Genomic DNA, 57,671 nt, shown 5'->3' with positions numbered 1-57,671 from the left:
TACGTGTTTCCAGCAATTCCGAGAACAAATAATCGCCGTCGGGATAGCCATTGGCTTCGCCATAAATACCGTCGAATTGAGTGATGCGCTGCAAGGTGTATCAGGATTATGCGGTGCCGCTGATGTTATAAAACTATCGCAATCGATCTATCAAATCAACTCAAAAGCAAGCATTTACTGATAAGTATGTTCTATTTGTTACTGTTGTTTATCGAATTGTTTCCGATACGACCGTTCACAAACGCACAACTTTGTCTTTCTAAAAAATCGGTCATACGCCGATGAATGCATATGTGTATCGGCCGAATCCTGAACTCTTTTTTTATGAGGCAAGTCACTCGTTTTTCCTTGGCGGTATCCATCATTTTCCTGACCAGCCTGGTCGTAACAGATGCCGCCCTAGCTCAGGTCAACGACCCGCTCCGGTTCACCCCGGCTCAAAAATCGGTCGAGAAGACCCTTACTTTCCCGAATGGAAAAACCGTGAACTATCGGGCCTACGAGCAGCTTTTTTATGTCGCTAACGTAGTTGACCCAGCATATCAGTACCTCAACGTCTACGTACCTGAGTCGGCCAACTCCCAATCGCCTATTCTCCTGCGAAATTACGTGGGCGGCTATTTTGCCTCGAAAGCACAGGCTCCTTCGGCCATCGACGCATCGGGGCGGGCGTTGCTGGAGGGCTACGTCGTGGTGATTCCCGGTGCGCGGGGCTGGAACGCGAAAGTGACGGGTTCCACTGGAAACACGACCTTCACGGGGAAAGCCCCGGCGGGAATCGTTGACTTGAAAGCTGCGGTTCGCTATCTGCGCTATAACGACAAGGTCATGCCCGGCGATGCCGAACGCATCATCACCGACGGCACAAGCGCGGGCGGGGCTATGTCGTCGCTATTGGGTGCTACCGGCAACCATCCCGCCTACGAACCGTATTTGCAGGCATTGGGTGCCGCCAAAACCCGCGACGACGTATTTGCTACGGTTGCCTACTGCCCCATCATTGATCTCGAACACGCCGATATGGCCTATGAATGGCTCTACAGCGGTATCAACAGCGGGTCGCGATCGCCAACCGCTTCAGCGCAATTGGTGGTGTCGACAGAGTTGGCGGCGCAGTTTCCTGCCTATCAAAACAGCCTCGGCCTGAAAAAGCCCGACGGCACGTACCTGACCGCCGATACCTACCGTAATTACCTGAAAAGTTGGTTGATGAAATCGGCACAGCGGGCGCGGGATGCGGGTGCCGATATACCGGCATCTACAGGCGTAACATTTAACACTGGCTTTCGCGGATCACCGGGCGAGTTTGTCACTGACCTCGACCTCGACAAATACCTGAGTTATCTGGTAACGAAAACGCCCCTGAAGGCCCCACCTGCTTTCGACAAAATGGGCGTGCTGAGCCCCGACGCTACGCCCGAGAACCAGGTCTTTGGCGATGCCACCGGCAAGCCCGCCAACTATACGGTCTATAGTCTGCAGAAGGCGACCCAAAACCCGTCGGCTTCGTTAGACAAAGCCCTGACCGACCGGGTGTACCTCCTGAACCCCATGAACTTCATCGGCGATAAAAAGGCGACCACTGCCAAACACTGGTTTATCCGGCACGGTGCTGCCGACCGCGATACTGGGTTTCAAATTCCGATCAATCTGGCTACCAAACTGGCCAACCAGGGCTACAACGTCGATTTTGCCCTTCCCTGGAACCGCCCCCATAGCGGCGACTACGACCTGAACGATCTATTCGGCTGGATGAATGTGGTGGTAAAATCAGCCCGGAAATGAACGTACCCACCAACGAACCCGTCTGGGACATAGCGCATTTGGCGCATGTGGAGATGCTTACGCCAAAACCTGAGGAAAGCCTTCACTTCTTCACTCAGATTATGGGTATGTCGATAACGGCCACGCAGGGCGATTCGGTCTACCTGCGGGCGTATGACGATTATGAACACCACACCCTGAAACTCACGGCCTACCGTCAGGCCGGCATGCGCCACTTTGCCTGGCGCACCCGCAGTCCACAGGCGTTGGCCCGGCGTGTGGCAGCGCTGGAAGCCTCCGGACTGGGTATTGGCTGGAACGACGGCGACCTGGGCCACGGCCCCGCCTACGAGTTTCGTTCGCCCGATGGTCACCTCACCGAAATTTACTTTGATAGCGAAAAGTATCGCTGTTCCCCCCACGACCAATCGGCTCTAAAAAACACGGCGAGCCGCTTTCCGGCGCGGGGCATTAACGTACGGCGTATCGATCACCTTAACCTGTTTGCCCAGGATGTGCGGGCATTCCGCGATTTCCAACTGGGTACGTTAGGCGGTATTCTGACCGAGACAATCGTGGATAACCTCACCGATCTGAATCCAAAGGCGGTTTGGTTCATGGTCAATTCCAAGTCGTACGACCTCGCCGTTACGGAAGATCACCTCGGTTTGAACGGACGGTTCCACCACGTCACCTACGCCGTTAACAGTCGCGAAGAGGTCTTGATTGCGGCTGACATATGCCTTGAGAACGGTATCCAGATTGAGACGGGGCCGCACAAACACACCATCCAGCAAACGTTTTTTTTGTACGTCCATGAACCTGGCGGCAACCGTATCGAGATTGCCAACACCACCGCCCGCCTCATTACCGACCCTGACTACCAAACCGTTGTCTGGACGCAGGAAGAGCGCAAAAAAGGGCAGGCCTGGGGTCTGCAAACCGTACCCACGTTTCACACGCATGGCACGCCGATGCCGGGGGGTGATGTGGTGAAGGGTGAATTGGTGAAGGGTGAGGGGTGAAGGGCGTAAGTTTGTTTGCGAAAAACGAAGCAATTATGGAAGAGGACCTTTGGGGGTGGGTTGGTGACTTGGCGGACTCGGTGGCTGGCGAAGCGGCAACGGAATATAGCGTTCAGCCAGGTAGACCGTTCATCGACGATCTGGAACGGCGATTGAAGCAGTTCATGGTCCGGTGCGTGAAGGTGTGCCGTTCGTTACCAAAATCGTATGATGCCCAACATTTTAGCCATCAATTGATTCGCTCATCGTCGTCCGCAGCGGCTAACTTCAGGGCGGTCCGCAGGGGACGTAGTACCAAAGAATACTATGCTAAACTGAGCCTTTCAATTGAAGAACTGGACGAGTCTGTTTTCTGGCTTGAAACGCTCATTCTGACTGAACTTCTACCTGAAAACCGCTTATCTGACTTGATCGATGAAGGGTATCAACTTCTAAAAATTCTAGCCAAATCAAGAAAAACAGCCAAAGAACGAATGGCGAAGGGTGAAGTGGTGAAGTGGTGAAGGGTGAGGGGTGATGTGGTGAGGGGTGAAGGGTGAAGGGTGAAGGGTGAAGGGCGAAGGGTGAAGGGTGAAAAAGCTTCGCCTAATCACCCCTTCACCCCTCACCACTTCACCCCTCACCATTCACCCCTCACCCCTCACCCCTCACCCCTCACCCCTCACCACTTCACCCCTCACCACATCACCCTTCACCCTTCACCCCTCACCCCTCACCCTTCACCCTCACCCCATGAAAAAACTCCTTGTCATTGGTGCCCATAGCGGCGATTTTGTTTGGCGGGCGGCGGGCACTATCGCCAAAGCCCTGGAAGAAGGAGCCGAAACGCTCGTGGTCGCGCTATCGTATGGCGAACGGGGCGAGTCGGGCGAGCTCTGGAAAGAAGACCCCAACCGCACCGTCGAGAGCGTGAAGGCAATTCGTCACACGCAGGCGCAACAGGCCGCCGACATCCTGGGTACGCCTATTCAGTTTCTGGATTGGGGCGACTACCCCATGCTGCTCACCGATGCACGCATTGAGCAGCTCACCAACCTGATCGGTGATTTTGAGCCCACGGTTATCCTGACGCACTCGGAGAAAGACCCCTTCAACCCCGACCATCCGCTGGCGTTTCAGGCGGTGCAGCGGGCACGGTTGCTGAGTTCGGGCGCGGGCGTACCCAGTGCGTTCAAAAACATTGACCCGCCGGTGTGGTACTCCTTCGAGCCGCATCAACCCGAATTATGCGGCTTTGTGCCCGACACGTTTATCGATATCACCTCGGTGATGGCGAAGAAACAGGCCGCGATGGCCTGCATGGGTGCCCAAACGTACCTGCGCGATTATTACGCCGAACTCGCCGCCCGCCGCGCCAACCATGCCCGCCGTATTTCGGGTCAAAAGCAGGTTCAGTTTGCCGAAAGCTTCCAGAGTCAGGTGCCACGCGTAACAAACAGTATTTTTTAACCGGTATGACTACACATGCGCTGTCCCGCTTCTCGGCCGCTACCATCCACGAAGCGCTTGGCAAAATCGGCAACCTGCCCTCGGCCATTAAACCAATAAGCCCCGGCATGACCATCTGTGGCCCGGCCTACACCGTACAGACCATTCCGGGCGACAATAAAATTCTGCACCGGGCCTACGCCAACGCCCAACCCGGCGACGTACTGGTCGTTTCCTGCTCAGGTTACTACGAAGCCGGTTATTGGGGCGACCTGATGAGCCTTGGTGCCAAAACCAGAGGCCTTGCCGGGCTGGTGATCGATGCCTGCGTCCGCGATGCCAACGACATTGAAGCGATGGACTTTCCGGTGTTCAGTCGGGGGTTGTGCATTCGGGGTACGTCGAGCCTGGAAGGCGGCACACTAAACGAACCTATCATCATCGGTGAGGTCATTATCACCCCCGGCGATTACATCGTGGGCGACCGCGACGGGGTGGTGGTCGTTCCCCAAGACCGTATCGACGAGGTCATTGAAAAGGCCATTGCTCGCGAAGCCCGCGAAGAGTGGGTACGTGACCAGTTACGGCAAGGTAAAACGTCTATTCAAATTTATGGGTGGTAAGCTCAGCGCATACATTCTGGTTTTTCTGACATAGCATAACATCAGTATGACAATCGCCATTCTTGGCCTGGGTGAAGCGGGGAGCCACTTCGCTAATGATTTAAGCAAGTTGGGTTTAACGGTAATAGGCTACGACCCGGCTCCGAAACGGGTACTGCACCCGGCTATAACGCTGGCGAAGAGCAACGCCGAAGCGGCTCGCGGTGCCGACATTATTCTGAGTGTGAATCTCTCGGCAGTGGCAGACTCGGTGGCAACGGAGGTGTTTCCGGTGTTGCAGCCGGGCCAACTGTATGCCGAAATGAACACGGCGTCTCCCGACACCAAACGGGCTGTTGCGGCCATCATTGCGCAATCGCCGGGCGCGTTGCCGGTCGATGTGGCCATTATGGCACCGGTGCCCCCCAAGGGTATCCTGACCCCGTTCCTGATTTCAGGGCCGGGGGCGGATCTATTCGCCGAAAAGCTCGCTCCGTTTGGGTTGGATATCAGCGTATTGAGCAATGAAATGGGAGAAGCCGCCACACGAAAACTGCTTCGGTCAATTGTGTACAAAGGCGTGGCGGCGGTAATTGGCGAGGCGGTGGCAGCAGGTCGTTCATTTGGGTTGGAAACTTACATTCGTGAGCAGATCCGGTCGGTGATTGGGGGTAACGATGCGCTCATCGACCGGTTTCTGGAAGGGAGCAAAACTCACGCCCTCCGCCGCAGCCATGAATTGGAAGCCGTTGTGCAGATGCTCACCGCCCTTGACATTGAGCCGGTGATGAGCCGCGCCACGCTGGAAAGCCTGGAAAACCTGATTGATGTACCAGGAAACTAGCTAACAGACATCTATGCCGCAACGCGCTATTCCATTCATGCAATTTCGGGGGGGCTCCTCGAAGGGTGTTTTTTTCAACGCCCGAGACCTGCCATCCAGCGTACCTGAACGCGATCAGGTTATACTGGCCGCCATGGAGGGCGTTGGCCCCGGCGACCCTCGCCAGATCGACGGGTTGGGCGGGGGAACACCTCTGACCAGCAAAGTGGCCGTAATCAGCCCGTCTGCCTCGCCCGACGCCGACCTGGATTATCTGTTTTTGCAAGTGGTGGTGGGAGCAGGACGGGTATCGGCGGGGCAAAACTGCGGCAATATTCTGGCGGGCGTACTGCCGTTTGCCATCGAATCAGGGCTATTTCCGGCAGGCGATCCGACTACTACCGCCCGGATCAACATGGTGAATACAGGCGGTATTTGTGAGGTGACGCTACAAACGCCGGACGGTGTGGTCAACTACGTAGATGGAACGGCCAAAGTCGATGGCGTGTACGGCACCGCAGCACCGATCGTCTGCAATTACCTCGGCACGGCAGGCTCTACCTGTGGGGCGTTACTACCCACCGGTAATGTACTCGATATAATTGACGGATTGGCCGTTACCTGCATCGACAACGGGATGCCTGAAGTAGTGCTCCGCGCGGCTGATTTCGGGCTGACGGGCTATGAAAGCCCCGCCGAACTGGAAGCTAACGAGCCGCTTAAGCACCGCCTCGAACGTATCCGGCTACTGGCAGGTCCGCTGATGAATCTTGGCGACGTATCCCGGAAAACTATTCCAAAGCTATGCCTCATTGCACCGCCGCAGCAGGGGGGCGTGGTCAGCACACGCACATTTATTCCGCATGTGGTGCATGAAGCGATCGGTGTGTTAGGGGCTGTATCCACCGCTACAGCCTGCGCCCTACCCGGCTCTGTGGCCGAGGGCATTGCCCAACTTCCCGCCAACCTCAGTCAGGGCTATTCCGTTGAGCATCCGTCGGGTGAGTTTACGGTCCGGTTAGAGTTGACCACGCATAACGGTGCCGTTCAGATTGGCAAATCAGGCGTAATTCGAACGGCGCGGTTGCTAAGCCGGGGTGACATGTTGGTGCCCTTTTAGTTACATCTTCCGTCAGAAAACACCAGCTATAATGGCCAAAGACGAGAATCAATAATCAATGCATCTTCGGCAACAACCCTAATCTGGGTAAAATCAGGGTGACCAGCATGGAGGAGGTAATTTACACCTGATGGCATGACGGATGACGGAACCCCAAATGCCAACACATCTGGAGAGGTCAACCAATTACCCAGCACCGTTTGGCTACGAGCATAGTTTTTTTCACACCAAACAGACGGAAGCTCATTGGCCGTCACAATGCGCTGCGACTGATCAGGAATCTCAAGCGTAAATAACCGATAGGCGGGCAGTTCGGCATACGGAACACGAGGGGCGTGTACCAGAATCTCGATCAAGGCCAGCGCCGGATGTTCAGCCGTATACAGAAGGCCAACACCGGGCGGATTCCAGCGGCCACCGTACAGGCGTGTCCCTTCAACAGATAGGGGTTGATTGGCGTATTTCTGGCGAATAACGCGATAAACAACTGCCATATCTACCCAAAAATACCATGATCAAGTCGCCCTAATACCCGATCAACCAAGGTGAAGCCAGTGACTGTATCGAGAGTCTGTAGCGGCGTTTGATCATCTAACTCAGCGATCGGTGTACGTAGCCAGTTGAGCACCGTCGTAGCACGGCCTTCGAAGGTGTCTAAGCCGTGACAAAGTAGGTTTTCGAGCAAAAGCAATCGCTCCGATGCCTCCTGACTCATTGGCTGCTGGGGCTGTAGCCGGTGCAGATAGCTCGTTGACAGACCAAGTGCAATAGCTAGTTCTTTATCAGCCAGTTTAACTAAGCCCGCTACCCGATCAGCCTCAGCACGCAAAACACCCTGCCGACTACTCCTGATGATTTCCTGCTCAGTAAATGGCCGAATAGGCGGCTGGGGGTGGTATGAATTTACAGCTTGCATATACTGAACTTTTACACCAAACCAAGTGAATTAGTTCATCTTTTGCAGGAAGGCGGCAATCTCCATTAACCATGCAATGCCAATGTGAATGAACAGACCACCCCAGATGCTTCGGGTAGAAAGTGCTAGAACGCCCAGAATGTAGCCGCCAAACAGCGATGAAACCGTTTCGCCCAGCGGCCGGCCAAAGTGAATCGTGGCGTACCAGACAATCATGGGCAATACCGGGCCGGGCCGCGACAGGCCGAGCGTCGCTACGCCGGATTGCGTTAGGCTAGACCGTGATGGATTAGAGTCAGGTACGTTCTGTTGTAGAATCCGGCTGAGGCCGATGACCAGGAAGCCACGAAAAAGCAGTTCGGTCGGCACGAAGTCCCAGCCGTAGGCCAGTTCGTAGCCTAATGCCGTAACCCACTCAGGTACGTTCAACAGGGTATGGGCACCGGTATTCCGATACGCTGGATAGGCTTGCAGAAAGTCGGGCTGGAACGAGGCATAGGTAACAACCGGCACCATCAGCGCCAATAACGTAGCGTAGACCAGTAGGCCTTTCCGCTTGGGCTTCATCCCGTAAAACCCATTGGCGGGTTTGTCGATTAGCAGATAATACATAGCAAGAGGCAGCACAATCGTCACCACAGAATGCACGTTGCTTAGCACTTTGAACACGTACACATACAGGCCAAAGTCGGGAAAACGTACCCGCGCCCAGTCGGAATAGGCGATGAACCCCGCGTAGTAGGAATAAGCGATCAGCGCTACGAGCGTATGCAGCCAGAACCAGCGGTTTCGCCAGATGTCGCGGCGGTTATGAAACCAGCTCCATAAGCCAAAAGCCCCGTAATAGGCCGTAGCGTACATTCCGAAATACCATACTTGCCGCCAGGGACTATGAGGTTGCCGATCAATGATGGCATTTTCAACGCTGAACGTGTAGTTGATGGTAATCAACAGGCTCACCCATAAAGCCGTTGCGAGGTACAACCCGAGCTTGAAGTCAGCCCGCAGGTAGGTACGTATGTCCCGGAGAAGTTCGGTCATCAGGTGGGCTCTTCCAGATTTGCAATCTGGAAGTTATTAACCGCACGTTTGTAACGTGCAGAATGCGACAGTAGTCTTTTTTTCATGCGCGTTACAAACGCGCAGTTAATAACTTCCAGATTGCAAATCTGGAAGAGCGGCTCCCGTCGCCTTTTCAATCAACCCCTCGATATGCGCCCGAAAATCGGCTTCGGCTTGTTCTTGCTGTTCGGGCGTCCAGCTACGTTCGATGGCTAGCAGACGGGCGGTGACGGGCAGGGCTTCCAACGTGGCTTTCCAGTCGATGAGGCCGAGGCGGATACGGCGCATCAGGACGTCGGGCAGGGTTTGGGCCATTTCGGTGCGGGCCGCGTAAATCACTTCGGCCTGAATAAACGGGTGACCTACGGCCAATCGCGTGATCCAGTCGGATTCTTCACGCAGGAGACGCAGCACATTCAGCGCGTCGGTGCCGTAGGTGTTGGCCAGATGATCGAGCACATCGGCGGGGTATTCGGGGTAGCTATCCGTCAGGTGTTGCCGGTATTTCCGGTTATAGCCGTCGGCTCCTTGTAAGAGCAGCGTTTCCGTTTGGCAGGGAGGCAACGTACCCAGCATTTGGCAACAGGCATCGATCGTTTCCTGCGCCATAAGCCGGTAGGTCGTCCATTTACCACCCATGATACTCACCAAACCCGACTGCTCGTCAATCTCCACCTCATGATCACGCACCAACGATTGACTGGCCGCATTAGGATCGGCCTGCAACAGTGGACGAAGACCGGCGAAACCTCCCGTTAGTGCGCCGATAGGAATCGGGTTCTTTACGTACTGATTTACATGGTCGAGCAGGTACGTTGCCTCGTCGGGCAGTAGCGCAGGTACGTCGTTGGGGTCGGCTTCAGTGTCGGTGGTGCCGATAATCCATTGACCGCGCCACGGAATAGCGAAAAGCACACGACCGTCTTTGGTTTTGGGCACCAGCAACGCCGCAGGGTCAGTTTGTCCGGTAGCGACGGGTAACGCCGATCCGCGCAGCACCACGTGAGCCCCTTTACTGGCCCGCATGCGCTCGCCCTGCTTTGGGTTGGCTCCCTGCCGTATACCATCGGCTCGCGTCCCTGTAGCGTTGATAAACACCTTCGCTTTCACCGAAAAGCGCATGCCCGTCAACTTGTCTACAACCTCAACGGCGGTTACTTTTCCGGTTGCATCGGTGGTCATTTTCTCAACCAGCACATGATTGGCTGCGGCTGCCCCTTTTGCCACTGCCGTTTGTACCAAACTTAGGTTCAGTCGAATATCATCGAATTGCCCGTCATAATACATCACCGCGCTATGCAGCTTTTCGGGATCGAAAGCGGGAAAGTGGCGCAACGTACTGGCTTTGCTAAGCCAACGGCTGGGCGCCATGCGTCGGCTACCGGCCAGCAAATCATAAATTTTCAGACCAATGGCGTAGTAAGCCCCTTCGATCAGGTTGTTTACGGGCGTGAGTAGCGCCAGCGGATGGCACAGGTGCGGTGCAATATGCAGTAGCGTCCGGCGTTCATGCAACGCTTTCCTGACCAACGATAACTGTTTAGGATCGAACGTCTTGACAGCCTGCTCTAAGTAACGTACCCCGCCGTGCACCAGCTTGGTCGACGTACCTGACGTACCGGCACCAAAATCGTCGGCTTCGAGCAGGGCTACGCGTAGGCCCCGGCTAGCGGCATCAGCGGCACAACCTGCCCCCGATGCGCCTGCGCCAATAATACACAGATCGAACGCGTCGGTTTGCAGTCGGGCAAGGTTGGCAGCACGGTTCATTTTTTGTCGTATTTCTTCGGTGCATACAGAAAGCCAAACGCTTCGGCTCCCTCGCGGGTGTGCACTTTGTGGTGTACATAATGCGCCCGCATGATCCGTACCAGATATGGATTGGTCGTTTTGAAGCTGATCTTTATCCGACGGTGCACAATGATGTCGTGGAAAACAAAATAGCCGATTCCGTAGAGCGTAACACCTATTCCGATAGGGGCCAAAAACCACAGCGACGGTATCTCGAAGCCGGCAACAACCAGGCCAACGGCTACGCCACTGAACAATACACTAAACAGGTCGTTCACCTCAAAGAAGCCTTTGTGCGCATTATGGTGCGAGTGGTGCCAGTTCCACATAACACCATGCATGATGTACTTATGTGTGAACCAGGCTACCCCTTCCATCGTGATCAGGGTAGCAAGAGCGATGGCAACGTTTGTTAGCATTTTTGCGTTTAGAAAGTAATCGCGTTTGGTTGAATAACGACCTTCGCCCTTGAAAAGTTGGCGAATAATCTATCCGCTAAGTTAAGCTTTGGTGAAACCTCTGCGGCAGGCCGTTTGCAAATTCGCCGGTAGGTAGTACATTTAGGTGTGATCGTAACGCATCATGGTGGGCAGATCAAGTACAGACTATAAAATGCTCAAAGAACTGGTTCGCCGGGGAGAAGGGCATTCGCTTGAGTTTAAACTCAAGACCAATCATCCCGAAAAGATTGTGCGGGAGATCGTAGCGTTCGCCAATACCGACGGCGGCACGCTTCTGATCGGTGTCGGCGATGATGGCACCATTCCGGGCCTTAAATACGCCGACGAAGATGAGTACCTGCTCGTTCGGGCCATCGAAAAATTCTGCTTTCCGGCTATTCAGTATACCCTCGAACGTGTTCCACTCCACGATGAACGCGAGGTGCTGTTGCTCCGTATTCCGCGCAGCCCAAACCGCCCGCACTACGTTCTGCCCGACCCTACTGACCCCGAAAACAAAAAAGTCTATGTACGTGTGGCCGACAAATCGGTTCAGGCGAGCAAAGAGGTGCGGGAAATCATGAAGGGCGAACGCGCCGACCGGAATGTGCGCTTCACCTATGGCGACAAAGAGCGCGTGCTGATGAACCACCTCGGCCAGAACACATCGATCACGGTCGATGCCTTTGCCATGCTGGCCAATATTCCCCGGAAAATTGCCTCACGCACGCTGGTCCTCCTCGTGCTGGCCAACGTGCTAGACATTCACCCCAGCGACGTCATGGATAAATACACGACGAAGCTGGTGTTGTAGTAAGGTACAGCCCACCCCGCCTCTGCGGGGTTACCGACTGATCTCATCAGGCTAATCAACGTTGCGTATTACGTCAGTTTAAACACCCAAACGGGCTGGTTTGCCAATTGTTGACGTACTTTTTCAGGTACGTTCACCACAATGCCGTTGCTTGCCTTCTTCCACTTTAGGGGTTGCTTGCTACCCAAAATGGTCAGGATTTTTGTCGGCGTAACGGGCAGTGTCAGGCTGACAGGAAGTACCGTTTCAGCTTCCGTAGGCAGATATGACGCGTAGGTGGCCTGCCCGTTGCTGGTAAACGCCCACTGTTCCTGCCGATACGGCGCCAGGGGTTTGGTGCCATAAATCGACTCGCTATTGATCTGCATCCAATTGCCAATCTGGGCCAGACGCTGATACGCCTCCTCGTGCCATTCCCCATCGGGACCGGGCGCGATGTTCAACAGCATATTGCCATTCTTTGCCACCACATCGACCAGAATCTGCACCAGTTTCCGGGCCGATTTGAAATTTTCTTTGGGAATATACGACCAGCTATCGCCCATGGTCAGGCAGGTTTCCCAGGGAATGGGCATGTAGTGGTCGGGGATCTGCTGTTCGGGTGTCACGTAGTTTTCAAACTCACCCGACACGGTGCGATCGACTACCAGCAAACCGGGCTGTTTCTGGCGGGCCGCCGCTGCAATCCGGGCCATGTCGATATCCTGGTCGAAGGGAATAGTGCGCTGCCAGCTCACGGTTGAGTCGATGGTGCTGAAAGGACGTACCCAGCCACCGTCGAGCCACAGAATATCGACCTTTCCGTAGTCGGTCATCAATTCCTGAATCTGATTGTAGGTGAAGGTTTTGAATTTCACCCATTCATCGGGGTACTTCTTCGGATCGTAGTTAACGTTGCGGTCTTTGGGTGGGAAATAAGGTTTCCAGTAGCTGTCGGTATGCCAGTCGGGCTTCGAGAAATACGTGCCTACCATAAAGTCTTTTGCCCGGAACGACTGCAAAATCTCCTTCGTCACGTTGCTGCGGGGGTTGGATGAGAATGGCGTTTTAGTGCTCGTGATTTTGTAGTCGGTCTGCTTCGTGTCGAACATACAAAACCCGTCGTGGTGCTTGGTCGTGAAAATCATGTATTTCATTCCCGCCTGTTGCGCCGCTACCGCCCATCGGTCAGGATTGAATTTTACCGGATTAAACGTTGTCTGAAGAGCTTCGTACCCTTTTTTGTATTCATACCAGTTGCTGGCGGTAGGGCCTTTGCGTTCGCACCAGCCTTCATCTTCGGGACAGAGCGACCACGACTCCACAATGCCGCGCTCGCTGTAGGTGCCCCAGTGCATCAGCAAGCCAAATTTTATATCCTGCCAGTTACCGAGCTTTTGCCGGACGGCCTCGTCTTTAGGCCAGATGTATTTGCTGTGATTCTGTTCGGAATGCTGCTGACCGAAAACGGTTGTCGTTAGCAGCAGACCACTGAACAATGCCAGGTACGTTAGTTTCATAAACAGGTCAATGTAGTTTTCGACGATTTTTCGTTGGCGGACCGGTAAAGCCCTTGCCCTGCCCCTTCTGCCGAACAGCCAAGGCCAGAACACATCGCCTAAGGTAATATTTTCACGAATCGGTCGGGTTTCTTTTTCTACCAAGACGCAACCAAAATACGGTAGCAAGGCTTATTTTTGGCTGATACCAGCCCCGTATTTAGCTATGCTCATGTCACTTACTCTTCGCTTCATCAATCGTCTTTATGTGGTCACGGGCCTGCTTGTTGTCGGCCTGGCCAACACGCTTCCCGCGCAGGTAGCCCGGCCCGTGGTGATTGGGTATGTATCAGGCGGAGGCTGGACAAAAGAACAGATTGAAGCTAACAAGCTGACACACATAAACTACGCTTTTGCCGTGCCCGCCGCCAACGGAAAATTGGCCCCGCTCACTACACGCGACTCCGTGAATCTGGCAGCGCTGACGTCGTTGCGGGCGATTAATAAAGACCTGAAAATTCTGATTTCGATTGGGGGCTGGGGCGGTTGTAAGTACTTCTCGGATGCTGCGTTGACGCCCGCTTCCCGCCAGAAATTTACCGACGATGCCGTGGCACTGCTCAGAAAACATAAGCTCGACGGACTGGATATTGACTGGGAATACCCGGCTCAGATTGGCGCGGGCAATATTTTTCGCCCCGAAGACAAACAGACATTTACACTTTTTCTGAAAGCTTTACGCGATGGTCTCGATCAACAAGGAAAGCTCGACAAACGTACCCGCGCCAACCACTACCTGCTTACGGCAGCCACCGGGGGCGACACGGCTTTCGTGAGCCACACCGAACTCGACAAGGCGCACAAGTACCTGGATTACGTGAACATCATGACCTATGACCTCTACCACGGAAACGATAAAGTGACAGGTCACCACAGCCCGTTGGGTCAGTCAAAAAAAGGTGATCAGTCGCGTAATAGCTCAATTTCTGCCGTTGAGGGGCACATCCGCGCGGGCGTTCCGGCTAGCAAAATCGTGCTGGGTATTCCGTTTTACGGCCGGGGCTGGAAAGACGTGACCGCCGTGGATAACGGACTGTATCAACCTGCTAAAGGTGAGCATCTGTTCATTAGCCACGATGAGCTGATGGATAAATACATCAACAAAAACGGCTACACGCGTTTCTGGGATGACGACGCGAAGGCTCCCTATCTCTGGAACCCCACAACGCGCACCTTCATCACCTACGCCGACGAGGCCTCATTCACACCAAAGGCTGCCTACGTAAAACAGAAAGGGCTGGCCGGCGTCATGTTCTGGGAGTACATCTACGACTTTAAGCACAAGATGCTACTAGACGCGCTGATTCGTGATTTAAAGTAACAGAACCCTCAGCTCCAGCGCTTTCGTTGTCGCTTGCCTATGGCGAGTGACAATGAGATTCCGCTCAGTTCTCTATTGCATCGAGCCCTAATTCCCTGAGTTTAGCTAATCCGTCTTTCATGGCCTTGAGCTTTTCTGGGGCATGCCCTTGCCAGTTGATAACCTCGCCAATCACTTTAAGCGGATGAAGTGAGCGGTAAGACATGGTTGGGTTACCCGGAAACTTCTTGTTGGTGACATTCGGATCATCTTCGATGGCACCCGTGGGTTCTACCAGATAAATCCGTTCACGGCCCTCGCCAAGGGCCAGTTCAGCGCCCCAGACAGCCGCATCAAGCGTTGCGGTGAAGTAAATGTGAGTCAACTGACCATCCTGAACATAGTTTGAGTTGAACCCGGCTGTCATAAAGTCCCCAACCTCTAGGTCGGCTTTTGTTCCGTGTAGGAATGTCTGTGCGAAGGGGCTGTGAAACGCGTTTTGTTCGCTTTGGGCTTTTTCCATCGGTATAAGTTGAGCGTTTTAGGTAAGCAAATTACAAGTCGGCAGATAGGGTAACCCTACTCTGCTGCTTCAGCTGCACCTGTTGCGTTGAACAGCACGTGCCAGTAACACGGTCGGGTTGTCTTCTATTTGTCCACTCCAGTGGCTTGGCTCAACTCACGTTCCAGGTCCTCAACACTCGGCAACGTACCCCGCAGGTCGGCAGGAATACTTTCAGTAAGGCGATATTCGGCAATGCCAATGGGCTTATTTATGTCTTTTAAGGCGTATTCGGCAACCACTTTGTCTTTATCCTGACAAATCAACAGGCCGACACTCGGTTGGTCGTTCTCGGTTTTGAGTTGGTCATCAACAACAGACAGATAGAAGTTCAATTTACCAGCGAACTCAGGCTGGAACTTCCCACGCTTCAGCTCGATGACCACGTAGCTGCGTAGTTTCAAATGGTAAAATAGTAAGTCGAGGTAAAAATCCTGTTCGCCAACTTCGAGGTGGTACTGCTTACCAACGTATGCAAACCCCGCGCCCAATTCAAGGAGAAACTTGGTAATGTGCTCAGTCAGGGCATTTTCGAGGTCTTTCTCCTGGTAATCTTCCTGTAACGTCAGGAAATCGAACAGGTAGGGGTCTTTGGTCAACTGTTGTGCAAGGTCTGATTGTAAAGCAGGCAGGCGATCATCGAAGTTGGTAATTGCTTTTCCCTGCCGCTCGTGCAACCCTGACTTGATTTGCAGATTGAGTATATCACGTGACCAGCCGTTCTCAAGTGCTTTGGCAATGTAGAAGTTACGTATTTCGGCCGATTTAACCTTGTCGAGCAAGATGACATGGTGCGCCCAGGGTAATTGTGCAACAGGCCGTTGCACGAATTCACTACCAGGGTAGGCTTCCGCAAATTGGCGCATGTAAAACAAATTACGACGCGACAAACCCTGCATATCGGGGAAATCTGACCGTAAGTCTTCTGCTAGCTTTTCTATCACTTTCGAACCCCACTGCGCGGTTTGTTGCCTCTCTAGGATGGCTTTTCCAATGTGCCAGTAAAGGCGTAATAATTCTGCATTGGCTACGACGATAGCCCGCAGGCGGGTTTGGCGAATGGTCGCTTTAAGATCAGCCAGCAAATGGCCATAATCATCGGGTAGTACTTGTGTCATAGTTACGGTATGTACGTGTGGTGTTAGCCAATCCGCCCTTATTACTCTACTACCTCAGCGGCACCCATTGCATCGAACAGCGTGTGCCAATAACGAGTCACGGTCGGGTTGTTTTCTTTAGCCGAGGCCGTGGCGGCGAAGGGCAACACGAGCCGGATCGTGGGCGAGCCGATGACGTATTGCGCTGATAGCTTTTTAGCGTCGGCTTTGGCCCATTCGTCGGCTTGTTCGTTGCTCGCGGGGGGCGTTTTGTGGAAATCGCGGCGACCGGGGGCGTTCATGCTCTCGACCATATCGCTCAGGTAATAGGCACGTACCTGTTTCCCCGATTCATCGGCCCGGGCCAGTACGTCGAGGCTTCCCCACAAATCGGTATGCTGGTTCGAGAGGTCGGTGTTAGGCTGATCGAGTTTGGTCAGGACTTGTCGTTGCATCGTGGCCTGTTCGCGGGTGAGCTGCAGTTCATAATCCGACTGAGCAGCTTCACGGTCGGTGGGGCTGGCTCCTTCCGAATCGGGCAACTGGGTACGGGCCGTCAGCGAAAGGGCGCGGGCTTTGGCTGTGTTATCGTGCACGTAATACACCACCACTTTATCGCCTTTCTGATGCACATTCTCGGTAATAGCTTCCCGAATTATACGTTCATAAGTAGCTCGTGCTTCTGACAGACTGCTATTACTCAGGCTTTTGTCAATAAAGAACAGCGTGTAGCTTGGTTCGTCGGCAGCAGCCTGAGTACGTTCCTTTTTGTCGGAACAGGCCGTGAGCAGAAGCAGGAAGAGAAAGGCGATTCTGGGCATGATTAATAGTCGTTCTCAAACCTATAAGGTTTGGGAAACCTTATAGGTTTTTTTAGATCGCAGAAAGCGCAGCGCTGCCAGAAAGCCCAGAGCACTGAACACCAGATTGACCAGCGTGATGATGGCGTGTGAAAATGTAGCCCAGACCGTACCCGCCAGGATAGGCAGCCCGTAGGCCACCAACCCACGACTGGCCAAAAAATGATAGGAGCCGATACTTGCCTGCGTAGGGATGGTCAGGCTGCCGAGCGAGGTGAGGGCAAAAACGGTTAACGCCGCCGAATTGGGCAATGTTTCGGTGATCGGTAAGGCACGGAAAAGGGCCGTCAGCACCACCAGCGACAGGCTATGGATGAAAAACGTGGTCAGCCAGTAGAGCGACGGGCTACTTACGAGCCGGATACTCAGCAATCCCCGCCGGAAACCGTCGACGCGTTCGCGCACCTTAAAACGGGTGGCGAGCCGTTGAACCGAGGCTTGCTTCGCCAGACTTTTCAACCCCCAAACTCCTAGCAGAACAGATACACCAACAGCTACGGCGATGCCAATCCACTGCCCGGTTGTCACAGCTACCAACCAGGGCGGCGGTTGCATATATTGGCGCACGTAGGCCAGTAGTCGGCCCGATTCGAGCAAAATCGTTACGATCAGAAACACAGCGGTGGCCAGCAGATCGACCAGCCGCTCGGTGATGATCGAGCCCACACTTTCGGTGATAGGTACGTTGTCGCTTCGTTGCAGCAGCGTACAGCGCAGCAACTCGCCTGAGCCCGGAATGATCAGACCCGACGCACTACCTGCGAGCATGGCCGACATGGCCCGGCCGGTCGAGGGTGTATAGCCGAGGCCCTGTAGCAACATCCGCCAACGAACGGCGCGTAACAGCGTTTGTAGACCCATAACGAGGGCGGTAATCGTTATCCAGAATGGCGACGCTTTATAGAGTTGATCGAGCAGGCTGGCCAGGGGCATTCCCCGCAGCGCGTAGGCCAGTAGGGCGAACGCCAAAACAATGGGCAAAAGCTGTTTAAGCGTCTTTTTCATGGAGACAGATCGAGTTGGCACAGCCTTTGATGTGGGGACTTAATAACCGGCTTAAGGGGTCGAAAATAACAGGTCGACTGGAATCCCCTACCGGCAAAATTGGTAAATTTGTCTGATTAGGCTACACTGTTACCAAGTCTTGTCTTCATTAAGTGATCAGAACCTCATGCTGGCATTTAACGTAAGCAGTGCTTGATGAGTACCCAACAGTGCAGTGGAATGCCCTTTTAGTGCCCGACCCATACTGAACAAATGAGTAAAAAAGGTAAAAAACCAGCCGATTCGCCGGCGACTGAACGTCCACGTCCTGTTGCCTCTCCTGTGGCGCCGCCTCCGGTGCGGTCTGCTCCCGTTGCTTCAGCCCCCGTTGTTCCTCCAGCCCCGCCTAAACCTACGCCAACGGCTCCTCCAGGTACGTTGATCTGGTTCGATAAACGCGTAAAAATCACGTTGGGTGTGTTTGTCGGCGTATTTCTAATGTTCGTTCTTTTCAAATGGCACTACGTATCGCTGCCTGCCTGGAACGAGATTCTTCCCGACGGTGGCCCTGCTAAACGCGGCTTGGTAGCCGGTACACCGAAACGCATTCGGATGGACGACTACGCCGTAGGTGCCCCCTGGATTTTATCAAACGCCAACACTGGTTTCACCGCCGAAAACGAAGCGGTTGGCGGGCTAAAAACGCCGCTACTGACGCTTCCGGTAAAACATCCGATTGCTTTGTTCAAAATCGGATACTGGGGCTTCATGTTTCTCGACGTAGAGCGCGGCTACTCCTGGATGTATTGTAGCAGTCCGCTCATTCTGTTGCTGGGTACGTTCCTATTTTTCCTGCTCGTAACCCGCAATCAATACTGGCTTTCGCTGACGGGGTCACTCACGTTGCTGCTCTCGTCGGGCACGGTCTGGTGGTCGTTTATCCCTTCCTCGATGATCGGCTATTGCGGGGCGGCGTTTGTGGCTGCGGTGTATCTGATCCGAAGCACCAATCCGCGCGTGTACATTCCCGTTGCGTTTTTGCTGATCTGGCTGGCTGTTTCTTACGCTACCGGGCTGTATCCGCCGTATCAGGTGCCAATGGCCTACCTCTTCGTCTTTCTTTTGATTGGGTACGTTATCAACGAACGCGAAGCCATTTTTCCGATCAAAGCCATTCCGGTCAAGCTGGTCAGTCTGGTTGGTGCCGTTGCGCTGGCGGGTATCGTTGCCTACATTTTCAAGAACGATATTGAGGAAACAATTAAAGCCGTTACCAGTACGGTCTATCCCGGCAAGCGCAGCGAAACGGGCGGTACAGGCTTTGTGGCCAACTGGTATTCTGAGTATTACAGCTGGTTTTTCAACGATCAGCAGTTTCCGAAAGGGTGGATGAACATCTGCGAACTATCGCACTACCTGAACTTCGCTCCGGTAATAATGCCTCTGGCCATTGCCTTGTTTGCCTTTACCCGCCGCATTGACTGGATGCTGGTTGGCGCGATGGCGTTCGTTTGCCTGATGTGGCTCTGGATCGAAGTGGGTTACCCCGCAGCCATTGCTAATGCTTCGCTCATGAGCATGGTACCTACCCGGCGCGGACAGATTCCGATGGGCGTGGGTAGCATTGTGCTGCTGTTCCTGTACCTCGCCGCGCTCCGTAACGTGAGCCTTGCCGACATTAAACAGTCCATTCCTGGCTGGTTTACGCCCGTTGCCATTGTCGGCATCATCGCCTTTGTAGTGTACACGGCCTACGTGAACGTGAACGATTCGGACGGTATGCTTCGGTCTGACCAGACGTTTATGCCGGTGCTGTTTTTCATTCTGATGAACGGGTTGCTGCTGTTTTCGCTGAACATCCGCTATCGCATCGCCTTGTTCTGTGGGGGTATCATCCTGTTCCTGCTACCGAATCTAAAAGCTAATCCGCTTTCGAAGGGCCTTACACCGTTAACCGAAAACATCGTGTACCAGAATGTGAAAACGCTGGTCGATAAAGACCCCGATGCCCGTTGGGTTGTCAATGGTAGTCAGTTCGTGGCTTACATGGTCACGGCCACCGGCGCGAAACAGATTACGGGGGTGAAATACATTCCGAACCGGAAGCAGATTTTCAGCGTGCTGGACCCGACCATGAAGCGCGACTCGGCCTACAACCGCTATGCCCACGTGACGTTCCAGACGTACATCAACGGCGCACAGGGCGACACCACGATTCTGGCCCAGCAATACGAAGATGGGTACGTAATCGCGGGCGATCCCTGCTCACCGAAATTCAAGAAACTGAACGTCAAATACATGCTCTACGACCACCCGCCGCAGATTCCGTACGAGATACGTTGCATGAAAAAAGCGGTTGAACTAGGCTCAATGACCATCTACGAACGAATTGACTAAAACGAGTTGGTGGTTTGTTGTGTGTAGTTTGTAGTTGCGCTGCTATAGCACGGATTTCTCTACAGCAGCGCAACTACAAACCACACACGACAAACCACAGACCCTTAATTCATTTTGAAGATCCTCATCGTCATACCGTGTTTCAACGAGCAGGCCTCTATTGCGGAGGTGGTGCGCACTATTCAGCACACAACCCGGCAGCAGGGCTTCGATGCCGACGTGCTGGTGGTCAATGACTGCTCGACGGATAAGTCGATCGAGATCATTCGGACGCTGGGTTGTCTGTACCTCGATTTGCCGGTGAACTTGGGTATTGGCGGCGCTATGCACGCTGGCTACAAGTACGCTTACCGTCACGGTTACGATGCGGCGGTGCAGATGGACGGTGATGGGCAACATCCGGCCAATGAATTGTCGAAGATTCTGACGCCCCTCTTGCAGGATAAGGCCGACGTAGTGATTGGCTCACGGTTTCTGACCAAAGAAGGGTTTCAGTCCTCGCTAACCCGGCGAATGGGTATCCAGTATTTCCGGTGGCTGAATCAGTTGCTCATCGGGCAAACGGTACACGACAGCACGTCGGGTTTTCGGGCGTTCAACCGCAAAACACTGGCCGTGGTAGAGCGTTATTACCCCGACGAATACCCTGAACCAGAAGCCATTGTGCAATTCGGCCTGTACGGACTACGGATGATGGAAGTACCCGTCTTGATGCAGGAGCGGCAAGGCGGCGTATCGAGCATCAACAGCAGTCGCGCCGTTTATTACATGGCCAAAGTATCGCTCGGCATTCTGTTCATCTACCTGCGGTTGCGGGGAAAGGGACTGAAGGCAGTTTGAAAAAGTTTACTGTTTACCGTTTGCTGCTTACTGTTGCGCTGCCTGATCAACGTAACTTGCCTAAGCAGCGCAACGGTAAACAGCAAACGGTAAACAGTAAACTCTTTTACAAATGGAAGGTCTATCATTTGTCATACAGCTGGTCAGCATCGTCGGGGCGTCGATCTTTATGATCATGATCTTCCGGCTGATCATTCAGGGGCGGCTGCGCGAAGAGTATTCCATTGTCTGGATTCTCTGCACGCTGATCCTGATCGTGTTCTCGATCTGGCGAAAAGGGCTCGAGCAGATTTCACTTTGGCTGGGTGTGTATTACCCGCCTTCGCTGATCTTCCTGGCGGCCATTTTTGCCATCATTGTCTTTCTGGTTCACCTCTCGGTGGTCAACTCCAAGCTGCAAAGCCAGATCAAAACCTTGACCCACGAAATGGCCTACATGAAGCTGGAACTCCAACGACAACAGCAGCTCATTGCCGAAAAAGAGCCAGTATCAGCTGTTGAGTAGGCCGTATAAGTAATCACTTGGTTGCTCTTTCCGATTTGCAATCGGGAAGCTACTGACAGCGCGTTTGTAACGCGCAGACGAATGAATTTCCTCACTCGCGTTACAAACGCGCTGTTCTAACTTCCCGATTCCAAATCGGGAAGAGCTCATATGCTGCCTTCCATTACCGTTATCACGCCATCGTACAATCAGGGGCAGTTCATCGGCCAAACCATTGAGTCTGTACTAAGCCAGGGATACCCGAACCTGCAATACCTGATCATCGACGGCGCTTCGACCGACCACACCGCCGACGTAGTAGCCCCGTACCGCGGCCAGCTGACGTTCATTACCGAGCGTGACCGGGGGCAAACCGATGCAATCAATAAAGGCCTGCGTATGGCTACCGGCGACATTGTTTGCTGGCTCAATTCCGACGATTATTTTCTGCCCGGTACGCTACAAGCTGTAGGTACGTTCTTCGCCGCCAATCCCGATACGGTCTGGCTAACGGGCGACTGCCAGATTGTAGACGAAGCAGGGCAGACCATTCAGGAGCCCATTCGTCAGTATAAACGGCTGCTTCGGTCCCTATCCCCCGCTGCTTTTCTGGGTGTTACCAATGCCGTTTGCCAGCCCGCCACGTTCTGGCGGCGGTCAGTACACCAGCAGTTGGGCTACCTGCGCGAAGACCTGCGCTACACGATGGATTATGACTGGTGGCTCCGGCTGGCGCAATTACAGGCTCCAGCGGTTAGTAAGCAGCTATTTTCGGTCTTTCGCATTCATTCAGCCTCGAAAGGTGGAAGTCAGTACGTACCTCAGTTTCAGGAAGATTTCGAAACCCTCCGTCGGCACATGTCGTCGCCCCTTGTTCGAGGATTACACAGCCTGCACAATCAACTTATCACGGGCGTGTATCGGGTGTTGAAGTAGCCTTTAAGCAAGAGTCGCTTTACGCACTGTGGTGCTTTCGCGTGGCCTTTTAAGTCTTTTTTTGTCATCCCGACGTCAGGAGGGATCTTCGGTAACAGCAAGCATTGTTAGCTACTAGCCAAGATCCCTCCTGACGTCGGGATGACAAAAAACGCGGTCGTTACAGTTCTGCACTAACTCCCTCCGGCGCAGCCAATAGCCGGCTCAGATTAGTGGTAGTTTTCTCCCAGTTAAACTGCTCGGCGTGGCGAATGGCGCCTTCTGATAAGCGTTGCCAGAGGGAATCATCCGATAAGAGACGATGGAGTTGCCGGGCAAGATCGGCTTCACTCTGGTAATCGAAATACAGGCCCGACACGTTATTTTCAACGGTTTCGGCGGTGCCTCCGGTTCCGGTAACTACAGCGGGCGTGCCACACGCCATTGCCTCGATGGGCGACAATCCGAAGGGCTCGTTATGTGCAGCATGAACAAACACGCGACTGCTACATAGCAAGTCGGCCAGTTGGTCACCAGAGTAGAACTGGTCGATGATCTGCACCGAATCGGTCAGGCCTAATTCATTGACTAGCTGACGCAGATTCTCTTTTTCAAAGCCTTTTCCCTTGATCAGTAATTGGGTACGTTCGAATCCCGGCTGTTGCTGAAGCAGCTTCAGGGCCCGGATCACTACGTCTACACGCTTGAACTTCGTTAACGTACCCACCACGGCGATCTGCGGTTTCCGAACGATTTCGGGCCGGGGCCGGAAGGTGTCATGGTCGATGCCGCAGTACACCAACTTCACCCTGGCCGGGTCCAGTTGCGGGAACGTACCCAGCACCGTACGCTCCGAATAGGCGGAGTTTACCACTACTTCGTCGGTACAGGGCATGAGCGTATGCTCGACCCAGCGGAAGATCGGGTTCATCAGTTTCAAGCCCCAACGCATGTAATCGGGCTTGATGGAATTGATCCAGGCCATCTCGAAAATAAAGGCCGTAGGCTCGTGGCAGATATAGACCAGCCGGACCGATGGGTTCAACTTTTTGTAAAACCACCCCCACCAATTGGCGGGAAACGGCTCCGACACGATCACTGGCGAGCCTATCTGCTTCGTGGCCCGATGTACGCGCCAGTACATAAGCGGATAGAGCACCCAAAACCAGATCGAGGAGGACAGCGGCCCACCCACATCGACAAACTGCACACCTGCTGCCTTAGCCTCGGCCACAATAGCCGGGTCAGACTGCACCGACACCACGTAGACCGACTGTCCGGCACGCACCAGTCGCCGCGTTTCTTCCAACAGAACCGTGGTGGCTCCCCCGGCCAACATGCAGTGAGGATGAAGAAAAGTGACAGATGTGTTCAAGGTATTAGACTACGATTACTTTACACCAACATACTTTAGTAGCGTTTTAAAGGCCGCCGTTTCGGTCAGTTTAGACAGTGTACTCCACACGATATGCGGATGGGCCAACGGCCTTTCGTAAACAGCGTTATAGAGCGCACAAGCACCGAAAATATCGACCACGCCATAATGTGGCGCGTCTACAATAACGACTAAATCCTTGAGCCTCGATACCACGCTTACGGCCGACGAAGCGATCATAGTGCGATTTTCGAGATCAGCCGAATCGTACTCAGGTACGTTGTTCTTCTGCGCAATTTCGCGGATGTTTCGGTAGATCTCCTCTTTCTGCCCTACCCCCGTGGTATTTGCTTCCCGGATAGCCGCTTCGAAGAAAATTTGCCAGTCGAACTTCGCTTTCCAGGCCTGATTTAATCCCGCGTCGAATGATTGAAGCAGTGATTCGCCGATAATCAACCCGATCGATTTACCGAGTGTATTTGACGCCATCGGGTGAATAGGAATCGTTTCCTCCTGATAAAAGAGTTTGGCGACGGCTTCGTTCCCCGGTTTTCCCAAGTGAGCAGCTCCGTTGCTCTTGCCCGATACGCCAAACACTTTCAAGCTTTTTTGCGAATACACAAACGTATCGAGCAGACCGGTGATGGCTACGCTCGAATACACGTCGGGAATCTGCGAATGGAAGAACGTACCTGTCGGCTGTTTGGCAGCCTCGATCAGCGAGCAGTGGATAAAGGAGTTATACAGACAGGGGATGGCCAGATAATGCTTTTTCCCGGCGATAACATGGCCTAATTCAGCAGCCGCATCCAGCGTTTGATAGCCAGACCGAAAGCTGACGTGTAGCTGGTTGGCCCGGCTAGCATCGAATACAGACGGCCACCAGTACAGCCCGTAATTGGTAGATAAGGCTTTGGTACCCGTTTTAGCAATAATCGTAGCTGCTTCCCGAACGGCTCCCGGCGTAAATCCGTCGTCGTCGCCCAGCACACTCACGTAGCCGCTCGTCACGTGCGAAAGCGCAAATTCCCAGTGGTGCGACATGCTGAGTGATTTACCCGGATTGATATACTCCACACGGGGATCACCACAAGCCGCGACCACCTGTCGCGTATCATCTGAACTCATATTGTCAGAAACGATAATCCGCAGGTGGTCGTAGTCTTGTTCGGTACAGGTGCGTAGGGTATGAACCAGCGTTTCCGCCCTGTTTCTGGTCGGAATAATAATGGTTAGCTGAGGCAATTGCGCCATAAAGTGCTTGACGATAACGCTTACTTCACCCGCTTCAGATAGCCTTCCGGTGCTACAGAGATCAGCAGTTTATTGTCGATGCTGTGATCAATTTCGAAGTTATCGTTCGTTTTCATGTACTCCCAAACGGCGGTTTTCGGGTTGTTACCCACATCCCAGGGTCGTTCGTAAGCACCTTTGGGCATATCTTCAACGATCGTGTCGAACACAACGCAGTATGAACCAACCGTTACGAAAGGTGCGTATAGTTCGAGTTCGCGCAGTACGTGGTCGTGCGTGTGGTTTGAGTCGAGGCAGACCATGATCGTCTGTTTGCCTTCGGCCCGGCGGGCTACTTCGGCCACCAATTCTTCATCAATCGCCGACCCCTGAATCATCTGAATTCGCTTGAACATCGGGTGCGCTTCAATCTCGCGGCGATTATGCTCGCGAATGTCAATGTCGATGCCGATCACTTCGCCTTTTCCGATGAGTTCCATCAGCGAGGCGTAGTAGATTAGCGAACCACCGTGGGCAATCCCCGTTTCGATAATCAGGTCAGGCTTAATGTCCCAGATCAGTTCCTGCATGGCAATCATGTCTTGCGGATACTGAATAATGGGGCGACCCATCCACGAGAAGTTGTACGAATACTTGTCGCGATTCGACGTAACGTTGAACGCGGCGGCGGCTTCGCGCAAATCACTTGGTTGGGCATAAGTGGCTACGCGCTCGGCACGTTCCTGCTTAAATTCCTCGACGGGGTTGGCTGTTGTGGTCATACAATTTTCTGGGTTTATCGCTTCGACTTTAAATTGGCGACTTCTTGTTTTAACTCACTGATTTGCTGTTTCTGTTCGATCAGATACAGCGTTAGTTCTTCTATTTTTTCCAACAACTTGGCATTCAACTGGGCAACATCAATACCCTCTTTCACCACCGTTTCGGCGGAGGGAACTGATGGCAGGTGATGCGCTTTTTTAACGAAGGCAGCTACTTCCTCAAGCGGCATTAGCTTATAGGTTGGTGAGAAAACCTTATCGCTCCAATCAGTTACCTGGCTGATCTGTAGGCGATAACGACCTTTCACGACCTCTCCTTTCTCATTCACTGTCAAAAATTGATCCGTATTAGCTGTTACAGGGCTATTGGCCGTAAGTTTTTCTAAACGAAGACCTGATTCGTCCGCATTTTCGCCAACAACGTGTAATCGGCTGGTTGGCGAGGACGTACCCACACCAACATTGGCGTTGTTTCCCAACACAATTGCGTCGCTGACGGCAACCTTGGCCCCTGCGCCCACCGCTGTTGCATTGTGAAGCGGTTGATTGTTAGCAGCTAATACTCCTGATTCGGTTCCAAGGAATGTATTCTGAGAACCCTGATCTAACTGTCCGGCTTCATAACCAACATACACGTTGTCATCTGTATTGGTCGCGGCTGGACCAGCGTTACGGCCAACATACGTATTACGGCTGCCGCTTACATTATTACGGCCAGCATTAGCACCGAAGTATGTATTGCTTTTACCACCTACGAGCTGATAGCCGGCCTTATAGCCAACACACGTATTTGAGTCTGCCTGAGCACTATAACCCGCCTGATATCCCACGTATGTACCGTATTGGTTCACTTGATTCGCGAAACCTGCTTGATAGCCAACAAACGCATTTTGACTACCGTTATAGTTTTGATAACCTGCCTGATAACCAAGGAATGCATTGGCATTGCCTGAGTTGTTGTTGTATCCAGACATGTACCCCATGAAAGCATTACTTGTACCTGTTTGCCCCCAAAGCCCTGATAAAGCCCCTACATATGTGTTATAATTTCCGTAGATATTTTCAAGACCAGCTCCATGCCCAATAAAAGCATTGTACGATCCCTCAGTATTCTTGTAACCCGTAGATGTACCAATGAAGGCATTATTATTTCCGGTTGTGTTGAAATGACCAGCATCACCACCTATGAAAGCATTATAGAATCCTGTTGTATTTAAAAGTCCGGCCTGAGTGCCGAAGAAAGAATTACTATATCCTTCCGTATTACTTACGCCTGCCCCTTGTCCAATAAAGGTGTTGTATGCTCCTGTCGTGTTTAAAATACCTGATCGATAGCCGATGAACATGTTTCTTGTACCGGTTGTGCTGACACGTCCAGCCTGTTGGCCGATAAACATGTTGTCAGATCCAGACGTCAGACTCATGCCTGTTTCAATACCAATAGCCATGTTATTACCTCCTGTCATTGTTGCATTGCCAACGTTGATACCATGTAGGAAATTATTGGCTCCAGGCGTAGCAGAAGCAGACCCCATCTGCACATAATTATTTTGCGCATACAGGGTAGAGGATAAGCAGATAGTAAATAGGAGGGATAGGTATTTCATAGTGAATGAAATTTGCTTTTGGTTGACAAAAGTCAAAGCTATGAAATAGTGCTATAGTACAAAACTGAGAATCGGTTATACACATAGAGGTTATTATTAATCCTCATATGCTCTTTAACTTTTTGTTGTTGCCCCAGAACGCCATGGGTTCGTAATCGGGGTATGGGTAATGGCCTAAATTTAACGTAATAAGGGCATTGAGCCGTTGAAGGTGTTCTTCGACTAATCTCCGCACCGAAATGGGTTGTCCACTGCAACAGTTGATAACGCCCGTCACCGCCCGCTGTTCAGCAATCTGACTCAGGTACGTTGCCACCGTTTCAATAGGCAAATAATCACGCAATTGTTCGCCGCCCGACATGTTGAATACCGGTTCGCCCGCCGCCACGGCCCGCTCCAGCAACGGCAGGATCGAGTTGGGGCTTTGGCCGGGACCGTACATATAAAACAGCCTCGCCCACTTCAGAACAAACGAATATTCGGTCTGCAACGTACCCAGAAAACGCCGGAGCGAGTCCTTGGCAAGTCCATACGGATTGGCTGGGTACGTTACCAGTTCTTCGGATAAACAACCACTTTGCATACCGTACTCAAAACACGTGCCAGTAACCGTTATATCAGTTAACCCATTCTTAATCAGATTTTTAAGAAACAGGTAATGCGGAAACAGGTTTTGATCGAGGTGAAACGACGACCTGTAATTGGGTAACCCCTGCCAGGCAAGGTGCATCAGCGCGTCGGGCTGGCCGAAGTAGGTGTACAGATTCTGATTATCACCCGCCGTTGGCAACGTATACGGTACAACCGTCACCTGATCGGCCCAGTCGAACTGAGCCAGCTTGTCGGACTTCGTTGCCGAGGCCGTAACGCGATGCCCACGCGCAAGCAACGCCCGCACCACGTGCTGCCCCACAAACCCCGATGCGCCGGTGACGAGAATATGCATTTGTGAACTGTAGCACCGAAGCTCCAGCTTCGGTAATGGTTATGTATTTCAATAACTACCGAAGCTGGAGCTTCGGTGCTACAATTACAACACTTTCACTTCCGGAATGGGCATAACGAACTGTCCGCCCCACTCCGAAATGTACGACAGTTGCTTCGTGATTTCGTCGCGGAGGTTCCAAGGGAGAATCAGCACAAAGTCGGGTTTCCGAGCCTTCAGCGTTGCTTCATCGACAACCGGGATGTGGCTGGCGGGGAGAAACTTGTTCTGTTTAGCCGGGTTGGCATCCACCACGAAATCGATCAGGTCGCTTTTTACGCCGCAGTAGTTCAGGAGCGTGTTTCCTTTCGCCGCTGCCCCATAGGCCGCCACTGATTTACCCGCCCGCTTTTGTTTCGTCAGGAAGTCGAGCAGATCAAGCTTCACGTTTAAAGCGCGCTGCTGGAAACCTTCGTAATACGCCATCGTGGTCAGGCCCGTTTCGGCTTCTTTCTGGATCATCGCCGCCACGTTAGGCGAGATTGACTTGCTCTGATCAGCTTCATGTTTGGCGTAAATCCGCAGTGAGCCGCCGTGGGTGGGCAGTTCATCGACGTCGAACATGACCAGCCCCTGCGCCGCAAAAATCTGGCTGACAGTCGTGAACGAGAGGTACGAGAAATGCTCGTGGTATATGGTGTCGAACTGGTTGTTTTCGACCAACTGCAACAGGTGCGGAAACTCCATCGTGACCACGCCTTCGGGATTGAGCAGGATGCTCATACCCTTCACAAAATCAACGATGTTGGGTACGTGTGCCAGCACGTTATTACCCAGGAGCAAATCAGCACCGGTGCCCTGACCTCTCAGCTCGCTCGCCAGTTCGGTACCGAAGAAACGGGTGATGGTTGTCACACCTTTTTCGATAGCGGCGGCGGCGGTATTGGCAGTTGGTTCAATACCCAGCACCGGAATCTGTTTCTCCACGAAATACTGAAGCAGGTAGCCATCATTCGAGGCTACTTCCACCACCAGCGACTGCCCGTTTAGCCCGAACCGCTCGGTCATGGCCTCCACGTAGCGTTTTGAGTGAGCCAGCCAGCTAGTCGAAAACGACGAAAAGTAGACGTAGTCGCTGTCGAAAATAGCGTCCGACTTCTTGTACTCATCGACCTGCACCAAGAAACAGGTTGGACAGGTAAAGACCTTTAACGGATAAAACGTTTCGGGCTCATTGAGCTGTTCGGCCGTCAGAAACGAGTTCGAGGCGGGTGAATTGAACAGGTCAATAAAGACGTGCTCAAGCGGTGTATGGCAGAATCGGCAGGTCATATTTCAATTAAGAATGAAGAATTAAGAATGAAGAATCACCGCGCTGCATTCCAGCCTTAATTCTTCATTCTTAATTCTTAATTGAGTGAAGCGAACCCCAAATCACGGGCAGATATATCCGCTATGGGCAGGGGCCAGGTTATGTTTAGTTTCGGATCGTTGTAACGAACGCCATCCTCATATTCGGGGGCGTAGGCGGTGCTGTGGCAATAAACCAGTTCGCAATTGGGTTCGAGTGTCTGAAAACCGTGGGCGCATCCTTCGGGAATGTACAGCATCTGCTGATTTTCGGCCGATAGCTCAGCGCCAAACCACTGCCTATGCGTGGGCGAATCGGGCCGGAGATCGACCAGCACATCGAACACGCGACCGGCTACGCAACGAACCAGTTTTATTTCGGCCGCAGGTACGTGCTGAAAATGCATGCCCCGAATGCTGCCCGTAGTAACAGTCATGGAGTGATTCATCTGCACCCAATCAGCACAAAGACCTTTCGCCAGAAATGCCTCGCGGTCAAACGTGCGCATGAACCAGCCGCGATGGTCGCCACGGGGGGCAGGCGTGATCAGGTACGCTCCGGGTATGTCTAGTTGGTGGAAGATCATGAATTGAGGGAGTTTAAGGTCCAAGGTCTAATGTCCAAAGCGTTACTAATCAGCACATAAGATCGCTTTTTAAGTACTAAACGTTGGACTTTAAACATTGGACATTAGACTTTTAGACATCGAACATTTCACATCGCCCAGGGTTGGTTAGCCGCCTCGGCCTGCGACGTGTAGGCCCGCAGATCGGCGTCGGTATGCACGGCTCCGTTCTGGTAATAATCGCGGTACCAGGCTATCGTGCGCTGAATGGCGGTTTCGGTGTTCCAGACGGGTGTCCAGCCTAGTTGCTGATGCGCTTTGGTACAATCCAGCGACAGCAGATGCGCCTCGTGCGGATTCGCGTCCGACGGATGTTCGTTGCACTGAATGGCCGACCATTCGGCGCGGGCGTGGGCAATGACGTCGCGAACGGGCAACACATCGGTAGGTGCAGGGCCAAAATTCCAGCCCTCGGCGGCAGGTATCTTGCCTTCCAGGAGCTTCTGCCCAACCAGCAAATAGCCCGATAGCGGTTCCAACACGTGTTGCCACGGACGAACCGCCAGCGGATTCCGAATCTCTACCGGAATATTGAGTTGGGTACTCCGAATCAGGTCGGGAATGAGTCGGTCAACTGCCCAATCGCCGCCGCCAATGACGTTGCCCGCTCGCACGCTCGCCACCAGCACCTGATGCGATTGACCGTATTGAGCCGAGTTGAAAAACGAGTTGCGGTAGCTAGCCGTAATCAGTTCAGCCGCCCCTTTCGAGACGCTGTACGGATCGAAGCCACCCATCGGATCGGTCTCGCGCAATGGGCGACCGTCTTCCGGGTTCTCATAGCATTTATCGCTGGTCACGATCACGACGGCCCGTACCGACGGCGTTTGCCGAACGGCTTCCAGCAGGCGGGCAGTGCCCAGAATATTGGTTTCCAGCGTTTCCAGCGGTGTTCGATACGATTCGCGCACCAACGGCTGAGCGGCCATGTGAATGACGATCTCAGGCTGTGCGGTATGCATCGCCTTCGTCAGCTCAGGTACGTTGTTCAGATCGGCCAGCGTTTCCGGTTGCCCCAGCGCCAGCAGCGCGTGGTGGCTCGGCGTAGTAGGCGCAGGCAGCGAATAGCCAACCACGTTGGCCCCCAGCTGTTTCAGCCAATACGACAGCCACGACCCCTTAAAGCCCGTATGCCCCGTCAGAAAAACGGTTTTATGTTGGTAGATATCGTTGAACATGAACAGATTGGTTTGTCGTTTGATGTTTGTGGTTTGATGTTGCGCTGCTAAGTCAACATGTGGTTGATAGGCAACGTCAAACCACAAACATCAAACGACAAACTCTTTTTTACCAAACTTTCCATTCCGCCTGACCACTTGTCCAGGCGTTTTCGAGTTCGGTTTTGTCGCGCAGGGTATCCATTGGTTTCCAGAAGCCGTTGTGGCGGAAGGCCATCATCTCGCCTTCGGCAGCCAGTGTTTCCATGGGATAACGCTCCCAGGTGGTGTCGTCGCCTTCGATGAGGTCAATGACAGAGGGGTCGCAAACAAAAAAGCCGCCGTTGATCCAGGCACCGTCACCTTTTGGCTTTTCGAGGAACGACCGAACGCCGTTGATGTCGTTCACATCGAGGGCACCGAACCGGGCCGAGGGCTGCACCGCCGTGAGGCTGCATTTCTTGCCATGCGCTTCGTGAAACGCAACGAGCTTTGTGATATCAACGTCGCCGACGCCGTCACCATAGGTTAGCATAAACGGCTCGTTGCCAATATGATGACGTACCCGACGAAGCCGACCGCCGGTCATGCTGTTCAATCCCGTATCAACGAGGGTCACTTTCCAGGGTTCGGCCTGTGACGTGTGTACCGATATTTCGTTGGTACTTAAGTCGATCGTGACGTCAGACTGGTGGAGGAAGTAGTTCGCGAAGAACTCTTTAATGATATATCCTTTATAACCCAGGCAAACGATGAACTCGTTATAGCCGTGAGCCGAATATATTTTCATGATGTGCCAAAGAATCGGCATACCGCCGATTTCGACCATCGGTTTGGGCTTTACGACCGTTTCCTCGCTGAGACGAGTACCGAGGCCGCCGGCCAGAATCACAACTTTCATGGGTGCGCGGGCTACTACGCTATGGGTTAGCTCAGGCAAGTTAAGGCAACCTACCTGATGATAAATAGGCCCACTCCAATTTTCATGCCATTAATCTGGCTAGCGCAGGCTGGCGCGAGTGTTTACTCGTGCCTATAATGTCGCAAGCATCTGCTTGCACAGCGCGAAAGCGCAATATGGTAGAGTAAGAGCCATTTTCTTCTTGCTACCATATTGCCCTGACGGGCTGTGCAAGCATATGCTTGCAACATAAAAGGCACGAGCACATGCTCGCGCCAGCGATAGCGAGTAAACACTCGTGCCAGCCCCCTACCGCACGTACACGTTCAGATCGAGGAATTTGTTGCGGAATTTACCGGTCGGGTCATACATACGGGCCAGTTGCAAAAATTCGGGAAGCATTTCGTAGCGCTCTTTGATCACTTTCGGATCTATCTTGAACAGCTTCCCCCAGTGCGGTCGGGCAGTGAACGGAGCTAAAGCCGCTTCGATCTGCGGCAGAATCTGGCGCACTTCTTCCCAGTTCTGTTTCCACGTAAAATGAAACGCCACAGAGTCCTGATTGTAGCAGGGACTCATCCAGAAACTGTCGGCCGCAATGGTGCGAATTTCCGAGATCATCAGTTGCGGATAAATCACACTACCCAGCTTTTCGAGCGCTAGAAACGCGTCGACGGCGTTCATTTTAGGTACGAAATATTCCGATTGTAACTCCTCGCCGCTGCTGGGTGTAAAGCCCATTTTGAAGTGCGGCAACCGCTCGTACCACGGGCCAGGCACGCCCATTTGCTCGGTACAGTTTTCGGCCGACATGGTCGTGATCGGGTGCAGGTTTTTGGTAGCCGCCTTAGCCCCGAAAAAATCCGGCCCCAACGCTTTCGTGTCCGGCTCGACCTTCCGCTTTATCCAGACCTGGCTAATCTTCTTATCCTGCCAATCGGTAAACAGGCTCACGCTGTAGCCGCTACCCAGAATCTCGTCGAAATGATCGACCAGCGATTGCAGCGGCAGATCTTGGAACAGATCCTGACGTACCTGATAGGTTTTTTGAATGTCGAGCGTCACCTTGGTGATCATGCCCAGCGCGCCCAGGTTAACAACTGCGCCGTTGAATAAAGTCGCGTCTTTATCCCGGCTGAGTGTGACAACTTCACCGCTGGGCGTAATTAACTCTAAACCAGCTACCGCCGAGGCCAGGTTGCCGTTTTTCACGCCAGACCCGTGCGTGGCCGTGGCGCAGGCTCCGGCTACGGAAATGTGCGGCAGTGATGCCAGATTATGCAGGGCATATCCCCGCTTGTCAAGCTCCGGCGCAAACTGACCGTAGCGCGCACCGCCCTCGACAGTAACGGTCATAGCCTGCTCATCAATCGACAGCATTTTATCGAAATGTTTGGTCGAAATCTGGGCCAAGGGACTATCGGCAATGTCGTTGAAGCAGTGGCACGAGCCAAGCGCTTTCTGGTGGCCCGCCCGCTTCAGTACCGTCTGTAATTCGTCGATCGTTTTGGGCTCGTAAAATTCTTTGGCCTGATACGTGTAGTTACCCGCCCAGTTTTTACGAACCGTTTTACCCTGCCCATCGCAGGAAAGTAGGGGTGAGAACATAGTGCCAGCCACCAGAACAGATGATGTTTTCAAGAATTCGTTACGTTTCATAGGTTGGAGATTAACGCGAAAGCTACAGTGATGGTGGAGTTGGCGTTGCCGCCACAAAAGGTAAAGCCTCGTGGGGGGAGAACCTAATTGTGTACGCCAACTCACGTTGGTTGACCGGTAAGATATACCTGATAATAATGTCCATCTTCAACGTACAGGTAACAAAAAAAGCGCCCCGACCAGTTGGTCAAGGCGCCTTCACAAATCATAGTTGGATAGGTAATCAATTTCTTTTCTGTATGATACAGACGCCATATATACGTATCGAATCAACCATTTGGATTTAGAATCCCCGTAAAAAGTATGACACGGCACGTTTTGGCGTAACTTTGGGTTCCGAAAATAAAGCCGTACGCGTCCATCACTTTATGAAAGTAACGCTTCAACAAACCGATCGTTTTGAAGACCGTCACAACGGTCAATTTGACCAGGATTTCAACCAGATGCTCGAAGCAGTGGGCGTTGATACCATCGACGAACTCATTGAACAGACCGTACCGGCCAATATCCGGCTCCCCCGCCCACTCGACCTGCCCGCTCCGAAAGGTGAACATGAGTTCTTAAGCGACTTCAAAAAGCTGGCGCAGCAGAACAAAATCTTCACATCGTACATTGGTCAGGGCTATTACGATACCCTCACGCCGAACGTCATTCTCCGTAACATTCTGGAGAACCCGGCCTGGTACACAGCTTATACGCCTTACCAGGCCGAAATTGCCCAGGGCCGCCTTGAAGCCCTGCTGAATTTCCAGACGGTGGTGTGCGACCTGACAGGTATGCCGATTGCTAACGCCTCATTGCTCGACGAGGCAACGGCCGCCGCCGAGGCTATGACCATGCTGCACAGCCTGCGTCCCGCTTCGCGTAAAAAAGCAGAAACGTTCTTTGTATCAGACCGTTGCCACCCGCAAACCATTGAGGTGGTACGTACCCGCGCAACCCCGCTGAATATCCGCGTGGTAGTGGGCGATCACCGGATGGCCGATCTGACGTCGGGCGCCATTTTTGCCATGTTGCTGCAATACCCCGCCACCGATGGTGAGGTATTCGACTATACCGATCTGATTACAGCGGCCCACGAATTGGGTATCAATATTGCCGTGGCTGCCGATCTGATGGCGCTGACGATGTTGACGCCTCCCGGCGAAATGGGTGCCGACGTAGTAGTTGGCTCAGCCCAGCGTTTTGGCGTACCCATGGGTTTTGGTGGTCCACACGCGGCATTCTTCGCCACGAAAGACGTGTACAAGCGTCAGATTCCGGGTCGGATTATCGGGATGTCGGTCGATGCGCAAGGCAATCCGGCGTTACGGATGGCCTTACAGACTCGTGAGCAGCATATCCGTCGCGAGAAAGCAACCTCGAATATCTGTACGGCGCAGGTTCTGCTGGCTGTCATGGCCGGTAGCTACGCCGTGTACCACGGTCCACAGCGCCTTCGCGAGATTGCCGAACGTACCCACGGCCTCACCCGGTTATTTGCCAAAGCAGCCCAACGGGCAGGTTTCGAGATTCTCTCTGAGAATTATTTCGATACAGTTACCCTACGTACGAACGATATTGAGTCATTAAAAAAATCGGCACGGGCGGCACAAATCAACCTTCGCTACGCCAGTAACGGCGAGCAGGTCACTATTTCGTTCGACGAAGCTAAAACGCTCGACGACCTGAAGATTCTGCTCGATGTGTTCGGCATTCAGGTTACCGACGATAGCCTGTCAGACATGATCGACAGCCTGGAACTGACCTGGCCCGAGCGCCTGATTCGTCAGTCGACGTACCTGACGCATCCGGTTTTCAACACGCACCATACCGAACACGAGATGTTGCGTTACCTGAAATCGCTGGAAGAGAAAGACCTTTCGCTGGTGCACTCGATGATTTCGTTGGGAAGCTGCACCATGAAACTCAACGCCACCGCCGAAATGATTCCGGTGACCTGGCCTGAGTTTGGCAAAATGCACCCCTTCGCACCAAAAGAGCAGACTGCCGGTTATCAGCAACTTTTCGCCGACCTAAACACCTGGCTGTGCGAAATCACTGGCTTTGCGGCCATGTCGCTGCAACCAAACTCGGGCGCGCAGGGAGAATATGCGGGCTTGATGGTTATTCGGGCGTATCACGAAAGCCGGGGCGATGAGCACCGCAATGTGGCCCTGATTCCGCAGTCAGCCCACGGCACTAACCCTGCCAGCGCCGTAATGGCCGGCATGAAGGTGGTGATCGTGAAATGCGACGAACGTGGCAACATCGACGTACCTGACCTGAAAGCGAAAGCCGAACAGTACGCCGCCGATCTGTCGTGCCTGATGGTAACGTACCCAAGTACTCACGGTGTTTTCGAGGAAAGCATCATCGACATCTGCGACACGATTCACCAGTTTGGCGGTCAGGTGTACATGGACGGTGCCAACATGAACGCGCAGGTAGGTCTGACGTCCCCCGCTACGATCGGTGCCGACGTGTGTCACCTCAATCTGCACAAAACCTTCTGCATTCCGCATGGCGGCGGTGGTCCGGGTATGGGGCCAATCGGCGTAGCTGAGCAACTGGTGCCATTCCTGCCGGGTAAAGGGTCGGGGGCTGTGTCGGCAGCGCCTTACGGGTCGGCCAGCATTCTGACTATCTCGTATGCGTACATTGCCATGATGGGCGGCGAAGGACTGACCAACGCCACCAAGCGGGCTATCCTGAACGCTAACTACATCAAGTCGCGGCTCGACGGTCATTTCGAAACGTTGTACACGGCCGCCAGCGGTCGCGCGGCGCACGAAATGATCATTGACTGCCGTCCGTTGAAACAGTCTGTTGGCATCGAAGTAGAAGATATTGCCAAGCGCCTGATGGACTATGGTTTCCATGCGCCAACGGTATCGTTCCCGGTAGCGGGTACGATGATGATCGAGCCAACGGAATCAGAGTCGAAAGCCGAACTAGATCGGTTCTGTGACGCTATGATCGCCATTCGGAACGAGATTCGTGAAATCGAAAGCGGCGCGGTCGACAAGACCGAAAACGTGCTGAAATACGCGCCGCACACCGCCCTGGTAGCTCTGGCCGATGACTGGACCCGGCCATATACCCGTGAGAAAGCCGTTTTCCCACTGCCTTATGTTCGTGCCCGCAAGTTCTGGCCAAGTGTAAGCCGCATCGATTCGGCCTATGGTGACCGCAACCTGGTATGCTCATGCGTACCAACCGACGCCTACGCCGAAGTAACCGCCGAAGCCGACATGGTAGCCACAGATATGGTGTCGCCGGCCTAAACTAAGTTTGTGGTTTGTCGTTTGAAGTTTGTGGTTGCGCTGCTGATCTAACCAGGTCATGGATTAGCAGAGCAACCACAAACCTCAAACGACAAACCACAAACTATTTTTCCCAACGTTATGCAAGACATTGAGCCTTTCTATGGCTGGGAGAAGTACTATGCCGCATCCGACGACCCGCAGTCGCCGTTTCATGAGCGGACGTATAATACGCTCCAGTACGAAAACGATATTTACGGATACTACATCCACCCGTTTTGGGACGAAATCGGTTCTGAAACGCTCTACTGCAAGATTCTTTACGCCAATTATGACCGGCAGGCCGTGGTCATCGAACTGTTCGGCGAGTGGAATGACACGTTGCACAACGACATCATGCACCTGAAACGGCAGGTCATTGACCCACTTGTGCAGGAAGGCATCAAGTACTTTCTGCTCATCGGCGAAAACGTGCTCAACTTCCACGGCTCCGACGATAGCTACTACGAAGAGTGGTTCGACGATGTAGAAGACGGCTGGATCACGGCGATCAACTTCCCCGAATTTGTGGAGCAGGAATGGAAACGATTCCGCCTCGACTACTACATCAACTTCGGCGGAACGCTAAACCTCGTCAACTGGCGAACCCTGAAACCCATGAATCTGATCGAAGCCGTAGGTACGTTGATTACCAGAAGGCTGGGGTAAAAAAGTTTGCAGTTTGCTGCGGTCCGACGTATCGGTTTCTGTTTGCTGTTGCGTTGCTGACTTTACGTAGTGTAACTTGGCAGCGCAACTGTAAATAGAAAACTGCAAACTGATATAATGGATAATAAAACCACCGCCGCTGAGCAAATTCAGGCCACTAAAGCCGCTGCCGCTGAAAAATTAGACGCGTTTAAAACGGAGGCTGGCGAACACCTGAACGCCGCCGCCGCTCAACTCGATGAGTTGAAGGATCAACTGGTTGCCAAAGCACATGAATTGGGCGATAAAGTAGACATCGAAGACCTGAAAGCGAAAGCGGCTTTGCATGTTGAAACCGTAAAAGCTACCACGGCCGAAACGCTGACAAACCTACAGGCTCAGGCTGAAACCGCGTACACAGCCGCCTCTGCCAAGGCTGATGAACTCGCCGACGCTGCTGAAGATAAATTTGATGAGGTTCGCGCTGAGGCTAACGTGCAGTTGGAAGCCGCTCAGGTTAAACTCGACGAACTGAAAGCCGAAGCCGCGCATCAGGTCGAAGCGGCTAAAGAGAAAGCCAAAGCCGTTTGGAATCAGCTGTTTGGCGAGTAGATAGCCTTACACTTATTGCAGAAATCCCATCGTACAACTCATCACGGCAAGTGTAGAGTTGTACGATGGGATTTTTAGTACCCGACCAATGGCTTTCGGTGCTATTCGCCGGACAAGATCGTTCTGAACTACTCTCAATTCTTAAGCGTAAAGCGCCGTTTCTCCACCGGAGCCGTCTTGTCTCTAGCTTCTCATCTATCAATTCTTAATTCACAACCGGGTGCTTCCTGTGCCAATCGGTCGCGTCCTGATAGGCCTTGGCAACAGCCAGTACCGATCCTTCGGCGAAAAGCTGTCCGTTGAAAGTGATACTGGTGAGGGTTTGCTGCGCGTTGAAACCGTTGGGCAGCACCACACAGGGGTGACCCGTTAGGTTGGTCAGTTGCAGGTTCCCCCCGGCATAGGCGGGCGTGATGTATACGTCGACCTGCGCTTTTTTCAGCACCTCATGCATCTGGTTAATAAGCTGGGTACGTATGCGATTGGCCTGTATGTATTCGACCGCCGGAATAAAGCGCGATGACCGAAATTCGTTGGGCCAGGCCCCTTTTCCCTGCCGAACCATCAGACTGTCGCGGCCCGAACGGGTCAGTTCGTCGAAAGCGGCGGCACCTTCTACGCCGATGATCATGGTCAGCGCGCCGTAGCGGAAGGGGGGTAACTCAATGGGTACCAGCGTAGCGCCAAGTTTCTTGAGTAAGTCGAGTGTGGCCTGATCGTTGGCTTTATTTGGGTACGTGCTATCGAAGGCTTTTTGAACAACCCCGATTCTGACACCTTTGAGCGAGGCCATGGGCGCATATCGAAACGGCACGTTTATAACCGTTGGATCGAGGTTATCGGGGCCCTGAATGGCGTTAAAAACCAGCGCACAATCTTCTACAGAGCGAGTCATGGGGCCAATTTTATCCATCGACCACGAAAGCGCCATGGCTCCGTGACGGCTCACACGTCCGTAGGTGGGGCGCAGGCCGGTAACGCCACAAACCGTTGACGGTGACACAATGGAGCCCAGCGTTTCGGTGCCGATCGCAAATGGCAGCAACCCTGCCGATACGGTACTGCCCGACCCCGCCGATGAACCGCTGGAGCCTGTTTCCTGCTTCCAGGGATTTCGACTTTTGCCGCCAAACCAGACGTCGCCCATCGCCAGTTCGCCCATCGCCAGTTTGGCGCACAGCACGGCACCGGCGTCTTCGAGTTTTTTGATAACAGTGGCGTCATAATCGAGCACCTGATCTTTGTAAGGCACCGACCCCCAGGTGGTTTTATAGCCCCGGCGGGCCAGCAAATCTTTGGCCCCGTACGGAATGCCGTGGAGTGGTCCGCGGTATTTGCCGGCTTTGAGTTCAGCATCGGCGCGGCGTGCCTGTTCCAGAGCCAGCTTTTCCGTAAGAGTGACTACGTTGAACAGCGTTGGGCCGTAGGTTTTCAGGCGCGTCAGGAAAAACTGAGTCAAGGATTCCGACGAAATCTGCTTCGTGCGGATCAACTCACCCAATTGCGCCACGGTGTAGAACGCCAGATCGTCGCGGTTGGCGGGCATACGTACCTGACCCGGTGCCGATGCCTTGAACGAACTGGCTCCGGTGGGCATGACAAAACCGGTGGGTAGTGGGTTGAAATAAAGGGCCGGAGCAACGTCGTTGGTGAGGTTAACGGTTCGTATCGTCTCAAAATCGCGGCGCTGATCCATGAGGTTGTCGAGCATGGAATCGCGCTCGGCACGGGTAAACGACAACCCGAATATGTTCGAGGCTACGTCGGCCATTTCGGCCGTGATGGGTTTCCTGGGATCGTCGTAGCTGGTAATGAATGCCCCAGCGGCGAAACTAACGGCGCAAAGGATCAGAAGGCGTACAGGTTTGTGCATGAAGTTGGTTGGTTGTATAAACCATTAAAAGTAAACAGAGTACTGGATATTAGATACTGTCTGTTTATTTGCCCAACCGTCGGGGTATCCTGATAGTGAATATTATTGATCCTTATACACTTTGAGTCAGATAAAATCAGAAACCCTCAGCAACGCCCATTTATTGGTCATCGTAGTGGCACAATTTGCCGGCACGTCGCTATGGTTCGCCGGGAACGCCATTCTGCCTAATTTACAACCGTTATTAGGCACCACGGCACTGAGCGGCTGGATCACCTCGGCGGTGCAACTGGGTTTCATTGCCGGTACGTTGGTCTATACCCTGTACCGTATTCCCGATACGTACCCGGCCACCCGCGTTTTCCTGATATCGGTGGTGGCGGCAGCCCTTTTCAATCTGCTTATTCTGCTGTTGCCGCTTCGGTCGGGTTGGGTATTGCTGAGTCGGTTCGGAACGGGCTTTTTTCTGGCGGGCGTTTATCCGGTCGGCATGAAAATCGCCGCCGACTGGTTTCGGCCGGTGTTGGGTCGGGCCATGGGGTTTCTGGTGGGTGCGCTTGTGTTGGGTACCGCCCTGCCGCACCTGATTCGGGGCGTGGGTCAATCGCTGCCGTATGAGGGCGTATTGCTCACCGTGAGCGCGCTGGCCGTGGCAGGTGGCCTGTTGCTGGCGTGGGCTATTCCCGCAACGTCGGTTCCCCGTCGACCAGGTACGTTCAGTCTGCGTGTCTTTCCGTTGTTGTTTCAGCCCGGGCCATTGCGGGCCGGTGTATTGGGTTACTTCGGACATATGTGGGAACTGTATGCGCTGTGGGCGTTTCTCCCGGCTTTGCTGACTATCTACAGTCAGTATCACCCCAACACTCTCGTTAATACGCCGATTTGGGCATTCTGGGGCATTGCCGCTGGCTTTGTGGGTTGTGCCGGTGGCGGACTGCTGGCACTTCGCTTTGGCAGCAAACGTGTAGCTACGGCTAATTTGCTCATTTCCGGCCTCTGCACCGCACTCATTCCACTGATGGTTTATGCACCACCAGCCCTGTTTTTGGGTTTCCTGCTCATCTACGGCATCACAATCGCGGGCGACTCTCCGCAACTGACCACGATCGTATCAACCAACGTACCTGACGATATGCGGGGAAGTTTACTAACGCTGGTGACCTGCCTTGGCTTTTCAATCACCATCGTCTCCATTCAATCGCTGGCCTGGTTGTTATCGTATTCGGGTGGTTCTGTCTGGGCGTTTTGGCTGCTGGTGCCGGGGCCGATATTGGGGCTTTGGGGAATGATGAACAAGCGGTCTATTGGGTAGTTGTTGAGTAGAACTATCTGTTTATTACGGCAAACGCCAATTCCTACCCATCAAATCACACAGAAGACGTACTTTTGGACGTTCTGACAACAAACCGATTTTGGTTGTTCGACCATTTTTTACTCATGAAAAAAACCCTCCTGGCCTTTCTGGCCTGTGCGCTGGTTATTGTAGCCTGCGACGATAAAAAAAGTAGCTCGTCGGAGACCACGCAGACCGAAACGAAGCTGGTAGCTGCCCCCACTTTTTCCGGCGACTCAGCCTATACCTTTATCGAAAAGCAGATCGCCATTGGGCCTCGCGTACCCAATACGCCCGCTCACATACGTGGTGGCGATTACATTGTGGCGACGTTGAAATCGTATGGTGTTGAGGTGATTGAACAACCATTTACCGCCAAAGGCTGGGACGGTGTCATGGTGACAGGCCGTAATATCATCGGCGTGATAAACCCGAAAGCGGAAAAACGTCTGTTGTTTTCTTCGCACTGGGATTCGCGCCGTTTTTCTGATCAGGACAGTCTGGCAACCAACTACACCAAACCGGTTCCAGCCGCCAATGATGGCGCGAGTGGCGTGGCCGTGTTGCTAGAAATGGCCCGGGTTATTCAGCAGGCCAAAGAAAAACCAACCGTAGGTGTTGATCTTATCTTCTTCGACGCCGAGGACTGGGGCGACGGTCAGCGTGCTGTGGGTGACAAAGAGGCAGGGTATCCCGATTATGATTATCTGGGTTTCTGCCTGGGTTCGCGCCATTGGGCCAAAAATCCGCACAAACCGGGCTACACAGCCTATTATGGTGTTTTGCTCGACATGGTCGGAGCTAAAAACGCTACATTTCTGAAAGAGGGCTATTCAATGCAGTTTGCGCCCAGTGTAGCGCAAACCATCTGGAATACGGCCAGCCAACTGGGGTATACGCAGTATTTCGTCGACAAAGCCGGTGGTCCCATCACGGATGATCACCTGGCACCCAACACCATCGCTAAAATTCCGATGATCGACATCATTCACCTGGATACCACAACGGGTTCGTTCTTTGAAGATTGGCACACATCGGAAGACGATATGCGGAATATTGACCCGAATACGCTAAAAGCCGTTGGGCAAACGCTGATTCAGACGGTATATAACGAAAAACCGTAATTGGTATGAGTTTAGTCTTTCACTAACGAGTTAATCGATACCACCATCCAATGATTTCTGTAAAATCAATAGTCCTTTTAGGAGCAGCAACGCTTTTGTTTTCGTGTGGTGGCCCCGACAAGCTGGGTACGTTAGACCTCAAGGTCTGGCGCAATGACCGGGGCGGCTGCAAGGGCGACCGCCAGGGAGAATTGGCTAATTTCATGGCTGTACGCGAACAGTTCAAAGGCCTCCACGTCAATGACCTGGGTAAAATGCTGGGTCGGCCCGACGTAAACGAAATCACCGACCGAAACGGAAAAGTGTATGTTTATTACGTAGAGAAAGGCCCGCATTGCAGCGAAAACACCGGCGCTAAATCAGGCGCAAAGAGTGTGGCGCTCCGCGTTAGCTCAATCGGGTTAGTAACGGAGGTAACTACACAGAACGGGACGCCGTAGGTGAGTCCAATGTTCAAGGTCTAATAGTCTAATGTTCAACGTCGCTTTGCCGGGTACCAAAACGGTACGTAGCAAAGCGACGTTGAACATTAGACTATTAGACCTTGAACTCATTTATATGTAAAACTTCTTCCGTTCGATCATTTCCTCAACCACATCGGGCACCATGTAGCGGATGGAGCGATTGGTGCGGATGGCTTCGCGGATGTAGGTAGCTGAGATATCGAGCAGGGGGGCTGCGATCAGGCGCACGTTTGGATGCTCACGGAAAGGTGAAACTATGGTTGGTTCACCGGGGCGTGCCGGTCGTGGATATACGTAAAGACCAAACTCCGTCAGAATTCGCTCATACTGCTTCCAGTTGGCAAACTGATCCAGGTTGTCTTCGCCCATAATCAGTTTGAACGTGTGTTGCGGAAACTTCTGACGCAGTACATCCAGCGTATCGATGGTGTAGCTGGGTTTAGGCATCGAAAATTCCACATCAGTGGCTTTCAGGCGGCTATTATCGGCAATAGCGCGCTCTACCATATCCAGCCTGTCGAATTCGTGCAACAGACTTTTCGTCTTTTTAAACGGATTTTGCGGCGATACCACAAACCAGACCTGCTCCAGATCGGCGCTCGTAGCCATGGTATTCGCCACAATCAAATGCCCAACGTGTATGGGGTTAAACGAGCCGAAAAAAAGACCGATTTTCAACTTAGTTTGTGGTTTGTTGTTTGAGGTTTGTGGTTGCGCTGCTGAGGGTAAAAATGGTAACTCAGCGGCGCAACCACAAACCTCAAACAACAAACCACAAACTATATTATCGTTGCTTTTGCCGGGACGATGCCTTCGTTGATGAAGTCGTCGATTAGTTTCTGGGCTTTGGCGTATGACTCTTCGAGGTCATCATTGACCAGAATAACATCGAACTGATCCTGGAACGACATTTCGAAGTGGACTTTAAAGAGTCGTTTCGAGAGGCTGTCTTCGGTTTCTGTACCCCGGCCAATCAGGCGTTGCTTCAGTGTTTCTTCGTCGGGGACTTTCACAAAAACGGCCAACGCCCGATCGCCGTAATACTGCTTTAATTTCAGGCCGCCTTTTACATCTACATCGAACAGCACGTGCTTTCCGGTATTCCAAACCCGCTGAATCTCTGATTTCAGTGTGCCATAAAACGCACCAACGTACACCTCTTCCCATTCTACAAATTCATCGGCGTCGATTTTGTGCTTAAACTCGTCGGGCGTCAGGAAGTAGTAATCCTGGCCATTTTGTTCGGCACGGCCCCGGCGGTCGCGGGTGCAGGCCGAGATAGAGAAGCCAAGGTTTTTGTTGGTTTCCAGCAGGTGATGAACAATGGTTGTTTTACCAGAGCCGGAAGGGGCCGAAAAGATGATCAGTTTACCGTCCAAGTTGGGGGGGAAGTTTAATGGAAATGTCAATAACCGACATGACATTTATGCTGTAAAGGTACTGAAAAACGAATCGGGGTAAGCGAGGAGCCAATTGGCTTACTCACTTACCCCGATTGTATTGGGTCAAAATGGCTTAATTGAAGGTAGCAATGCGGTTACGGATATCTTCGATAATCCTTTCTGGACAGCACCTTTTTTCCATCTTGTTTTGAAGGAGCGCTTTCATCTCTTTCTCAAGGTGGTACATTTTAATACAGGGCTGGCACGATTCCAGATTGCGCTTCAATTTCTCGAGGTCTTGTTCAGTCGCTGCTCCGTCGAGTACCGATTGAATAAACTTCAGACAGTCGCTTTGGTGTTCACACGAATTCTTCATACTCCTCAGTACCTCTGGCGACGATGTTGGCAAAGACGTTTGCATTGGAAAAATTTTATTTATTCCAAAATTAGTTATATTGTTGCTATTGGTCTAACCAAAGTCTGTATCGTATTAGTTCGATTTAGTCGTCAATATTTTCGTTATAACCCATCGACGCCGCATAATCTCTCAGCTTTTCCTTCAGCAGGTTACGTGCCCGGTGCAAACGCGACCGAACTGTACCGATAGGGATGTCGAGAATCTTAGCCATTTCTTCATACGTGAATCCTTCGATATCACACAAAATGATGACGGTACGAAAATCGACTGGTAGTGAGTTTAGGGCAGTAGCAACTTCATCGCCGATCAGATCCGACACGGTCTCGGCCCGAAGGTCGACAGTATGTTCGGTTTCTGAATCTTCTGAATTGTAAGTCGTCTCAACGTCCTGGTAATCAACCTTGGCTGGCTCCTTACTTTTCTTCCGATAATCATTAATGAAGCTATTCTTCAGGATTCTGAACAGCCATGCTTTTGCGTTGGTTCCCTGTTCAAACGAGGAGATAAACCGGAAGGCTTTCAGGTACGTATCCTGCACAAGGTCGTTGGCATCGTCTTCGTCCATGGTAAGACGAAAGGCGAAGTTGTACATGGAGTCGATGTGCGGCATGAACTCCTTGTTGAAAATCCGGTATTTCTGGTCGTCGGTATAACCGCGAGTGGGCGTCGTATCTGACATAGTTTCGGGCATTGTCGACATAAAAGTAGGCGTTAAAGTCGGTTTGCCTCGACAGCCGCCAGATTTTACGCTGATCTGAAAAGCAGACCGCGCTGGCAGAGGCCGGTATACAGTCTACTGCAAAAATCAAACCTTTGTTCAACCAAAAAGTTTAGCGGCCAAAATGGCAGAACCAAACTCGAGCTGCTTATGTTGGCAGTGTCCGACCCGAACGGCTCCTAAGGTATGTACGTTATCTCGAAAACGAAAGCGCGTTGGTTTTGCCTATCATTGGGAAGCTGCCACCCCAGCGAGATCGGTAAATGCCGCCAGGGGTAGGCCACAGCGCCAATAACACCTACGCCTAGATCATGGGTGCCATTTATCCAGTCGGCCATCAGGTGTACTTTATGAGGAATCAGTGCCGCTTCGGCGCCAACCATTACGCCTACATTATTACCATCGCCCAGATAATGTTCGTTGCCTAGGTAAAGACCACTGTTGATCCGCAAACGCTCGCTTCTTGACGTCCAGACGGCATTAGCGTAATAAAAATAGGCTAACCGCTCTGATCGGTACTGGGCCATATTGACACCGTTCTGTGCACCGAACCCTAGCTTCCAGTGTTCATTGACAGGCACTCCTTTCTGAACATTGATCATGACTAGCGGTGAAAAAGGGTCGTTTTGAAGCACGTCGTTTTTCAAAAAGTCATGCAAAGACGGGGAATAATCGATGCCAAGAAGATTAACGCCAATTTCCCAATCATGCTTCAGGCCATAATCGAGGGTGGTATTTAACTGGATAATACTGCTGAAGTTAACCTGCTGCTGAAAAAACAGCTTGCCTTTAGGCGTTATTTCCGACGAAGGCACGTTGAAAAGGCTCTGCTGAGCGCAGGCTATGGTGGTAAACAAGCATAAACAGATTGCTATGCCAGCAAACCGGATAGAGAAAGATGGACGGTACATGGTAAGTAGCTAAGAAAATTTCTACTTACCCAAGTACCGGCAAAAGGTCATCTATGAAATGAAAAGGAGGTTATAATGCCAATTATCGACGGGCAAAAAACTGAATCAGAATGATGCTTACGGTTGTAAACAGGGCGCTGGCGAGTGTACGCAAGAGAGTTGGTACGATGAGCGACAGGCTACCGGCTTCGATCAGAAAGAGGGCCGCGTGGTGAATGAGTACGAGCACAAACACGTATTTGAAAAACTCACCGAATCCCAGTTCCTGTAGTGTGAAAATGACCCGCGACTCCTGAATGCGCTGACTCATTTGTACCCGAATAATCAAAGGGCGCACATATGTCATCAGCACAGTAGCGGCCGCATGAATGCCCAGCGTATTATAAAATGTATCAATGATGACACCGGTGGCGAAGGCAAGCAGCAAAAGCCAGGTCTGGCTTATTTCGTTGGGCATGAGCAAAATACAGGCTACATACACAAAGCAAAAGCCATAATCGAACAGCACCAGATTTCGGACAAACAAAATCTGGAGGATGATGTACAACAGGAATAAAGAAATCAGAACAACAATTTCGCGAAGGGTCATGCCATCAATCGGTGGGGCGGTAGGTAGTACAAAGTGCTGGTTATTTCTCGCTTTCGACCTGCTTTTCGATCTGAGCCTGTTCGGCAGCCAGGGTATTCTCAACTACGTAAACGTAGGCTAGATTACCAAAATTTGTGGAGAGATCGATAACCAAGTCGTGAAAGGTTTGGTTGGCTTGCAGGCCAATAGTGCGTACCCGACCAATCAGGATTCCCGGAGGAAAAACTGAGTTTTGGTCTGACGTTACCACCGAATCGCCTTTACTGACCGGTTTGTAACGCGAAATGTCGAGCAGCGCCATTTTGGTAGGATCGCTACCCATCCAGCGGGCGGTACCAATATCACCTGCCTTAATCAGATTGGCCGATACGCGAAACTCGGAGTGCAGAATGGATGTGGCCACCGAAAAATGTTCGTTACAGAAGCGTATCCGGCCGACGATACCCGTCGGTGAAATAACACCCATACCGGGTTTGATGCCATCGGCGGTGCCTTTATCGATGGTGAGGTAATTATTGGCCAGCGTGGTGGTATTGTTAATTACTTTACCAACGGTGAACTTGAAGCGGGTGGCAAAGATAGAGTCGGCCTTGTAGAGCGGCGGGCTTTGCGGGGTACGTTCCTGCTGCCGCTCTGTCAGCTGGGTACGTAAGCGCAGATTCTCGGCGGCCAGATCGGCATTTACCTGTCGTAAACTAGTGTACTCATGCGCCGTGTTGGACCAGGTAAGCATTTGCGCTGCATACCGATTCGATGTATTGAAAAAGCTTGCGCTCCAGTAGTTGTTTGTGTTAATAATGAAATAGAAGCACAGCACTTCCAGCAACACAAACAGAATGAAGTTGCGGCTTTGAGCAATAAAGGCAAAGAGTTGTTCCACGTTTAAAAAGAGACAAGAAGCAAGAGATAAGAAACAAGAAGTAGGCGGCAAAAACAAGACAGAGTTAGTTCACTATGTCGTTTACCACGTATTTCTTGTTTCTTATCTCTTGCTTCTTGTTTCTACTTCTTAAGAAATAAGTACTGACTTATACAGATCGAGGTTCTTGATGACTTCACCCGTTCCTTTCACTACAGCCTTGAGCGGATCGTCGGCTACGTGGATAGGCAATTTGGTTTTGCTGGCGAGCCGCTTGTCGAGGCCGTGCAACAATGCACCGCCACCCGTAAGGTGAATACCGTTGGTATAAATATCGGCCGAGAGTTCGGGCGGCGATACTTCCAGGGCTTTCATTACCGCTTCTTCAATCTTCGAGATCGATTTGTCGAGGGCGTAGGCGATTTCGCTGTAGGTAACCTTAATTTCTTTAGGAATACCGGTCATCAAATCACGACCACGGATTTCGTAATCGGCGGGTGGGTTGTCGAGTTCAGGCAGGGCCGAGCCAACTTCCATTTTGATCTGTTCGGCCGATCGTTCACCGATGAGCAGGTTGTGCTCACGACGCATGTAATCCACGATGTCGCGGGTGAACACGTCACCAGCAATGCGGATCGACTGTTCGCAGACAATGCCGGAGAGGGCGATAACAGCAATTTCGGTTGTACCACCTCCGATATCGACAATCATAGTGCCGTTTGGCTGGGTGATATCGATGCCGATACCAATGGCGGCGGCGATTGGTTCGTGTACCATGTACACTTCCTTGGCTCCCGCGTGTTCGGCTGAGTCTTTAACAGCCCTTTTCTCTACTTCGGTGATGCCCGAAGGAATACAGATGACCATACGATGTGAGGGGGAGAATAGCCGGTTACCCGACTCAATCATTTTAATCAACCCCCGAATCATCAACTCCGCTGCTGTAAAGTCAGCAATTACCCCGTCTTTCAGCGGGCGGATCGTCTTAATGTTTTCGTTTGTTTTTTCGTGCATCTGCATCGCCTTATGGCCAATCGCCAGCACTTTCCCGCTGACTTTGTCCATGGCTATGATAGATGGCTCGTCGACCACAATACGGTCTTTATGAATAATAAGGGTGTTAGCCGTACCCAAATCAATAGCAATGTCGCTGGTCAAAAAATTAAATAGTCCCATTTCGGCAGGTTACGTATAGAACGCTATGCTGGATTTCTAAACAATACACAAAAGTAGGGATAATAAAAGACAAGTTTAGCCCACTGTTTGTGTCGACTTTTCTTTTTACGCGTGATTGTCAGCTTATAAACGCCAAACCCGCCCGAACAGAGGTGTTCGGGCGGGTTTGACTGATAACGGTAAGAAAAACCAACTATTTAACAGCAGCGTTTTTCTGGTCCTGAACTTCTGAACGGATCTGCTGGGCCATTGTTTTCAGGTCCTGCATACCTTTCCGTACACGAGTTCCGGCAGCCTGATTCTTTTTGTCATAGAATTTATCGAAGTCGCCTTCTAGTGACATAATCAGGTTTTTTACTTCCTCAAAGCGTGTCATACGATTGGGGTTTAAGTGTGAAAAGTGCTCAAATGCGCTAAAAACGCGTATTTGAGCGAAATATAGCTATTCTGTTATAGATCGCAAGAGCACCAACAAAAAAATACCCGAATAATACAACTTAAAGCCCTATACCTTACTCAGCGGCAGACTCCGTGACCCCTATTTGGGCTAATTCAGCCATTCCGGTGGGTTTTTGCTGTACGTAGTAACCATTTTTGAGTTTTTCTACAATCTCACTAAACACAGTCAGCGTGTAGTTAACATCATCGAGCGAATGCGCAGCCGTTGGAATGACTCGCAGCATGATTATTTCTTTTGGCACAACCGGGTACGTTACGATTGAGCAGAAAATACCATAGCTCTCCCGCAGTTCGCGTACCATTGCCGTTGCCGCTACAATACCGCCGTCGTTTTGCAACAGCACGGGCGTAACCGGTGAAGTTGTTTCACCAATATTAAAACCACGCGCGCGCAAACCGCTTTGCAGAGCCCGAACATTTTCCCACAGTTTTTCGCGGAGTTCCGGATGTTTTTTAATTAACTCAAGCCGTTTCATGGCACCTAAAACAAGGGGCATCGGTAACGCCTTAGCGTAGATCTGCGACCGCATGTTATACTTCAGGTACTTGATAATGTCGGCATCGGCGGCTACGAACGCACCGATCGACGCCATTGATTTGGCGAAGGTCGAGAAATACACGTCGATACCATCCTGACAACCGTAATGCTCGCCAACACCAGCCCCTGTGGCACCCATCGTACCAAAACCGTGGGCATCATCGACGAAGAACCGGAAGTTGTATTTTTCTTTCAGCGCAACGATCTGATCCAGGCTACCTACTTTACCCGACATACCGAAAACGCCTTCGCTGATGACCAGAACACCACCCCCGTTTTCGTCAGCTTTTTTAGTAGCGCGTTTCAGGTTCGTTTCAAGGCTGGCCATATCGTTATGGTTGAACTTGTAGTAGTCGCCCATTTTGGCTTTGTGCAACCGGATACCGTCGATAATGCAGGCATGACACTCGGCGTCGTACACGATCACATCGCGACGATCAACCAACGCTTCTACCGCCGACATGACACCCTGGTAGCCAAAGTTTAGCAGGAACGAGTCTTCTTTGCCAACAAATTGAGCCAGTTGTTGCTCCAGTTCTTCATGCTGATCGGTGTTACCCGACATGAGCCGGGCACCCATTGGATAGGCAAGACCCCAATCGGCGGCCGCTTTAGCGTCGGCTTCGCGCACTTCGGGGTGATTAGCCAGGCCCAGGTAGTTGTTGAGGCTCCAGTTCAGCATCTTCTTACCGAAGAACATCATGTGAGGCCCTAGCTCTCCGGTTAGGCGAGGAAAGGCAAAATAATGGTGCCCGTCGAAGAGTTGTGAATTGGAGCCTATCGGGCCCAGGTTGTTGCGTAGTTTCTCAAATAAATCCACTTTATGATGCCGTTTAAGGGCCTAAAGCCCTGTTTTCGATCTATTTAGTGCAAAAATAGGAAAAAGAGTTAAGATATAAGATACGAGAGGCAAGAGACAAGAATTGCGCCGCTGCATAAAGATCAGTTTCTCTGGCGGATCCGTCCAATCGCTTGCTTCTTACATCGTACACTAATAGTGCTGAACTTTCAAAGATTACCCGACGAAATTACCATAGTGATCTTAACACACGCTATAACAGACTATTAACAACTAAAATCAGGCAATTACCGCAAGGGGCGTTTAGCTTCAACTGTTTAGAATCCTTCTGTATATTTTCGATAACATATAGATTTAGTACAATTTGTTCGTCACTTTAAAGAACATCGTATTCGTTTTGTCCTAATCTTGCTGTATTTTTGCAGGCTTGCGTAATCGCCTGGCTGTCAGGCGGGGAATCAGGGGAAACATTATCTTCTACTGATTTGTTTACAATCGACATTAACACTTCACGCAGTATACCATGCTGATTACCCCCGGCAACCTGTTAGCGACCATTCGCACTCCTGAAGATCTGCGTAAACTCCCTAAGTCAAGCTTACCCCAAGTCTGTGATGAACTGCGCCAATATATCATTGACGTTGTCTCTATCTACGGAGGCCACTTTGGGTCGAGCCTGGGTGTGGTTGAGTTGACAACAGCACTGCATTATGTATTCAATACTCCTGATGATCAGCTAATCTGGGATGTCGGGCATCAGGCTTACGGTCATAAAATTCTGACCGGTCGGCGTGAGAATTTCCACACTAACCGGTTCTACGGCGGCCTGTCGGGCTTTCCGAAACGCAAAGAGAGCGAATACGATGCCTTTGGCGTAGGTCACTCATCGACCTCTATTTCGGCCGCTTTGGGCATGGCCGTTGCCTCTCAAATTCAGGGTAATTCAACACGCAACCATATTGCTGTCATTGGCGACGGGTCGATGACCGCCGGATTGGCGTTTGAAGGGATGAACCACGCCGGAGCCACCGATGCCAACCTGCTGATTGTGCTGAACGACAATTGCATGAGCATTGACCCCAACGTGGGTGCCCTGCGCGAATACCTGACCGACATTACTACTTCGCCCACGTATAATAAGGTGAAAGATGAGGTCTGGAATCTGCTGGGTAAATTCAGCACGTTCGGCAAATCGGCGCAGGAAATTGTTTCGACCGTAGAAACGGCCATCAAATCGTCGGTACTGTCGCAGAGCAACCTGTTCGAGTCGCTGAACCTGCGTTACTTCGGCCCCATCGATGGACACGACGTTGACCGCCTCGCCGATGTGCTGGCCGATCTGAAAACCATTCCTGGTCCCAAGATCCTGCACGTGCTGACGGTGAAAGGCAAAGGCTACGGCCCCGCCGAGAAAGATCAGACCAAGTGGCACGCTCCCGGTTTGTTCGATAAGCTGACCGGCGAGATCAAGAAAAAGACATTTGCTACGCCACAAGCGCCTAAATATCAGGACGTTTTCGGTAACACGCTGGTTGAACTGGCCGAACAAAATCCGCGCATTGTGGGTGTTACGCCCGCCATGCCATCGGGCTCATCGATGAACATCATGATGAAGGCCATGCCAACGCGGGCGTTCGACGTGGGTATTGCCGAGCAACATGCCGTGACTTTCTCGGCCGGTATGGCTACGCGGGGCGAAGTGGTGTTCTGCAACATCTACTCTACGTTTATGCAGCGGGCCTACGATCAGGTCATTCACGATGTGTGTATTCAGGAATTGCCGGTGATCTTCTGCCTCGACCGGGCGGGTTTTGCGGGTGCCGACGGACCTACGCACCACGGCGCCTATGATATTGCGTACATGCGCTGTATTCCCAACATGATTGTGGCCGCGCCTATGAATGAGCAGGAGCTACGCAACATGATGTTTACGGCTGCTTCGGATACGGTACAGAAAGGTAAACAGGCCTACACCATCCGCTACCCACGCGGCGAAGGCGTTATGCCCAACTGGAAAACCCCACTTGAAGAATTGCCAATCGGTAAAGCCCGCCTGATACAGGATGGCGAAGACGTAGCGATTCTGACACTGGGCCACATTGGCAACTACGCCGTAACGGCCACGAAGCAACTGGCCAAAGAAGGCATACGCCCGGCTCACGTTGATATGCGCTACGCCAAGCCATTGGATGAAGCCATGCTGCACCAGATTTTCAGCCGGTTCGATAAAATTCTGACTGTTGAAGATGGTTGTTTGGTGGGCGGTTTTGGCTCAGCGGTGCTGGAGTTTATGGCCAACCACGGCTACATGGCCCGCGTGAAACGCCTCGGCATTCCCGATGCCATCATCGAGCATGGCGAACAAATCGAGCTTCACCATGAATGCGGCTTCGACCCCGAAGGCATTGCCGATGCGGTGCGCGAACTGCTGTATGCTGGCCAGAAAATCGGCGTGTAACGTACCTACAACATAAAGACGTACCCAAGCCGGGCGAAGACACGACCATGTCTGTACCCGGCTTTTTTTCTTCCTGTAATATGGTGCTCAGACCCGCACTTAGTAAGACAGGCTGTACCGTAACCATTGACAGACAACGTAACCTGTTTTACGAACCGAAAATTTGTACTTTTGGTACAGATATTGCCTCATGATCATATAAAAGTGCTACCAATCAATACGATACCACCGTGTCTTCGAGTAAACCTAGTTGATCTCGTGAGGAAAATGGGCTAACTGGTTAGTACACAAACCCAAATTTCTATCTTGTCTATTCTCTTTATAGTCTTGTATATTTCTTTACGGACTGTAAAACAACGGTAGGTACGTTGGTTGTTATGATATATACCACGCTCACAAGCGGTTGGGTTAAGTCAACATCTACCGAATTCCTTGCACGTTTCCTCACCGAAGCCTGTATATTTGATTCCGAAACCAACGTACAACTTGAAACGAAGCTCGCCTCTTTCTGACGAATCCGTCCTTGTCGAACAGCTGCTTAAGCGAGACGACAAAGCGTTTCAGTGGTTGTACGAACACTACTCGGCCGCGCTGTATGGTGTTTTACTCAAGATTGTGCGGGAGGAAGAGCAGGCGCAGGACCTGATGCAGGAGGTTTTTATCAAGATCTGGAACAACCTCGGCAGCTACGATACGCAGAAAGGTCGCCTCTTCACCTGGATGTTGAACATTGCCCGGAACGCAGCTATAGACAGTATCCGGTCGGGCAAGGCCATGAGCCGCCCCGCCTCGGCCCAGACCATTTCGACCGATGATGACGGAACCTATGCCGTTGACAGGCAACATGCCGTGCCGCCCGAGAATACTGACTTCATTGGTTTGAAAGACGTAGTGGATCAACTCCGCCCCGAACGCAGGCAGCTGATTGATCTGGTTTATTTCAATGGATATACCCACGAAGAAGCAGCGGAGGAGCTTTCTTTGCCCCTTGGCACCGTAAAAACCCGGATTCGATCCGCCCTTCAGGAGTTGAAGCAACTCTTTAATCGGTAAAACTGCCGACTTTTCTCTACATTTTCGGGTTAAACCGGCACTTTGCCACACCCCTTTTCCTCACAACTGCCCGATCAGATAGCCGCTAATTGCCTCTGACTGTCAACCGTTTACACAAACTGTGGTGCGTAGGCTCTGGTCTTGTAAACAAACTGGGCCTTAATTTGTCATATACCATAGGTATATAGACCAAGCCCGCAACACGTCATGTTAGAACGTCTGGAAGAAATTCGCGAAAATATATTTCGCTACATCGAAGCCCGTATCGAGCTTTTTACGCTCGAAACCCGTGGTAAGGTAGAAGAGGGGGCCGTTACAGCGGTCCATGGAGTCATTCTGGGCTTTCTGGCTACCATCACCACTATTTTCCTGTTTAGTTTGCTGGCTGCTTACCTCAACGAAGTAACAGACAGCCGGTATATAGGTTTCCTGATTGTTGCTGCCTTCTTCCTGATTCTGACCATCGTTTGGGCCATATCGAAGCCATCGATGATTGGTATGATTCGTAAAATTGCCTACAAAGCGATGAAAGAAAGTCAACAGAAAAAAGCGGATGACAAATCGCAAGCCGTTCAGGATTTAATGAACCAGACCACAAAGTCGCTGAACCAAAGCGGCCAGTTTTTGCAGTGACCCGTGGGGGTGACTATCTAACCTTAAATTCAGTATACTCAACAATTTTAGTTTATTTTTAGCCTGTTAAACTCATGGAAGACCCAAAAATACCTTTTGCTGACACTACCGCCCGCCGCGCCCAATTGATGGAAGCTACCGAACGATTCAAATCCTCGATTCAGGATAGTGTCGATTCACTAAAGACGGATGCATCTGAAGTTGGAAAAACCACGGCATTGGTAGCGGGTGTAGCTTTCGGCGTATTTTTGCTGGCAAGCCTTATTCTGCCAAAATCTGACGAATACCGGTACGCCGAGAAATATGGTGAACCCGAAGATCGTGACTATATGGATGATGCCGACGAAGATGAAGACGGTTATCAGCCAAGACAGCAGCGTAAGGCCATTAAGCAACAAGCCAAAGAGACCCAGAAATCAGCAGCTGCTTCTGGTTTGATCGGAGGTTTACTCACATCAGTATTGACCAGCATTGCTCGTGAGCAAATTGGCGGTTTACTGACTCGAATTCGGACAAATAATGCAATCAATCCCACAGCGCAACCCGCTGATGCCCGTTATCACGAAAAAGCCTCGAATCAGCCTGTTAGCTACACTGAACAGCTATAAGGAGTCGGGACGAAAATCGTTTGCCGTATTGCTCGACCCGGATAAGGTCGGGCAATACGATTTTGCAGAAACTGTCAGCCGGGCCGTAGCGCATGAGGCTGACTTTTTTTTCGTAGGGGGCAGCCTGATTACCGATTATGTGCAGCACGAGATGATTACCCTTATCCGGCAGCAAACAACCACGCCCATTGTTCTGTTTCCGGGCAATTCGCTCCACATTGATCCCTCGGCCGATTCGCTACTGCTCCTATCACTAATCTCGGGCCGAAACCCGGACCTGCTGATTGGTCAGCATGTTATTGCTGCCCCGTTGCTGAAGCGAAGTGGCCTCGATATAGTATCAACGGCCTATATGCTGGTCGATGGCGGCGCTCAGACCACCGTTTCGTACATCAGCAACACCATGCCCCTCCCCCACGACAAACCCGGAGTGGCGGCCTGCACAGCTATAGCGGGTGAATTGCTCGGCCTGCGGCTAACGTACCTGGACGCGGGCAGTGGCGCCCGACGGCCAGTGCCGGCCGAGTTGATTGCGGCCGTTCGACAAGCTGTCGACACGCCCATTGTAGTGGGTGGCGGCATCAACACGGGCGAAAAAGCGTATCAGGCCCTTAAAGCCGGAGCCGATCTTATTGTGGTGGGTAACGGTATTGAGCAAAATCTGGATTTACTGCCCGAAATTGCGGCGGTTGTTTCTTCGTTCAATAATCAACCCGTTCGAGACCTTCAGGCCTGAATGTCCTCTTCTGTGTCTCCACGCAATTAGCCGTAAACACGTACCCTTACATGCGTTCCTTTTTCTCAACTCATTGCACCGGCAGTTACCGGATAGTCATGCTTGCCTTGTTCGCTACGCTGACGTGGTCATCTGCCTCAGCCCAGGAAGCAGAAGTCGTAGCTCCGAAGTATCCGGGTAAGTATTATACGTCTGTTGAGCGATTGGCTCAGTTTCCGGGTGGCCGCTCAGCCATGCTCCGGTTTCTGGCGCAACACATCGAATTCCCCAATTCGCTCGATCGAATCAACTACCAGACCGGGCCTATCAAAGTACGGTTCATTGTGGCCCCCGACGGGAAACTTTACGACATCACAGTCGACTCTCAGCCGGTTACCACTCCCGAGGCCGAAAAAGGCATGGACGAATACCGGATCAGCATTATCCGGGCCATCGAAAAAATGCCCCGCTGGCAACCAGCCCGCATGGGCGGCCTACCCGTAGCCATGCTCTACACGATTCCACTTAAAGTTGACAACTAATTCAGTTAAGAGTTAAGAGTTAAGAATTAAGAGCGGTCCGCCGCTGCGGTTGGCGCTGCTTTGCCAAGCGTTTGATCAATAGCAGAGCCAACCGCAGC

General features: G+C 52.2%; 56 protein-coding genes (1 of these 56 running past the window's edge). 25 read left to right on the top strand and 31 right to left on the bottom strand.

Annotated features, from left to right (window positions below; all coding sequences use genetic code 11):
* On the bottom strand, positions 1-94 hold the start of the coding sequence (locus ACAW87_RS13700; RefSeq protein ID WP_370723976.1) for a helix-turn-helix domain-containing protein. 803 nt of this gene lie to the left of the window's left edge; only the first 94 of its 897 coding nucleotides appear in the window; the start codon lies at positions 92-94; its stop codon lies off the left edge, out of view.
* Between the two features lie 230 nt (positions 95-324).
* Between ACAW87_RS13700 and ACAW87_RS13695 the strand changes: the two genes are divergently transcribed.
* The 7 genes from ACAW87_RS13695 to ACAW87_RS13665 all read left to right on the top strand — a co-directional run bounded on the left by ACAW87_RS13695 (position 325) and on the right by ACAW87_RS13665 (position 6,762).
* Positions 325-1,785 carry a subtype B tannase gene (locus ACAW87_RS13695; protein WP_370723975.1) on the top strand — a complete coding sequence of 487 codons (1,461 nt, stop codon included), beginning with the start codon at positions 325-327 and terminating at the stop codon, positions 1,783-1,785.
* Positions 1,782-2,789, top strand: coding sequence for a VOC family protein (locus ACAW87_RS13690; protein WP_370723974.1), 1,008 nt, complete (start codon positions 1,782-1,784; stop codon positions 2,787-2,789). The genes ACAW87_RS13695 and ACAW87_RS13690 overlap by 4 nt, the downstream gene beginning before the upstream one ends.
* Before the next feature lie 35 nt (positions 2,790-2,824).
* Positions 2,825-3,292 (top strand): four helix bundle protein, encoded by a 468-nt coding sequence (locus ACAW87_RS13685; protein ID WP_370723973.1) that lies wholly within the window; start codon positions 2,825-2,827, stop codon positions 3,290-3,292.
* Positions 3,293-3,521: 229 nt separating this feature from the next.
* The gene (locus ACAW87_RS13680) at positions 3,522-4,238 is read left to right on the top strand and encodes a PIG-L deacetylase family protein (RefSeq protein ID WP_370723972.1); all 717 of its coding nucleotides are present in this window, start codon (positions 3,522-3,524) and stop codon (positions 4,236-4,238) included.
* A 5-nt stretch (positions 4,239-4,243) separates the two neighbouring features.
* A complete protein-coding gene (locus tag ACAW87_RS13675) occupies positions 4,244-4,840 on the top strand; it encodes a 4-carboxy-4-hydroxy-2-oxoadipate aldolase/oxaloacetate decarboxylase (protein ID WP_370723971.1) in 597 nt (198 codons plus the stop codon).
* A gap of 46 nt (positions 4,841-4,886) precedes the next feature.
* Complete coding sequence (locus tag ACAW87_RS13670; RefSeq protein WP_370723970.1) at positions 4,887-5,663, top strand: NAD(P)-dependent oxidoreductase; 777 nt, start codon at positions 4,887-4,889, stop codon at positions 5,661-5,663.
* A gap of 13 nt (positions 5,664-5,676) precedes the next feature.
* Positions 5,677-6,762 (top strand): 4-oxalomesaconate tautomerase, encoded by a 1,086-nt coding sequence (locus ACAW87_RS13665; RefSeq protein ID WP_370723969.1) that lies wholly within the window; start codon positions 5,677-5,679, stop codon positions 6,760-6,762.
* Positions 6,763-6,788: 26 nt separating this feature from the next.
* On the opposite strand, the gene ACAW87_RS13660 is transcribed toward ACAW87_RS13665, so the two are convergent.
* The 5 genes from ACAW87_RS13660 to ACAW87_RS13640 form a co-directional block, all read right to left on the bottom strand.
* Positions 6,789-7,256, bottom strand: a complete 468-nt coding sequence (locus tag ACAW87_RS13660; protein WP_370723968.1) for an RES family NAD+ phosphorylase — start codon at positions 7,254-7,256, stop codon at positions 6,789-6,791.
* A 2-nt stretch (positions 7,257-7,258) separates the two neighbouring features.
* Positions 7,259-7,678, bottom strand: coding sequence for an Xre family toxin-antitoxin system antitoxin (locus ACAW87_RS13655; RefSeq protein ID WP_370723967.1), 420 nt, complete (start codon positions 7,676-7,678; stop codon positions 7,259-7,261).
* Between the two features lie 30 nt (positions 7,679-7,708).
* Entirely contained in the window at positions 7,709-8,719 is a 1,011-nt protein-coding gene (locus ACAW87_RS13650; RefSeq protein ID WP_370723966.1) for a CPBP family intramembrane glutamate endopeptidase, read from the bottom strand.
* 105 nt (positions 8,720-8,824) lie between these two features.
* Entirely contained in the window at positions 8,825-10,510 is a 1,686-nt protein-coding gene (locus tag ACAW87_RS13645; protein WP_370723965.1) for a glycerol-3-phosphate dehydrogenase/oxidase, read from the bottom strand.
* On the bottom strand, positions 10,507-10,950 hold the full coding sequence (locus ACAW87_RS13640) for a sterol desaturase family protein (RefSeq protein WP_370723964.1): 444 nt from the start codon (positions 10,948-10,950) through the stop codon (positions 10,507-10,509). The genes ACAW87_RS13645 and ACAW87_RS13640 overlap by 4 nt, the downstream gene beginning before the upstream one ends.
* A 193-nt stretch (positions 10,951-11,143) precedes the next feature.
* Here ACAW87_RS13640 and ACAW87_RS13635 point away from each other — a divergent pair, with 193 nt between their 5' ends.
* A complete protein-coding gene (locus ACAW87_RS13635) occupies positions 11,144-11,785 on the top strand; it encodes an AlbA family DNA-binding domain-containing protein (protein ID WP_370723963.1) in 642 nt (213 codons plus the stop codon).
* 68 nt (positions 11,786-11,853) lie between these two features.
* On the opposite strand, the gene ACAW87_RS13630 is transcribed toward ACAW87_RS13635, so the two are convergent.
* Positions 11,854-13,284: an alpha-L-fucosidase gene (locus ACAW87_RS13630; RefSeq protein WP_370723962.1), complete on the bottom strand. Its 1,431-nt coding sequence runs from the start codon at positions 13,282-13,284 to the stop codon at positions 11,854-11,856.
* A 211-nt stretch (positions 13,285-13,495) separates the two neighbouring features.
* Between ACAW87_RS13630 and ACAW87_RS13625 the strand changes: the two genes are divergently transcribed.
* Positions 13,496-14,644: a glycoside hydrolase family 18 protein gene (locus tag ACAW87_RS13625; RefSeq protein ID WP_370723961.1), complete on the top strand. Its 1,149-nt coding sequence runs from the start codon at positions 13,496-13,498 to the stop codon at positions 14,642-14,644.
* Between the two features lie 64 nt (positions 14,645-14,708).
* Here the strand turns inward: ACAW87_RS13625 and arr are convergent, their stop codons facing one another.
* The 4 genes from arr to ACAW87_RS13605 form a co-directional block, all read right to left on the bottom strand.
* On the bottom strand, positions 14,709-15,146 hold the full coding sequence (arr, locus tag ACAW87_RS13620; RefSeq protein ID WP_370723960.1) for an NAD(+)--rifampin ADP-ribosyltransferase: 438 nt from the start codon (positions 15,144-15,146) through the stop codon (positions 14,709-14,711).
* 125 nt (positions 15,147-15,271) lie between these two features.
* Positions 15,272-16,303: a PDDEXK nuclease domain-containing protein gene (locus ACAW87_RS13615; protein WP_370723959.1), complete on the bottom strand. Its 1,032-nt coding sequence runs from the start codon at positions 16,301-16,303 to the stop codon at positions 15,272-15,274.
* A gap of 41 nt (positions 16,304-16,344) precedes the next feature.
* Positions 16,345-17,103, bottom strand: coding sequence for a hypothetical protein (locus ACAW87_RS13610; RefSeq protein WP_370723958.1), 759 nt, complete (start codon positions 17,101-17,103; stop codon positions 16,345-16,347).
* Between the two features lie 21 nt (positions 17,104-17,124).
* Positions 17,125-18,147: a lysylphosphatidylglycerol synthase transmembrane domain-containing protein gene (locus ACAW87_RS13605; protein ID WP_370723957.1), complete on the bottom strand. Its 1,023-nt coding sequence runs from the start codon at positions 18,145-18,147 to the stop codon at positions 17,125-17,127.
* A 252-nt stretch (positions 18,148-18,399) separates the two neighbouring features.
* Here ACAW87_RS13605 and ACAW87_RS13600 point away from each other — a divergent pair, with 252 nt between their 5' ends.
* From ACAW87_RS13600 to ACAW87_RS13585, 4 genes are all read left to right on the top strand, one after another.
* Positions 18,400-20,523 carry a DUF7657 domain-containing protein gene (locus tag ACAW87_RS13600; protein ID WP_370723956.1) on the top strand — a complete coding sequence of 708 codons (2,124 nt, stop codon included), beginning with the start codon at positions 18,400-18,402 and terminating at the stop codon, positions 20,521-20,523.
* Between the two features lie 114 nt (positions 20,524-20,637).
* On the top strand, positions 20,638-21,363 hold the full coding sequence (locus ACAW87_RS13595; RefSeq protein WP_370723955.1) for a glycosyltransferase family 2 protein: 726 nt from the start codon (positions 20,638-20,640) through the stop codon (positions 21,361-21,363).
* 112 nt (positions 21,364-21,475) lie between these two features.
* Positions 21,476-21,868, top strand: coding sequence for a DUF2304 domain-containing protein (locus tag ACAW87_RS13590; RefSeq protein ID WP_370723954.1), 393 nt, complete (start codon positions 21,476-21,478; stop codon positions 21,866-21,868).
* Positions 21,869-22,018: 150 nt separating this feature from the next.
* Entirely contained in the window at positions 22,019-22,783 is a 765-nt protein-coding gene (locus ACAW87_RS13585) for a glycosyltransferase family 2 protein (RefSeq protein ID WP_370723953.1), read from the top strand.
* Positions 22,784-22,943: 160 nt separating this feature from the next.
* On the opposite strand, the gene ACAW87_RS13580 is transcribed toward ACAW87_RS13585, so the two are convergent.
* The 10 genes from ACAW87_RS13580 to ACAW87_RS13535 form a co-directional block, all read right to left on the bottom strand.
* Entirely contained in the window at positions 22,944-24,137 is a 1,194-nt protein-coding gene (locus ACAW87_RS13580) for a glycosyltransferase family 4 protein (protein ID WP_370723952.1), read from the bottom strand.
* A gap of 15 nt (positions 24,138-24,152) precedes the next feature.
* The gene (locus tag ACAW87_RS13575; RefSeq protein ID WP_370723951.1) at positions 24,153-25,391 is read right to left on the bottom strand and encodes a glycosyltransferase family 2 protein; all 1,239 of its coding nucleotides are present in this window, start codon (positions 25,389-25,391) and stop codon (positions 24,153-24,155) included.
* Between the two features lie 20 nt (positions 25,392-25,411).
* Positions 25,412-26,152 (bottom strand): cephalosporin hydroxylase family protein, encoded by a 741-nt coding sequence (locus ACAW87_RS13570; protein WP_370723950.1) that lies wholly within the window; start codon positions 26,150-26,152, stop codon positions 25,412-25,414.
* 14 nt (positions 26,153-26,166) lie between these two features.
* A complete protein-coding gene (locus ACAW87_RS13565; protein ID WP_370723949.1) occupies positions 26,167-27,759 on the bottom strand; it encodes an autotransporter outer membrane beta-barrel domain-containing protein in 1,593 nt (530 codons plus the stop codon).
* Between the two features lie 103 nt (positions 27,760-27,862).
* Positions 27,863-28,705 carry an NAD-dependent epimerase/dehydratase family protein gene (locus ACAW87_RS13560; RefSeq protein ID WP_370723948.1) on the bottom strand — a complete coding sequence of 281 codons (843 nt, stop codon included), beginning with the start codon at positions 28,703-28,705 and terminating at the stop codon, positions 27,863-27,865.
* Between the two features lie 84 nt (positions 28,706-28,789).
* Complete coding sequence (locus ACAW87_RS13555; protein ID WP_370723947.1) at positions 28,790-30,016, bottom strand: methyltransferase domain-containing protein; 1,227 nt, start codon at positions 30,014-30,016, stop codon at positions 28,790-28,792.
* A 77-nt stretch (positions 30,017-30,093) separates the two neighbouring features.
* On the bottom strand, positions 30,094-30,621 hold the full coding sequence (gene rfbC / locus ACAW87_RS13550; RefSeq protein ID WP_370723946.1) for a dTDP-4-dehydrorhamnose 3,5-epimerase: 528 nt from the start codon (positions 30,619-30,621) through the stop codon (positions 30,094-30,096).
* 128 nt (positions 30,622-30,749) lie between these two features.
* A complete protein-coding gene (gene rfbG, locus ACAW87_RS13545; protein ID WP_370723945.1) occupies positions 30,750-31,838 on the bottom strand; it encodes a CDP-glucose 4,6-dehydratase in 1,089 nt (362 codons plus the stop codon).
* A 109-nt stretch (positions 31,839-31,947) separates the two neighbouring features.
* Positions 31,948-32,718, bottom strand: coding sequence for a glucose-1-phosphate cytidylyltransferase (gene rfbF / locus ACAW87_RS13540; RefSeq protein WP_370723944.1), 771 nt, complete (start codon positions 32,716-32,718; stop codon positions 31,948-31,950).
* Positions 32,719-33,027: 309 nt separating this feature from the next.
* Positions 33,028-34,377 carry an FAD-binding protein gene (locus ACAW87_RS13535; RefSeq protein WP_370723943.1) on the bottom strand — a complete coding sequence of 450 codons (1,350 nt, stop codon included), beginning with the start codon at positions 34,375-34,377 and terminating at the stop codon, positions 33,028-33,030.
* A gap of 368 nt (positions 34,378-34,745) precedes the next feature.
* On the opposite strand from ACAW87_RS13535, the gene gcvP reads away from it, so the two are divergent.
* The 3 genes from gcvP to ACAW87_RS13520 all read left to right on the top strand — a co-directional run bounded on the left by gcvP (position 34,746) and on the right by ACAW87_RS13520 (position 38,921).
* The gene (gene gcvP, locus ACAW87_RS13530) at positions 34,746-37,643 is read left to right on the top strand and encodes an aminomethyl-transferring glycine dehydrogenase (RefSeq protein WP_370723942.1); all 2,898 of its coding nucleotides are present in this window, start codon (positions 34,746-34,748) and stop codon (positions 37,641-37,643) included.
* A 120-nt stretch (positions 37,644-37,763) separates the two neighbouring features.
* Complete coding sequence (locus tag ACAW87_RS13525; protein ID WP_370723941.1) at positions 37,764-38,330, top strand: hypothetical protein; 567 nt, start codon at positions 37,764-37,766, stop codon at positions 38,328-38,330.
* 117 nt (positions 38,331-38,447) lie between these two features.
* Positions 38,448-38,921, top strand: a complete 474-nt coding sequence (locus ACAW87_RS13520) for a hypothetical protein (RefSeq protein WP_370723940.1) — start codon at positions 38,448-38,450, stop codon at positions 38,919-38,921.
* A 205-nt stretch (positions 38,922-39,126) separates the two neighbouring features.
* Here the strand turns inward: ACAW87_RS13520 and ACAW87_RS13515 are convergent, their stop codons facing one another.
* Positions 39,127-40,794, bottom strand: a complete 1,668-nt coding sequence (locus tag ACAW87_RS13515) for an amidase (RefSeq protein ID WP_370723939.1) — start codon at positions 40,792-40,794, stop codon at positions 39,127-39,129.
* A gap of 121 nt (positions 40,795-40,915) precedes the next feature.
* On the opposite strand from ACAW87_RS13515, the gene ACAW87_RS13510 reads away from it, so the two are divergent.
* The 3 genes from ACAW87_RS13510 (at position 40,916) to ACAW87_RS13500 (ending at position 43,691) form a co-directional block, all read left to right on the top strand.
* Positions 40,916-42,106 (top strand): MFS transporter, encoded by a 1,191-nt coding sequence (locus tag ACAW87_RS13510; protein ID WP_370723938.1) that lies wholly within the window; start codon positions 40,916-40,918, stop codon positions 42,104-42,106.
* A 125-nt stretch (positions 42,107-42,231) separates the two neighbouring features.
* Positions 42,232-43,251: a M28 family peptidase gene (locus tag ACAW87_RS13505; protein WP_370723937.1), complete on the top strand. Its 1,020-nt coding sequence runs from the start codon at positions 42,232-42,234 to the stop codon at positions 43,249-43,251.
* Between the two features lie 50 nt (positions 43,252-43,301).
* Positions 43,302-43,691: a hypothetical protein gene (locus ACAW87_RS13500; protein ID WP_370723936.1), complete on the top strand. Its 390-nt coding sequence runs from the start codon at positions 43,302-43,304 to the stop codon at positions 43,689-43,691.
* Between the two features lie 114 nt (positions 43,692-43,805).
* On the opposite strand, the gene nadD is transcribed toward ACAW87_RS13500, so the two are convergent.
* The 9 genes from nadD to ACAW87_RS13455 form a co-directional block, all read right to left on the bottom strand.
* Positions 43,806-44,393 carry a nicotinate (nicotinamide) nucleotide adenylyltransferase gene (nadD, locus tag ACAW87_RS13495; RefSeq protein WP_370723935.1) on the bottom strand — a complete coding sequence of 196 codons (588 nt, stop codon included), beginning with the start codon at positions 44,391-44,393 and terminating at the stop codon, positions 43,806-43,808.
* Between the two features lie 101 nt (positions 44,394-44,494).
* Positions 44,495-45,094: a guanylate kinase gene (gmk, locus tag ACAW87_RS13490; RefSeq protein ID WP_370723934.1), complete on the bottom strand. Its 600-nt coding sequence runs from the start codon at positions 45,092-45,094 to the stop codon at positions 44,495-44,497.
* A gap of 503 nt (positions 45,095-45,597) precedes the next feature.
* Entirely contained in the window at positions 45,598-46,215 is a 618-nt protein-coding gene (locus ACAW87_RS13485) for a sigma-70 family RNA polymerase sigma factor (protein WP_085411381.1), read from the bottom strand.
* A 197-nt stretch (positions 46,216-46,412) separates the two neighbouring features.
* Entirely contained in the window at positions 46,413-47,144 is a 732-nt protein-coding gene (locus ACAW87_RS13480; RefSeq protein ID WP_370723933.1) for a hypothetical protein, read from the bottom strand.
* 82 nt (positions 47,145-47,226) lie between these two features.
* Positions 47,227-47,733, bottom strand: a complete 507-nt coding sequence (locus tag ACAW87_RS13475; RefSeq protein ID WP_370723932.1) for a hypothetical protein — start codon at positions 47,731-47,733, stop codon at positions 47,227-47,229.
* Between the two features lie 40 nt (positions 47,734-47,773).
* Positions 47,774-48,613 carry a rod shape-determining protein MreC gene (gene mreC, locus ACAW87_RS13470; RefSeq protein ID WP_370723931.1) on the bottom strand — a complete coding sequence of 280 codons (840 nt, stop codon included), beginning with the start codon at positions 48,611-48,613 and terminating at the stop codon, positions 47,774-47,776.
* 129 nt (positions 48,614-48,742) lie between these two features.
* Positions 48,743-49,768, bottom strand: coding sequence for a rod shape-determining protein (locus ACAW87_RS13465; protein ID WP_085411377.1), 1,026 nt, complete (start codon positions 49,766-49,768; stop codon positions 48,743-48,745).
* A 193-nt stretch (positions 49,769-49,961) separates the two neighbouring features.
* A complete protein-coding gene (locus ACAW87_RS13460; RefSeq protein WP_370723930.1) occupies positions 49,962-50,144 on the bottom strand; it encodes a BF3379 family histone-like protein in 183 nt (60 codons plus the stop codon).
* Positions 50,145-50,280: 136 nt separating this feature from the next.
* Positions 50,281-51,585 carry an aminotransferase class I/II-fold pyridoxal phosphate-dependent enzyme gene (locus ACAW87_RS13455; RefSeq protein WP_370723929.1) on the bottom strand — a complete coding sequence of 435 codons (1,305 nt, stop codon included), beginning with the start codon at positions 51,583-51,585 and terminating at the stop codon, positions 50,281-50,283.
* A gap of 502 nt (positions 51,586-52,087) precedes the next feature.
* On the opposite strand from ACAW87_RS13455, the gene dxs reads away from it, so the two are divergent.
* From dxs to ACAW87_RS13425, 6 genes are all read left to right on the top strand, one after another.
* On the top strand, positions 52,088-54,022 hold the full coding sequence (gene dxs / locus ACAW87_RS13450) for a 1-deoxy-D-xylulose-5-phosphate synthase (RefSeq protein WP_370723928.1): 1,935 nt from the start codon (positions 52,088-52,090) through the stop codon (positions 54,020-54,022).
* Between the two features lie 486 nt (positions 54,023-54,508).
* Positions 54,509-55,075, top strand: a complete 567-nt coding sequence (locus ACAW87_RS13445; RefSeq protein ID WP_370723927.1) for an RNA polymerase sigma factor — start codon at positions 54,509-54,511, stop codon at positions 55,073-55,075.
* 207 nt (positions 55,076-55,282) lie between these two features.
* Positions 55,283-55,708 (top strand): phage holin family protein, encoded by a 426-nt coding sequence (locus ACAW87_RS13440; protein WP_370723926.1) that lies wholly within the window; start codon positions 55,283-55,285, stop codon positions 55,706-55,708.
* 74 nt (positions 55,709-55,782) lie between these two features.
* Positions 55,783-56,316: a hypothetical protein gene (locus tag ACAW87_RS13435; protein WP_370723925.1), complete on the top strand. Its 534-nt coding sequence runs from the start codon at positions 55,783-55,785 to the stop codon at positions 56,314-56,316.
* Positions 56,228-57,052, top strand: coding sequence for a phosphoglycerol geranylgeranyltransferase (locus tag ACAW87_RS13430; RefSeq protein WP_370723924.1), 825 nt, complete (start codon positions 56,228-56,230; stop codon positions 57,050-57,052). Before ACAW87_RS13435 ends, ACAW87_RS13430 begins: the two co-directional genes overlap by 89 nt.
* A 50-nt stretch (positions 57,053-57,102) precedes the next feature.
* Positions 57,103-57,573, top strand: coding sequence for an energy transducer TonB (locus tag ACAW87_RS13425; protein ID WP_370723923.1), 471 nt, complete (start codon positions 57,103-57,105; stop codon positions 57,571-57,573).
* Positions 57,574-57,671: the final 98 nt, after the last annotated feature.

The sequence above is a fragment of the Fibrella aquatica genome, assembly GCF_041321135.1.
Classification (GTDB): domain Bacteria; phylum Bacteroidota; class Bacteroidia; order Cytophagales; family Spirosomataceae; genus Fibrella; species Fibrella aquatica.
This window is presented reverse-complemented; position numbering and strand designations above follow the sequence as displayed.

Excerpts from the sequence above, each read along its gene's own strand:
- ACAW87_RS13695 (WP_370723975.1), top strand. The coding sequence starts at position 325 with ATGAGGCAAGTCACTCGTTTTTCCTTGGCGGTATCCATCATTTTCCTG.
- ACAW87_RS13690 (WP_370723974.1), top strand. The coding sequence starts at position 1,782 with ATGAACGTACCCACCAACGAACCCGTCTGGGACATAGCGCATTTGGCG.
- ACAW87_RS13685 (WP_370723973.1), top strand. The coding sequence starts at position 2,825 with ATGGAAGAGGACCTTTGGGGGTGGGTTGGTGACTTGGCGGACTCGGTG.
- ACAW87_RS13680 (WP_370723972.1), top strand. The coding sequence starts at position 3,522 with ATGAAAAAACTCCTTGTCATTGGTGCCCATAGCGGCGATTTTGTTTGG.
- ACAW87_RS13675 (WP_370723971.1), top strand. The coding sequence starts at position 4,244 with ATGACTACACATGCGCTGTCCCGCTTCTCGGCCGCTACCATCCACGAA.
- ACAW87_RS13670 (WP_370723970.1), top strand. The coding sequence starts at position 4,887 with ATGACAATCGCCATTCTTGGCCTGGGTGAAGCGGGGAGCCACTTCGCT.
- ACAW87_RS13665 (WP_370723969.1), top strand. The coding sequence starts at position 5,677 with ATGCCGCAACGCGCTATTCCATTCATGCAATTTCGGGGGGGCTCCTCG.
- ACAW87_RS13660 (WP_370723968.1), bottom strand. The coding sequence starts at position 7,256 with ATGGCAGTTGTTTATCGCGTTATTCGCCAGAAATACGCCAATCAACCC.
- ACAW87_RS13655 (WP_370723967.1), bottom strand. The coding sequence starts at position 7,678 with ATGCAAGCTGTAAATTCATACCACCCCCAGCCGCCTATTCGGCCATTT.
- ACAW87_RS13650 (WP_370723966.1), bottom strand. The coding sequence starts at position 8,719 with ATGACCGAACTTCTCCGGGACATACGTACCTACCTGCGGGCTGACTTC.
- ACAW87_RS13645 (WP_370723965.1), bottom strand. The coding sequence starts at position 10,510 with ATGAACCGTGCTGCCAACCTTGCCCGACTGCAAACCGACGCGTTCGAT.
- ACAW87_RS13640 (WP_370723964.1), bottom strand. The coding sequence starts at position 10,950 with ATGCTAACAAACGTTGCCATCGCTCTTGCTACCCTGATCACGATGGAA.
- ACAW87_RS13635 (WP_370723963.1), top strand. The coding sequence starts at position 11,144 with ATGCTCAAAGAACTGGTTCGCCGGGGAGAAGGGCATTCGCTTGAGTTT.
- ACAW87_RS13630 (WP_370723962.1), bottom strand. The coding sequence starts at position 13,284 with ATGAAACTAACGTACCTGGCATTGTTCAGTGGTCTGCTGCTAACGACA.
- ACAW87_RS13625 (WP_370723961.1), top strand. The coding sequence starts at position 13,496 with ATGTCACTTACTCTTCGCTTCATCAATCGTCTTTATGTGGTCACGGGC.
- arr (WP_370723960.1), bottom strand. The coding sequence starts at position 15,146 with ATGGAAAAAGCCCAAAGCGAACAAAACGCGTTTCACAGCCCCTTCGCA.
- ACAW87_RS13615 (WP_370723959.1), bottom strand. The coding sequence starts at position 16,303 with ATGACACAAGTACTACCCGATGATTATGGCCATTTGCTGGCTGATCTT.
- ACAW87_RS13610 (WP_370723958.1), bottom strand. The coding sequence starts at position 17,103 with ATGCCCAGAATCGCCTTTCTCTTCCTGCTTCTGCTCACGGCCTGTTCC.
- ACAW87_RS13605 (WP_370723957.1), bottom strand. The coding sequence starts at position 18,147 with ATGAAAAAGACGCTTAAACAGCTTTTGCCCATTGTTTTGGCGTTCGCC.
- ACAW87_RS13600 (WP_370723956.1), top strand. The coding sequence starts at position 18,400 with ATGAGTAAAAAAGGTAAAAAACCAGCCGATTCGCCGGCGACTGAACGT.
- ACAW87_RS13590 (WP_370723954.1), top strand. The coding sequence starts at position 21,476 with ATGGAAGGTCTATCATTTGTCATACAGCTGGTCAGCATCGTCGGGGCG.
- ACAW87_RS13585 (WP_370723953.1), top strand. The coding sequence starts at position 22,019 with ATGCTGCCTTCCATTACCGTTATCACGCCATCGTACAATCAGGGGCAG.
- ACAW87_RS13575 (WP_370723951.1), bottom strand. The coding sequence starts at position 25,391 with ATGGCGCAATTGCCTCAGCTAACCATTATTATTCCGACCAGAAACAGG.
- ACAW87_RS13570 (WP_370723950.1), bottom strand. The coding sequence starts at position 26,152 with ATGACCACAACAGCCAACCCCGTCGAGGAATTTAAGCAGGAACGTGCC.
- ACAW87_RS13565 (WP_370723949.1), bottom strand. The coding sequence starts at position 27,759 with ATGAAATACCTATCCCTCCTATTTACTATCTGCTTATCCTCTACCCTG.
- ACAW87_RS13560 (WP_370723948.1), bottom strand. The coding sequence starts at position 28,705 with ATGCATATTCTCGTCACCGGCGCATCGGGGTTTGTGGGGCAGCACGTG.
- ACAW87_RS13555 (WP_370723947.1), bottom strand. The coding sequence starts at position 30,016 with ATGACCTGCCGATTCTGCCATACACCGCTTGAGCACGTCTTTATTGAC.
- rfbC (WP_370723946.1), bottom strand. The coding sequence starts at position 30,621 with ATGATCTTCCACCAACTAGACATACCCGGAGCGTACCTGATCACGCCT.
- rfbG (WP_370723945.1), bottom strand. The coding sequence starts at position 31,838 with ATGTTCAACGATATCTACCAACATAAAACCGTTTTTCTGACGGGGCAT.
- rfbF (WP_370723944.1), bottom strand. The coding sequence starts at position 32,718 with ATGAAAGTTGTGATTCTGGCCGGCGGCCTCGGTACTCGTCTCAGCGAG.
- ACAW87_RS13535 (WP_370723943.1), bottom strand. The coding sequence starts at position 34,377 with ATGAAACGTAACGAATTCTTGAAAACATCATCTGTTCTGGTGGCTGGC.
- gcvP (WP_370723942.1), top strand. The coding sequence starts at position 34,746 with ATGAAAGTAACGCTTCAACAAACCGATCGTTTTGAAGACCGTCACAAC.
- ACAW87_RS13525 (WP_370723941.1), top strand. The coding sequence starts at position 37,764 with ATGCAAGACATTGAGCCTTTCTATGGCTGGGAGAAGTACTATGCCGCA.
- ACAW87_RS13520 (WP_370723940.1), top strand. The coding sequence starts at position 38,448 with ATGGATAATAAAACCACCGCCGCTGAGCAAATTCAGGCCACTAAAGCC.
- ACAW87_RS13515 (WP_370723939.1), bottom strand. The coding sequence starts at position 40,794 with ATGCACAAACCTGTACGCCTTCTGATCCTTTGCGCCGTTAGTTTCGCC.
- ACAW87_RS13505 (WP_370723937.1), top strand. The coding sequence starts at position 42,232 with ATGAAAAAAACCCTCCTGGCCTTTCTGGCCTGTGCGCTGGTTATTGTA.
- ACAW87_RS13500 (WP_370723936.1), top strand. The coding sequence starts at position 43,302 with ATGATTTCTGTAAAATCAATAGTCCTTTTAGGAGCAGCAACGCTTTTG.
- ACAW87_RS13485 (WP_085411381.1), bottom strand. The coding sequence starts at position 46,215 with ATGTCGACAATGCCCGAAACTATGTCAGATACGACGCCCACTCGCGGT.
- ACAW87_RS13480 (WP_370723933.1), bottom strand. The coding sequence starts at position 47,144 with ATGTACCGTCCATCTTTCTCTATCCGGTTTGCTGGCATAGCAATCTGT.
- ACAW87_RS13475 (WP_370723932.1), bottom strand. The coding sequence starts at position 47,733 with ATGACCCTTCGCGAAATTGTTGTTCTGATTTCTTTATTCCTGTTGTAC.
- ACAW87_RS13465 (WP_085411377.1), bottom strand. The coding sequence starts at position 49,768 with ATGGGACTATTTAATTTTTTGACCAGCGACATTGCTATTGATTTGGGT.
- ACAW87_RS13460 (WP_370723930.1), bottom strand. The coding sequence starts at position 50,144 with ATGACACGCTTTGAGGAAGTAAAAAACCTGATTATGTCACTAGAAGGC.
- dxs (WP_370723928.1), top strand. The coding sequence starts at position 52,088 with ATGCTGATTACCCCCGGCAACCTGTTAGCGACCATTCGCACTCCTGAA.
- ACAW87_RS13440 (WP_370723926.1), top strand. The coding sequence starts at position 55,283 with ATGTTAGAACGTCTGGAAGAAATTCGCGAAAATATATTTCGCTACATC.
- ACAW87_RS13435 (WP_370723925.1), top strand. The coding sequence starts at position 55,783 with ATGGAAGACCCAAAAATACCTTTTGCTGACACTACCGCCCGCCGCGCC.
- ACAW87_RS13430 (WP_370723924.1), top strand. The coding sequence starts at position 56,228 with ATGCAATCAATCCCACAGCGCAACCCGCTGATGCCCGTTATCACGAAA.
- ACAW87_RS13425 (WP_370723923.1), top strand. The coding sequence starts at position 57,103 with ATGCGTTCCTTTTTCTCAACTCATTGCACCGGCAGTTACCGGATAGTC.